This is a genomic window from Polaromonas sp. YR568, from assembly GCF_943369415.1.
Taxonomy (GTDB): Bacteria; Pseudomonadota; Gammaproteobacteria; order Burkholderiales; family Burkholderiaceae_C; genus Polaromonas.
Genome location: NZ_CALRNF020000042.1, coordinates 1 through 49,799 on the forward strand (window position 1 = coordinate 1; position 49,799 = coordinate 49,799).

46 protein-coding genes and 2 riboswitches are annotated in these 49,799 nt (G+C 65.2%); of the genes, 28 read left to right on the forward strand and 18 right to left on the reverse strand.

All coding sequences use genetic code 11. The features are described from left to right. Nucleotides 1-578 (reverse strand): TetR/AcrR family transcriptional regulator (locus ACLV74_RS21800; RefSeq protein WP_411881514.1); only part of this gene is annotated, 578 nt, incomplete at its 3' end. A 111-nt stretch (nucleotides 579-689) separates the two neighbouring features. Here ACLV74_RS21800 and ACLV74_RS21805 point away from each other — a divergent pair. The 12 genes from ACLV74_RS21805 (at nucleotide 690) to ACLV74_RS21860 (ending at nucleotide 14,417) form a co-directional block, all read left to right on the forward strand. Beyond that, nucleotides 690-1,721 (forward strand): saccharopine dehydrogenase family protein, encoded by a 1,032-nt coding sequence (locus ACLV74_RS21805; protein ID WP_411881515.1) that lies wholly within the window; start codon nucleotides 690-692, stop codon nucleotides 1,719-1,721. 392 nt (nucleotides 1,722-2,113) lie between these two features. Then, the gene (gene galE, locus ACLV74_RS21810; protein ID WP_411881516.1) at nucleotides 2,114-3,229 is read left to right on the forward strand and encodes a UDP-glucose 4-epimerase GalE; all 1,116 of its coding nucleotides are present in this window, start codon (nucleotides 2,114-2,116) and stop codon (nucleotides 3,227-3,229) included. Between the two features lie 144 nt (nucleotides 3,230-3,373). Next, nucleotides 3,374-3,706, forward strand: a complete 333-nt coding sequence (locus ACLV74_RS21815) for a hypothetical protein (RefSeq protein WP_411881517.1) — start codon at nucleotides 3,374-3,376, stop codon at nucleotides 3,704-3,706. Between the two features lie 2 nt (nucleotides 3,707-3,708). Then, nucleotides 3,709-5,232: a lipopolysaccharide biosynthesis protein gene (locus tag ACLV74_RS21820; protein WP_411881518.1), complete on the forward strand. Its 1,524-nt coding sequence runs from the start codon at nucleotides 3,709-3,711 to the stop codon at nucleotides 5,230-5,232. An 8-nt stretch (nucleotides 5,233-5,240) separates the two neighbouring features. Next, nucleotides 5,241-6,740, forward strand: coding sequence for an O-antigen ligase family protein (locus tag ACLV74_RS21825; RefSeq protein WP_411881519.1), 1,500 nt, complete (start codon nucleotides 5,241-5,243; stop codon nucleotides 6,738-6,740). A 4-nt stretch (nucleotides 6,741-6,744) separates the two neighbouring features. Beyond that, a complete protein-coding gene (locus ACLV74_RS21830; RefSeq protein ID WP_411881520.1) occupies nucleotides 6,745-7,716 on the forward strand; it encodes a glycosyltransferase family 2 protein in 972 nt (323 codons plus the stop codon). A gap of 2 nt (nucleotides 7,717-7,718) precedes the next feature. After that, entirely contained in the window at nucleotides 7,719-8,816 is a 1,098-nt protein-coding gene (locus tag ACLV74_RS21835; RefSeq protein ID WP_411881521.1) for a glycosyltransferase family 2 protein, read from the forward strand. Beyond that, the gene (locus ACLV74_RS21840) at nucleotides 8,813-9,922 is read left to right on the forward strand and encodes an acyltransferase family protein (protein WP_411881522.1); all 1,110 of its coding nucleotides are present in this window, start codon (nucleotides 8,813-8,815) and stop codon (nucleotides 9,920-9,922) included. Before ACLV74_RS21835 ends, ACLV74_RS21840 begins: the two co-directional genes overlap by 4 nt. Continuing rightward, nucleotides 9,912-11,096 (forward strand): glycosyltransferase family 4 protein, encoded by a 1,185-nt coding sequence (locus tag ACLV74_RS21845; RefSeq protein ID WP_411881523.1) that lies wholly within the window; start codon nucleotides 9,912-9,914, stop codon nucleotides 11,094-11,096. The genes ACLV74_RS21840 and ACLV74_RS21845 overlap by 11 nt, the downstream gene beginning before the upstream one ends. Further along, a complete protein-coding gene (locus ACLV74_RS21850) occupies nucleotides 11,093-12,784 on the forward strand; it encodes an FAD-dependent oxidoreductase (protein ID WP_411881524.1) in 1,692 nt (563 codons plus the stop codon). The genes ACLV74_RS21845 and ACLV74_RS21850 overlap by 4 nt, the downstream gene beginning before the upstream one ends. Further along, nucleotides 12,781-13,788: an NAD-dependent epimerase/dehydratase family protein gene (locus tag ACLV74_RS21855; protein ID WP_411881525.1), complete on the forward strand. Its 1,008-nt coding sequence runs from the start codon at nucleotides 12,781-12,783 to the stop codon at nucleotides 13,786-13,788. The genes ACLV74_RS21850 and ACLV74_RS21855 overlap by 4 nt, the downstream gene beginning before the upstream one ends. Then, on the forward strand, nucleotides 13,776-14,417 hold the full coding sequence (locus ACLV74_RS21860) for a serine O-acetyltransferase (protein ID WP_411881526.1): 642 nt from the start codon (nucleotides 13,776-13,778) through the stop codon (nucleotides 14,415-14,417). The genes ACLV74_RS21855 and ACLV74_RS21860 overlap by 13 nt, the downstream gene beginning before the upstream one ends. Before the next feature lie 99 nt (nucleotides 14,418-14,516). On the opposite strand, the gene ACLV74_RS21865 is transcribed toward ACLV74_RS21860, so the two are convergent. The 9 genes from ACLV74_RS21865 to ACLV74_RS21905 form a co-directional block, all read right to left on the reverse strand. Continuing rightward, nucleotides 14,517-16,574 carry a TonB-dependent receptor family protein gene (locus ACLV74_RS21865; protein WP_411881527.1) on the reverse strand — a complete coding sequence of 686 codons (2,058 nt, stop codon included), beginning with the start codon at nucleotides 16,572-16,574 and terminating at the stop codon, nucleotides 14,517-14,519. 36 nt (nucleotides 16,575-16,610) lie between these two features. Then, entirely contained in the window at nucleotides 16,611-18,020 is a 1,410-nt protein-coding gene (locus ACLV74_RS21870; protein WP_411881528.1) for a PepSY-associated TM helix domain-containing protein, read from the reverse strand. Further along, nucleotides 18,017-18,298 (reverse strand): hypothetical protein, encoded by a 282-nt coding sequence (locus ACLV74_RS21875; RefSeq protein WP_411881529.1) that lies wholly within the window; start codon nucleotides 18,296-18,298, stop codon nucleotides 18,017-18,019. The genes ACLV74_RS21870 and ACLV74_RS21875 overlap by 4 nt, the downstream gene beginning before the upstream one ends. Before the next feature lie 285 nt (nucleotides 18,299-18,583). Next, nucleotides 18,584-19,012 (reverse strand): DUF2946 family protein, encoded by a 429-nt coding sequence (locus tag ACLV74_RS21880; RefSeq protein ID WP_411881558.1) that lies wholly within the window; start codon nucleotides 19,010-19,012, stop codon nucleotides 18,584-18,586. Between the two features lie 137 nt (nucleotides 19,013-19,149). Next, complete coding sequence (locus ACLV74_RS21885) at nucleotides 19,150-20,181, reverse strand: succinylglutamate desuccinylase/aspartoacylase family protein (RefSeq protein ID WP_411881530.1); 1,032 nt, start codon at nucleotides 20,179-20,181, stop codon at nucleotides 19,150-19,152. 60 nt (nucleotides 20,182-20,241) lie between these two features. Beyond that, the gene (locus tag ACLV74_RS21890) at nucleotides 20,242-21,087 is read right to left on the reverse strand and encodes a transporter substrate-binding domain-containing protein (protein ID WP_411881531.1); all 846 of its coding nucleotides are present in this window, start codon (nucleotides 21,085-21,087) and stop codon (nucleotides 20,242-20,244) included. 51 nt (nucleotides 21,088-21,138) lie between these two features. Further along, nucleotides 21,139-21,996, reverse strand: a complete 858-nt coding sequence (locus tag ACLV74_RS21895; protein ID WP_411881532.1) for an amino acid ABC transporter substrate-binding protein — start codon at nucleotides 21,994-21,996, stop codon at nucleotides 21,139-21,141. Nucleotides 21,997-22,120: 124 nt separating this feature from the next. Then, on the reverse strand, nucleotides 22,121-22,960 hold the full coding sequence (locus ACLV74_RS21900; protein WP_411881533.1) for a transporter substrate-binding domain-containing protein: 840 nt from the start codon (nucleotides 22,958-22,960) through the stop codon (nucleotides 22,121-22,123). A 172-nt stretch (nucleotides 22,961-23,132) separates the two neighbouring features. After that, nucleotides 23,133-24,053, reverse strand: a complete 921-nt coding sequence (locus tag ACLV74_RS21905) for a LysR substrate-binding domain-containing protein (protein ID WP_411881534.1) — start codon at nucleotides 24,051-24,053, stop codon at nucleotides 23,133-23,135. 120 nt (nucleotides 24,054-24,173) lie between these two features. On the opposite strand from ACLV74_RS21905, the gene metC reads away from it, so the two are divergent. Genes metC through ACLV74_RS21920 form a run of 3 tightly spaced genes read left to right on the forward strand, consistent with a single transcriptional unit; the run spans nucleotide 24,174 to nucleotide 26,798 of the window. Continuing rightward, on the forward strand, nucleotides 24,174-25,337 hold the full coding sequence (gene metC, locus ACLV74_RS21910) for a cystathionine beta-lyase (RefSeq protein WP_411881535.1): 1,164 nt from the start codon (nucleotides 24,174-24,176) through the stop codon (nucleotides 25,335-25,337). A 43-nt stretch (nucleotides 25,338-25,380) separates the two neighbouring features. Next, nucleotides 25,381-26,031: an amino acid ABC transporter permease gene (locus ACLV74_RS21915; RefSeq protein ID WP_411881536.1), complete on the forward strand. Its 651-nt coding sequence runs from the start codon at nucleotides 25,381-25,383 to the stop codon at nucleotides 26,029-26,031. Beyond that, entirely contained in the window at nucleotides 26,028-26,798 is a 771-nt protein-coding gene (locus ACLV74_RS21920; protein WP_411881537.1) for an amino acid ABC transporter ATP-binding protein, read from the forward strand. Before ACLV74_RS21915 ends, ACLV74_RS21920 begins: the two co-directional genes overlap by 4 nt. Nucleotides 26,799-26,977: 179 nt before the next feature. On the opposite strand, the gene ACLV74_RS21925 is transcribed toward ACLV74_RS21920, so the two are convergent. Further along, nucleotides 26,978-27,745: a WecB/TagA/CpsF family glycosyltransferase gene (locus ACLV74_RS21925; RefSeq protein ID WP_411881538.1), complete on the reverse strand. Its 768-nt coding sequence runs from the start codon at nucleotides 27,743-27,745 to the stop codon at nucleotides 26,978-26,980. A gap of 44 nt (nucleotides 27,746-27,789) precedes the next feature. On the opposite strand from ACLV74_RS21925, the gene ACLV74_RS21930 reads away from it, so the two are divergent. Next, entirely contained in the window at nucleotides 27,790-28,203 is a 414-nt protein-coding gene (locus ACLV74_RS21930) for a VanZ family protein (protein WP_411881539.1), read from the forward strand. Here the strand turns inward: ACLV74_RS21930 and epsG are convergent. The 6 genes from epsG to epsA are packed head-to-tail and all read right to left on the reverse strand — an operon-like array spanning nucleotide 28,190 to nucleotide 34,920. Next, nucleotides 28,190-29,092, reverse strand: coding sequence for a chain length determinant protein tyrosine kinase EpsG (epsG, locus tag ACLV74_RS21935; protein ID WP_411881559.1), 903 nt, complete (start codon nucleotides 29,090-29,092; stop codon nucleotides 28,190-28,192). The genes ACLV74_RS21930 and epsG overlap by 14 nt on opposite strands. 6 nt (nucleotides 29,093-29,098) lie before the next feature. Continuing rightward, nucleotides 29,099-30,490, reverse strand: coding sequence for a chain length determinant protein EpsF (epsF, locus tag ACLV74_RS21940; RefSeq protein WP_411881540.1), 1,392 nt, complete (start codon nucleotides 30,488-30,490; stop codon nucleotides 29,099-29,101). A gap of 15 nt (nucleotides 30,491-30,505) precedes the next feature. Next, nucleotides 30,506-31,420: a polysaccharide export protein EpsE gene (epsE, locus tag ACLV74_RS21945; RefSeq protein ID WP_411881541.1), complete on the reverse strand. Its 915-nt coding sequence runs from the start codon at nucleotides 31,418-31,420 to the stop codon at nucleotides 30,506-30,508. Nucleotides 31,421-31,478: 58 nt separating this feature from the next. Beyond that, nucleotides 31,479-32,681, reverse strand: a complete 1,203-nt coding sequence (gene epsL, locus ACLV74_RS21950) for an XrtB/PEP-CTERM-associated polysaccharide biosynthesis outer membrane protein EpsL (RefSeq protein ID WP_411881542.1) — start codon at nucleotides 32,679-32,681, stop codon at nucleotides 31,479-31,481. Nucleotides 32,682-32,702: 21 nt separating this feature from the next. Then, the gene (locus ACLV74_RS21955; protein WP_411881543.1) at nucleotides 32,703-34,139 is read right to left on the reverse strand and encodes an undecaprenyl-phosphate glucose phosphotransferase; all 1,437 of its coding nucleotides are present in this window, start codon (nucleotides 34,137-34,139) and stop codon (nucleotides 32,703-32,705) included. After that, nucleotides 34,132-34,920, reverse strand: a complete 789-nt coding sequence (epsA, locus tag ACLV74_RS21960) for an XrtB/PEP-CTERM-associated transcriptional regulator EpsA (protein WP_411881544.1) — start codon at nucleotides 34,918-34,920, stop codon at nucleotides 34,132-34,134. Before epsA ends, ACLV74_RS21955 begins: the two co-directional genes overlap by 8 nt. Before the next feature lie 419 nt (nucleotides 34,921-35,339). On the opposite strand from epsA, the gene ACLV74_RS21965 reads away from it, so the two are divergent. The 12 genes from ACLV74_RS21965 to ACLV74_RS22020 all read left to right on the forward strand — a co-directional run bounded on the left by ACLV74_RS21965 (nucleotide 35,340) and on the right by ACLV74_RS22020 (nucleotide 49,413). Continuing rightward, on the forward strand, nucleotides 35,340-36,332 hold the full coding sequence (locus ACLV74_RS21965; RefSeq protein ID WP_411881545.1) for an acyltransferase family protein: 993 nt from the start codon (nucleotides 35,340-35,342) through the stop codon (nucleotides 36,330-36,332). Between the two features lie 94 nt (nucleotides 36,333-36,426). Then, nucleotides 36,427-37,734: a TAXI family TRAP transporter solute-binding subunit gene (locus ACLV74_RS21970; RefSeq protein ID WP_411881546.1), complete on the forward strand. Its 1,308-nt coding sequence runs from the start codon at nucleotides 36,427-36,429 to the stop codon at nucleotides 37,732-37,734. A gap of 5 nt (nucleotides 37,735-37,739) precedes the next feature. Then, nucleotides 37,740-39,038, forward strand: coding sequence for a TAXI family TRAP transporter solute-binding subunit (locus tag ACLV74_RS21975; RefSeq protein ID WP_411881547.1), 1,299 nt, complete (start codon nucleotides 37,740-37,742; stop codon nucleotides 39,036-39,038). 136 nt (nucleotides 39,039-39,174) lie between these two features. Then, entirely contained in the window at nucleotides 39,175-40,200 is a 1,026-nt protein-coding gene (gene denD, locus ACLV74_RS21980; RefSeq protein WP_411881548.1) for a D-erythronate dehydrogenase, read from the forward strand. Between the two features lie 67 nt (nucleotides 40,201-40,267). Beyond that, complete coding sequence (locus ACLV74_RS21985; protein WP_411881549.1) at nucleotides 40,268-41,239, forward strand: TRAP transporter substrate-binding protein; 972 nt, start codon at nucleotides 40,268-40,270, stop codon at nucleotides 41,237-41,239. Between the two features lie 113 nt (nucleotides 41,240-41,352). Beyond that, entirely contained in the window at nucleotides 41,353-41,847 is a 495-nt protein-coding gene (locus ACLV74_RS21990) for a TRAP transporter small permease (RefSeq protein ID WP_411881550.1), read from the forward strand. After that, entirely contained in the window at nucleotides 41,844-43,121 is a 1,278-nt protein-coding gene (locus ACLV74_RS21995) for a TRAP transporter large permease (protein WP_411881551.1), read from the forward strand. Before ACLV74_RS21990 ends, ACLV74_RS21995 begins: the two co-directional genes overlap by 4 nt. Nucleotides 43,122-43,197: 76 nt before the next feature. Beyond that, complete coding sequence (locus ACLV74_RS22000; RefSeq protein ID WP_411881552.1) at nucleotides 43,198-43,776, forward strand: hypothetical protein; 579 nt, start codon at nucleotides 43,198-43,200, stop codon at nucleotides 43,774-43,776. Between the two features lie 40 nt (nucleotides 43,777-43,816). After that, nucleotides 43,817-43,914, forward strand: a riboswitch (glycine riboswitch). Nucleotides 43,915-43,943: 29 nt separating this feature from the next. Then, a riboswitch (glycine riboswitch) is annotated at nucleotides 43,944-44,045 on the forward strand. A 63-nt stretch (nucleotides 44,046-44,108) separates the two neighbouring features. After that, nucleotides 44,109-45,278: a glycine cleavage system aminomethyltransferase GcvT gene (gene gcvT, locus ACLV74_RS22005; RefSeq protein ID WP_411881553.1), complete on the forward strand. Its 1,170-nt coding sequence runs from the start codon at nucleotides 44,109-44,111 to the stop codon at nucleotides 45,276-45,278. A gap of 58 nt (nucleotides 45,279-45,336) precedes the next feature. Beyond that, nucleotides 45,337-45,702 (forward strand): glycine cleavage system protein GcvH, encoded by a 366-nt coding sequence (gcvH, locus tag ACLV74_RS22010; protein ID WP_411881554.1) that lies wholly within the window; start codon nucleotides 45,337-45,339, stop codon nucleotides 45,700-45,702. Nucleotides 45,703-45,767: 65 nt separating this feature from the next. Further along, nucleotides 45,768-48,662, forward strand: coding sequence for an aminomethyl-transferring glycine dehydrogenase (gcvP, locus tag ACLV74_RS22015; protein WP_411881555.1), 2,895 nt, complete (start codon nucleotides 45,768-45,770; stop codon nucleotides 48,660-48,662). Between the two features lies 1 nt (nucleotide 48,663). After that, complete coding sequence (locus ACLV74_RS22020; protein ID WP_411881556.1) at nucleotides 48,664-49,413, forward strand: sulfite exporter TauE/SafE family protein; 750 nt, start codon at nucleotides 48,664-48,666, stop codon at nucleotides 49,411-49,413. Between the two features lie 55 nt (nucleotides 49,414-49,468). Here ACLV74_RS22020 and ACLV74_RS22025 read toward each other — a convergent pair. Next, nucleotides 49,469-49,799: c-type cytochrome (locus tag ACLV74_RS22025; RefSeq protein WP_411881557.1), on the reverse strand; the 331-nt coding region annotated here is incomplete at its 5' end.

A 49,799-nucleotide genomic window follows, 5' to 3' on the forward strand; every position in this document is an offset into this window, starting at 1 on the left:
GCCAGCCCTGCCGACACAAGCGAATTTACCGGCCCCTTTTTGCCCAGAAGCGGGCCGTTCATATAAGCACCGTCGATCAGGAGCACGAGCTGGTCCGCCAGTTCGTCGGGCTTGCGCACACCCATCTTCTTGGCCAGCACGCCGAGGCGCCGCAGCAATTCCGTCTTGTTGCGCATGGCCACCGCGCGGGCGGGATGCTCAGCCGCCGGGAACTCGGTCGCCACATTGAGGAAGGGACAGCCGCGATAGTTGGGCGCGGCGATGTGGCCGGCGATCCAGCGCAGGTGGGCTTTCAGCTCCGCCTCGGCATCGTCCTCTTCTTTGGCTGCAACGCTGTCCCAGTCGCGCCAGTATTCCGCATCCTCGTGTTCCAGGAATGCGACCACGAGGTCATCCTTGGTTGCGAAGTGCCGGTAGAGGCTGGTCTTGGCAACGCCGGAGCGCTCAACCACCAGGTCGACGCCGACGGCGCGGACGCCTTCCCGGTAAAACAGTGTGGCTGCGGTTTCAAGAATGCGTTCACGCACGCTGGGTGCGCGTTCATCAACGACTGAAATGGTGGTGGTACTTTTTTTCATGGCGTTTTTTCCAACTTGTTGACACGCTACAGATCTGTACTGTACATTCATTCGAAAGAGTACAGATCTGTAGCATTTTGCGGCGGACGGCTCCAACCAGGGGATTGCGTGATGACCTCCAATAAAGCAGTGGCCGTGTATGGCGCCTACGGGCACACCGGGCGATTCGTGGTGTCCGAGCTGCGCCGGCGCGGCTGGACACCCGTCCTCTCGGGGCGTGATCCCGCAAAGCTGGAAGCCTTCGCGGCGGAACACCCCGGGCTTGAATCGCGCCCGGCATCGGTCGGCGACCCGGCCTCGCTGGACGCCGCTCTCAAGGGCGCCGCGGCGATCATCAACTGCGCCGGCCCTTTTGCCAGCACCGCCGCGCCGCTGATCGAAGCGGCCTTGCGCGCGCGGATTCCCTACCTCGACGTCGCGGCGGAAGTAGAAGCCAACATCGACACCTTCACGCTGTTCGCGGACCGCGCACGCGAAGCGGGCATGGTGGTGGTGCACGCCATGGCCTTCTTTGGCGGACTGGGTGACCTGCTGGCAACCGCGGCCATGGGCGACTGGACGTCGGCCGACGACATCTCCATCGCCTACGGGCTCAACAGCTGGAAGCCGACCGCCGGAACCCTCGTCGCGGGCCAGGTGTCCAGGCAGCGACGCGACGGCCGCCGCGTCGTCTTCGCGGGCGGAAAGATCGCGTATGTCACGGGAACCGCGCCGGCCGCCGAGTGGACCTTCCCCGCGCCGCTGGGGAAGCAGCCCGTCATCGCGGAATTCACCATGGCCGACACCGTGACGATTTCTCGCCACATCCACACGCCCGAGATCCATTCGTATATGACGGTGGCGGCCGTGAAGGACCTGACCGATCCGGACCACAGTGCACCGGTCGCCAGCGACGACCGCGGCCGCTCGTCGCAAACCTTTGTCGTTGAAGTGCTTGCGCGCCGGGCAGGCGAAGAGCGCCGTGCGATCGCAAAGGGACGGGACATTTATGCCTTCACCGCGCCTTTGGTCGTGGAGGCATTGGCCCGGGTCGTAGCCGGCGAGGTCAGGACAGCGGGCGTCTTGACCGCCGGCGAGGCATTTGACGCGCGGGACTTTCTGGCATCACTGTCTCCTGAACATCTCAGCGTCGAAATACGCTGAGTTTCACGCGCGCGCTTCAAGGCCCCTGGCAAGCGGCTCGCCTCTGCCAGTCGCGTGCGCGCGACAAACACACACACGCACGGCAACGAAACCTTTGTGACTTTCTGTCCGGCGCGACACATCCATCACTGCCGCGCAAGCACGCCTGATACCCCGCAGGCAGGCGATTTGCGCGTCTCATTCACAAGTGCTTACCGAACGATTCGACACGCTTTAAGGGCGCTGTCACGCCTTCCGACGCGTGCATGCGGCTTACGCTGACAAGCACCTCCCCGGTGGCAAAGACACTGGGCTTGTCACACGCAACTACCGCGCGGTCGCGGCGTCCCTATGGATGCTGCGGCCCCTGTCCCAACCAAACCCACTCAAGCGCTGCACCGCAGCCTCCTCTCATGACAGAAAAAACCCCCAGCGTGCTGCTCACCGGCGGCGCCGGCTACATCGGCAGCCATACTTTTGTGGCCCTCGTGGAGGCCGGCTACCAGCCGGTCATCCTCGATGATTTTTCGAACAGCCACCCTGCCGTGCTCGAGCGGCTCGAACAACTCACGGGCCGGCGCGTGCCCTGTGAAAAAGGCAATGTGCTGGACACGGCCTTTGTGGCCGAAGTGCTGCGGCGCCACCGCTGCGTGGCGGCCGTGCACTTCGCCGGCTTCAAGGCCGTGGGTGAAAGCGTGCAACAGCCGCTCATGTACTACCGCAACAACGTCAGCGGCCTTGTGAGCCTGCTGGAGGCGATGGCCGCCACCAGCGTGTGCCGTTCGGTGGTGTTTTCTTCGAGCGCCACGGTGTACGGCGACCCGGCCAGCGTGCCCATTGATGAAGCTTTCCCCTGCGCGCCCGAAAGCCCCTATGCCGAGAGCAAGCTCATGTGCGAAAACATCCTGGCTTCGCTGCGCGCGTCGGACCCGTCATGGCGCACCGGCGTGCTGCGTTATTTCACCCCGGTGGGCGCGCATCCCAGCGGCCTGATCGGCGAAGACCCCAACGGCATCCCCAACAACCTGATGCCTTTTGTGACCCAGGTGGCCGTGGGCAAGCGCGCGCGGCTGCAGGTCTTCGGCAAGGACTACGCGACGCCCGACGGCACCGGCGTGCGCGATTACCTGCACGTGGCCGACCTGGCCGCCGGCCACGTGGCCGCAGTGAAGGCCCTGCTGCAGAACGGTGAGAGCTTTACCGTGAACCTCGGCACCGGCGAGGGCACCAGCGTGCTGGGCGTGGTGCGGGCTTTCGAGCGCGCGAGCGGCCGGCCCGTGCCGTTTGAATTCGCGCCCCGGCGCGCGGGCGACGTGGCGCAGTATTTCGCCGACGTGTCGCTGGCCGGCAGCGTGCTGGGCTGGCGCGCCACGCGCGGCATCGACGACATGTGCCGCGACGCCTGGCACTGGCAGCAACGCAACCCCGACGGCTACCGGACCGCGCCCGCCGGCAGCCCCGCCATGCACGCGCCGGCACCTGCGCGCAATAGTCCGAACGGACCCATCCGGCCGGCGGTCAGTGCCTGATTTTCCTGACGAAAAACCTTTGCCGCATGGGGACAAAACACATCTGCTTTCACCAGCACAAACCAGGCCATGAGCCGTTCGGACTATTGCCGATTGCTGCACTGCACAACACACTTGTCTCTTGCTTTGACAGAGGAGAAATTCATGCCTAAAGCCCTCATAACCACCGCCGTGCTGGCAGCCTGGATGGCTTCAGCGTCGGCCTATTCCGATTCATCCGACCAGCCGCCGCCCATCCCCGCCTCCAGGGCAGGCATGGCCGATAAAACCACGCCCATGAAGCTGCAGGCCGGGGCAGACACGGTCAAGGTCCGCGCGGTCTACAGTCCCAACATCCGTCCCAACCCGCAGCCGGCTTTCACGGCCGATGACGGGGCTGCGGACGCGTCCGGCTGGCGCTCCTACGGCATGCTGCTGGCCACGCTGGTGCTGATGGCCGTGATCGCCGTGCGGCGCTACAAGGCAGGAAGGCCCTGAGCATGAGCGGCCTCGGCCGGCCCGGCGTTGCGGCGGTGAAGTGGAGCGCGGCCTCCACGCTCGCCCGCTTCGCGCTGCAGCTGCTGGCCCAGGTGGTCCTGGCGCGCACGCTGGGGCCGGACATCTTCGGTGTGTTCGCCATCGGCATGGTGGTGCTGACCTTTGCCACCTTCGTCTCGGGCTTCGGCTTCAGCTGGAGCCTGCTGCAGCGTGAAAACCTCAGCGACGAGGACGTGCGTTTCGCCTGGACCTGGCAGCTCATCGTGGGCCTGGCGACCCTGCTGGCCGTGTACCTGCTGGCACCCCTGCTCGCGGTGTATTTCCGCGAGCCGCGCGCGCAGGCCGTCATTGAATGGCTGTCGCTGGCCTGCCTGCTGAGCGCCGCCGCCGCGCCCGCCACCTATTTGCTGCAGCGCGACCTCAACTTCCGCGCGGTCGGCCTGGTGCAGGTCGGCAGCTATGCGGCGGGTTATGTGGCCGTCGGCTTGCCCATGGCGCTGATGGGTCAGGGCGAAGCCTCGCTGGTGGCTGCGTGGCTGGTGCAGTCCGCCGTGCAGTTCGCGGCCAGCTACGCGCTCAAGCCCCACGCCGTCCGACCGCTGCTCTGGTATGCCGGCGCGCGCACGGCCGTCGGCACCGGGCGCACGGTGTTCTTCACCAACATCGTCAACTGGCTGCTCAACAACCTGGACCGCGTGCTGATAGGGCGCCTGCTCAACGCGCAGGCCCTGGGCCTGTACAACGTGGCCTACAACCTGGCCACCATGCCCAACACGCTGCTGCTGGGCGCGCTGCAGCCGGCCTTCCTGGCCGCTGGCGCACGCCTGCAAAACGACCTGCCCCGGCTGGGCCGCGCCTACCTGCAGATGCTGGCCACCATCATCGTGCTGGCGCTGCCGGCCTTCGTCACACTGGCCTTTGTGTCGCGCGACATCGTGAGTGTGCTCTACGGCCCGGCCTGGGCCGACGCGGCCTGGGTGCTGGGCACGCTGTTCCTGTGCATGCCGGCTTACGTCATCTGGGGCCTGTCGACGCCGGTGCTGTGGAACACCGGGCGCAAGCACTATGAGTTCGCGCTGCAGCTGCCGCTGGTTGTTGTCGGCGCGCTGGCCTTCTACCTGCTGGCCGGCCAGGGCATCCATGTGGCCGCCGCCGTGGCGGGCGGGCTGCTGGTGCTGCGCGCGGCCGTTACGGCCATCGCGGCCTTCCGCGCGCTGGGCCTTCGCTGGGCGGCTTTGCTGCCCGACGCGCTGCGCGGCGTGGTGCTGAGCGGGCTCTGTATAGCAGGCGTGCTGGCCGGGCAGCATGCGCTTGCACGGTTTGACATTCCCCTGCTCTCGCTGGCGGCCGGCTCGCTGGCGGCCCTGGTGTTGCCTGCCGCGCTGTTGCTCCTGCGGCCGCAGTTGCTGGGGCGGGAGACCTCCGACATGGTGATCCGATTCATGCCCGGCCTCGCGAAATTCCTGCGCCGCCCCCTCAACCCTTCCTCCGCCCTGCCCGCCGCGCTGGGCGAGCAGCGTCCTTAAAGGCGGCCATGGAACAAACCGTCGTCATCGCAGTCCTCGTCGCCGGCGCCATCCTGGCGGCGCTCACGGCGGCGCTGGGCATGGCGGGCGCGGTCCACGTGACCTCGCGCCGCGCGCAGGGCTATATGCACCTGATCTTCTACGCCATCCTGGTGATGGTGGCCATGGCCAACTTCCTTTCGGGCCGCGACCTGTCGAGCAGCAACATGAAGTTCGACGAAGTGGTGGTGCTGGTGCGCCACCCGCTGGTCTCGCTGGCGCAACCGCTGGCCTCGCTGCTGCTGCTCACGCTGGCCGGCGAGCGCCTGATCACGCACTGGATACGCCGCGACAAGGCCGCGCAGGCGCCGTCCGCGCTGCTGGTGGCCTTCATTCTTTTCTGGGCGGGCACCGTGGCCGCGCCGGCCCTGCTGGGCGCGAACCCCCACGTTTCGCATGACTACGTCTACCCGCTGGTGATAGGCTTCGCGGCCGTGCTGGCCACCGCCACCGAGCGCGACCTGGCCTTCACCGCGACGCGAAACGCCCTGCTGCTGTTCATGGCCGCCGGCCTGCTGCTGATTCCCTTCAAGCCCAGCCTGGTGATGGACGCCTCTTACACCCAGGGCCTGCTGCCCGGCGTGCCGCGCTTTGCGGGCCTGGCCCCGCATGCGGTGTCCATGGGCATGCTGGCGCAACTGGGTTTGCTGTGCCTGCTCGCGCGGCCCTTGCAGCGCGTGTGGCTCAACCGCGCGGCCTGGGCCATGGGCCTGGGAGTGCTGTTCCTCGCGCAGTCCAAAACGGCCTGGATTTCATTCGCGCTGTGCTCGGCCTGCATTCTTGTCGTGCGCCGGGGCCCCGGCTTCATGCGCCGCGTCGGCGACCCGGTGCGGCCCGAATTCGGCATCGTCACCGTGCTGGCCTTCATGGCCGCCGTTGTCGGTATCGCCGCGCTGCTGATGTTCGGCGAGGTCGACGCGCGCCTGAGCAGCTTTTTCGACAGCGCCCAGGGCGCGCAGCTCGCGTCCATGACGGGGCGCGACCAGATCTGGGCCATCGCCTATGACGAGTGGCAGCGCAACCCGGTGTTCGGTTACGGGCCCACCCTGTGGGACGCGAGCTTTCGCGAAGCCATAGGCATGCCCAACGCGACGCATGCGCACAACCAGTTCATGGACACGCTGTCGCGCTCGGGAAGCGTGGGCGCCGCGGCGCTGGTGCTGTATGCGCTGGTGCTGCTGGTGCTGTCCATCCGCTATGCGCGCGCCAGCGGCGGCCTCACGCTGGCGCTGTTTGTGGCGCTGGCGCTGCGCGCGATCAGCGAAGTGCCGCTGCTGCTGTTCGGCTACGGCCCCGAACTGATCGCCCACGTGCTGCTGCTGATGACGCTGGCCGCCGCCGCGCGCGAGGCGCGTGAGCGCAAACGCCGGCCGGTGAACACGCCGCCCGTGCCCCGCGCCGCGCCGGCTTTCGCCCGCGACCCCGCCAACCCGCAAAACCCCCTGGCCGCCGCGCGGCTGCGCCCCTGACACCATGAAATTTTCCATCGTCATTCCGCTGTACAACAAGGCGCCCTACATCAGCGGCACCCTGGACTCGGTGCTGGCGCAAAGCTTGGTCGACTTCGAGGTCATCGTGGTCGATGACGGCTCCACCGACGGCGGCGCCGAACTCGTGGGCTTCATCGCCGACCCGCGCGTGCGCCTGGTGCGCCAGGCCAATGCCGGCGTTTCGGCCGCGCGCAACCACGGCATCGCGCTGGCCCGGGGTGAATGGGTGGCCTTTCTCGATGCCGACGACTGGCATCACCCCCACTACCTCGCGACCTTGCTGTGGGCGCAGGCACGCTGCCCCGAGGCCGACACCGTGGCCACCGACTACCTGCCGGTGCCCGACACCCTGGCCATGTGGCCGCCGCGCTGGCCCGAGATGGCGCCAACGCCCCAGCTTGAAGTCGTCACCGACCTGCCGCGGCGCTGGATGGCCTCGCCCACCTTGTGCACCAGCGCCGTATCGGTCCGCCGCGCGCGGCTGCTGCAAATGCAGCCCTGCTTTCCGCCCGGCGAATCGCATGGCGAGGACCTGGACCTGTGGTTTCGCCTGGCCGAGCAGGCCCCGGTGGCGCTGGCCCATGCGCCGCTGATGGCCTACCGGCTTGCCGTCGACGGCAGCCTCAGCAGCGGGCACGCCGCGCTGGCCATGCCGCCTTTCCTGGAGCGCATGCGGCAGCGCGCGCTGTCGGGCGCCATGCCGCCCGCGCGGCGCGGTTCCGCGCTGTGGCTGGCGGCCCAGTACCAGCTCACGCTGGCGCGGCAGGCCATTGCCGCCGGCAAGCGCCGCGAAGGCTGGGCCTGGCTGCTCAAGGCCCGCCGCGCGGCGCGCGGAAAACGCTGGTGGCTGACGGCCGCCATGGCGCTTTTCATGCCGGGCCCGCTGGTCAGGAACTGGCAGCAGTGGCGCCTGCGCCGCACGCTGCCGGCGGCCAGCCCGGCGGAGGCAGGATAAAAATGCACACCACACTGTTTGACGAAGTACTGGGGCCGCGGCAAGCGGCACCTGCCCTGCTCCCCTGCCGCGTCTCGGTGGTCATCAAGGCGCTCAATGAAGAGAAGCGCATAGAGGCGACCGTGGAAAGCGCCTTGCGCGCGGTCGCCGGCGTGGGCGGCGAAGTGATCCTTGCGGACTCGTACTCCAGCGACCGCACGGTGGAGCTCGCCGGCGCCTACCCGATACGCATCGTGCAGCTGGCCAACCCCGAGGAGCGCTGCTGCGGCGCCGGCCCGCAACTGGGCTACCAGCATTCGCGCGGCGACTTTGTCTACATCCTCGACGGCGACATGCAGATGCGCGACGGTTTCCTGGTGCAGGCCCTGGCCTTCCTGGACGCCCATGCGGACGTGGCCGGCGTGGGCGGCCGCGTGGTCGAGCAGAACACCGAAAGCCTGGAATACATGGCCCGCGGCGAGCGCGCCTCGGCCCACCTGCAGCCCGGCAACGTGGACCGGCTGGACGGCGGCGGCCTGTACCGGCGCAGCGCCATCGAGGCGGCCGGCTATTTTTCCGACCGCAACCTGCACAGCTACGAAGAGTTCGACCTGGCGATACGCCTGCGCGCGCTGGGCTGGCGCCTGTGGCGGCTGCCGCTGGATGCGGCCAACCATTTCGGCCACGATGCGCCGCCCTACCGCCTGCTGGTGCGGCGCTGGCGCACGCGCTATATCTGCGGCCTGGGCGAGCTGGTGCGCGCCGCGGCCGGCCAGCCGCGCCTGCCTCTGGCAATCCAGGGCCTGCGCGAGTTGCGCATTTACCTGGCGGTGCTGGGCTGGTGGGCGGTGCTGGCCAGCACCCTGCTGTGGCCGCTGGCGCCTTCCTGGCGCCTGGCTTGTTTCTGCGCCATCGCCGCCGCCCCCGTGCTGCTGATGACCTGGCGCAAGCGCTCGCTCGCCAAGGCGCTGTATTCCGTGGTGTCCTGGTGCTTCAACGCCGCCGGCCTGCTGCGCGGCCTGCTGCACCGCCAGCGCCCCGCGCGCGAGGCCATCGCCAGCCGCGTGCTCAAGGAGCCTGCCGGCCCCTTCCTCCAGCCGGCGCGGGAGGCAGTGCATTGAAGGGCGCGACGCGGCAATTCACCGGCGTGCAGATCCTGCGCTTTGCCGCGGCCATGCTGGTCGTGGTGATGCACATCACGCAGGCGATCTCGATTCACATCACGGGCACCGGGCCCAGCCACTACTGGGGCGCGGGTTCCGCCGGGGTGGACATCTTTTTTGTGATCAGCGGCTTTGTCATGGCCATGTCGACAGCCTCGCTGCCGGCCGACGGTCCTGCGCGTTCCTCACAACTGGGCGCCGCCTGGGTCTTCATGCGCCGCCGCCTGCTGCGCATCGCGCCGCTCTACTGGTTCTACACCCTGCTCAAGGTGGCCCTGCTGCTGGCCATGCCGGCGCTGGCCGCGCGCTCGTCGGTGGAGCCCGGCCACCTTGCGGCTTCGCTGTTCTTCATTCCCGCGATGAGCCCCTGGGGCCTGGTGCAGCCCACGCTGCCGGTCGGCTGGACGCTGAATTTCGAGATGCTGTTTTATGCGGTGTTCGCCGCCGCCATCGCGCTGGGCGCGCCGCGCACACGTTTTTGCCTGGCGGCCTTCGCCGGGGTGTTCCTGGCCGGCTACTTTTTGCCGGATTCGACGGCACTGAACTTTTATGCGCAGACCATCGTGTTCGAATTCATCCTCGGTGTCTGCATCGCGCACGCGTATCTGCATTTCCGCCGCGCGGCGCCGCTGGCCGGCCTCATCGTGATGGCCGCCGGCGCGCTGTTCATGTTCGCGCCCGACTGGGGCCACACGGCCGACCGCTTCGCCACCTGGGGCTGCGGCGCGGCGCTGGTCGTGCTGGGCGCGGTCTGGCTGGAACCCTGGACCCTGCGCGCGCCGCTGGCTTCGCGCCTGTCCTTCCTGGGCGATGCCTCCTATTCGATTTACCTGTCTCACACCTTTGTGGTGCCGGCCGGCGTGCAGGCGCTCAAGCGCCTGGGCGTGCAGGACAGCCTGGCCATCATCCTGGCCGTGGGCCTGGCCGTGGTCGTCGCGGGTTGCCTGTCTTACGTCTGGCTGGAACGGCCCATGACCGCCTACTTCAAGCGCGTGCTCTTCGGCGCGCCCCGGCTCGCCGGCCCTTTGAACCCCATTCAGGAAAGTACCCACCATGCGAAGTGAATCGCTGCCACGCACCGCCATCCGCGAAAGCGAAAGCCGCTACATCTACATGGCCTGCCCGTGGACGCCCATGGGCGGCGGCATGTTCAAGGTGGCGGACTACCTGATCCAGGCCCAGGCGTCTTCCTCCGCCATCGCCTCGGCCGACGCGGCCGAACTCCGGCCGCTGGACACGCGCGGCGGCGCCAATGCGCTGTATTCGCTGTGGGTGCTGGCGACCGCCTTGGCACGCATCGCACGCGGCAGGTTCAGCGGCCGGCTGGCCGGCGTGCATGTGAACATGGCCGAGCGCCTCAGCCTGTTTCGCAAGGGCGCCGTCATCGCCACCTGCCGCGCGCTGGGCGTGCCCGTGGTGCTGCACCTGCATGCGGCGCAGCTGCACCACTTCTACGGCTTGCTGCCGCGCCCGCTGCAGGCCATGACGCGCTGGGTGTTCTCCTTGCCCGCGAGTGTCGTGGTGCTGGGTTCGGCCGCGCGCAAATTCGTGATTGAAGAACTGGGCGTGGAGCCCGGGCGCGTGGACATCGTCATCAACGGCGTGCCCGAGCCCACCCATGCGCGGCGCGTTGCCGAAGACAGCGGCATGCAGCGCGTGCTCTTCGTGGGCAACCTGTCGGAACGCAAAGGCGTGACCGACCTGCTGCAGGCGCTGGCCCTGCCCGGCCTTGACACGGAGAAGCTGGAGGTGACCCTGGCCGGCGGCGGTGACGTCGAGGCTTATGAAGCCAAGGCACGGGAACTGGGCATCGCCAGCTTTGTGCGTTTTGCCGGCTGGTCGGACCAGCAGCAGGTGGCGCGGCTGATGGCGCGCGCCGACCTGCTGGTCTTGCCGTCTTATGACGAAGGCCTGCCGCTGGTGATCCTGGAAGCGCTGGCCAACGGCGTTGCCGTGGTGTGCAGCCCCGTCGGTGAAATCCCCTCGGTGCTCACCGACGGTGCCAATGCCTGCTTTGTGCAGCCCGGCGATGTCGCCGGCATCGCGGCCGGCTTGCGGCGTGTGTTGCAGGACGCGCAACTGCGCGCCGCGCTGGAGCGCAACGGGCGCTCGCTCTACGAGCAGAAGTTTTCGATCGCGCGCTTCTTCTCCAGTGTGGCCCATATCCACCAGCGCGATTTCGGCGTGGCCGGCAAGCCCTTGCGCGCGCCGGCCGCGCCACAGGACGGCACGGCATGATCCGCGACGCCAGCACCATCCCGAACGGCAGCCGGCTGGAAGCCGACGTCTGCGTTATCGGCGGCGGCCCGGCGGGCATCGCACTGGCACTGTCGCTCAGCGACCAGGGGCATGCCGTGCTGCTGCTCGAATCCGGAAAACTGCAGGCCGACGCGCCCACACAAGACCTCTACGAAGGCGAGGTGGCCGACGAGCAGCTGCACAGCCCGCCCGTCAAATACCGGCAGCGCCGCCTGGGGGGCTCGTCCGCCATCTGGGGCGGGCGCTGCATGCCTTTCGACCCGATTGATTTTGAAACCCGCGCCCACGTTCCGCACAGCGGCTGGCCGATCTCATATGAAGACCTGCTGCCGTATTACCCGCGTGCCAATGCGCTGGCCGAGGCCGGGCGTTTTCTTTATGACGCCGACGAAGCGCTGGCGCCGGGCACCGGCCCGCTGATCGCCGGCTTCGACAGCACGCGTGTGCTCAGCAACGGCCTGGAGCGCTTTTCCTGCCCCACGCATTTCGGCAGCCGCTATGCGAAGCGGCTGGCGCTGGCGCCCACGCTCGAAGTATTGCTGGGCGCCAACTGCACCGCGCTGCGGCTGCAGCCCGACGGCCGGGCCGTGCGCGAGATCGACGTGCGCACATTGGCGGGTACGCAGTTCACCGTTGCCGCGCGCCACACGGTGCTGGCCACGGGCGGGCTGGAGACCGCGCGCCTGCTGCTGGCCTCGCGCGACGTCGCGCCGCAAGGCGTGGGCAATGCCCATGACGTGGTCGGCCGCTATTACATGTGCCACATCGCCGGCAATGTCGGCATGCTGACGGTGCACGGCCCCACACGCAACGTGCGCCACGGTTATGAAATCTCGCCCGAAGGCATTTACTGCCGGCGCCGCCTTTCGGTCGCGGCCGCCGAGCAAAAACGCCTGGGCCTGGCCAACGCGGTGGCGCGCCTGCACTTTCCGCGCATCACCGACCCGGCGCACCGCAGCGGCGTGCTGTCGGGCCTCTTCCTCGCCCGCAAGATGATCAGCTACGAATACAGCAAGCGGCTCAAGGACGGCGCGCCGCCCTCGGCCGGCGTGTATGCACGCCACCTGCTCAACGTCGTCGCCGACCCGCTGGACACCACCGCCTTCCTGGCGCACTGGCTCACCAGGCGCACCCTGGCGGACCGGAAATTCCCCTCGGTGATCCTGCGCAACCGCAGCAACCGCTTCAGCCTCGAAGTGCACGGCGAGCAGATTCCCCAGCCGCACAGCCGGGTCACGCTGGCCGATGGCGTCGATGCGCTGGGCATGCAGCGCCTGAAGGTGGACTGGCGCTACAGCCGCGCCGACATCGATTCCGTGGGCGCCAGCCTGGACGTGATGGCCGAAGAATTCGCGCGCAGCGGCAAGGCCCGCTTCGACTACAACCGCCACACGCTGGAAGAAGACCTGATGCGCTTCGGCGCCTACGGCGGCCACCACATCGGCACGGCGCGCATGGGCATTGACCCGCGCAGCAGCGTGGTCGACGCCGATTGCCGCGTGCATTCGGTGCGCAACCTGTTCGTGGCCGGCAGCGCGGTGTTCCCGACCTCCAGCCAGGCCAACCCCACGCTGACGCTGGTCGCCATGTCGCTACGGCTCGGCGACCATCTGTCGCGGCAGCTGCGCGCGGAACGCTCGCCGCTGCAGATGAAGGAGGCCGCATGAAGATTCTGGTATTGGGCGCTTCCGGCCACATAGGCGCGCGCCTGCTGGAAATGCTGCGGGCCGCGCCCTGGGCCGAGGCCACGGGCGCGTCGCGGCGCATGAGAAACGACACCCACTGGCTGGAGATCGACAGCCGCGACCCGCGCGAGCTGGCGCAGGCCCTGAAAGGCTTTGACGCCGTGGTGAACTGCGTGGCGGGCGGCGCGGCCTCGATTGCCGGCGGCGCGCGCGCGCTGGTGCAGGCCGCGCTGCAAACCGACTGCCGGCGCATCGTGCACCTGAGCACCATGTCGGTCTACGGCGGAGCCGAAGGCAGCGTCCGCGAAGACGCGCCGCTGGGCCCCAACCTGGGCTGGTACGGCAAGGCCAAATGCGAAGCCGAGGCCGCCATGCGCGACTTCGTGCAGCACGGGGGCGAAGCGGTATTGCTGCGGCCCGGCTGCGTCTTCGGCCCCGGCAGCCAGCTGTGGGTGGGACGCATAGGCCGCTGGCTGCGCGCCGGGCGGCTGGGCGACCTGGGCATCGCCGGCGACGGCTGGGCCAACCTGGTCCACGTCGACGACGTCTGCCAGGCCCTGCTGCTGGCGCTACAGCTGCCCCTGGCGGCTGGCGACATGCCGGTCTTCAACCTGGCGGCGCCCGACAGCCCGCGCTGGAACGACTACTTCGTGGACTTGGCCCTGGAAATCAAGGCCACGCCCGTGCGCCGCATCAGCCGCCGCCAGCTCCAGCTCGATGCCTGGCTCTGCGGGCCGCCGCTCAAAGCGGCCGAGCGCGCATTGAAGTTGCTGGGCCATCACAGCATCAAGCTGCCTGACGCACTGCCGCCCGGCCTGCTGGGCCTGTGGTCGCAGCACATACACCTCGACGTACAGGCCGCCACCGGCCAGCTCGGTGTGCGGTGGACACCCTACACCGACGCAATGCGCGACTCCGCCTTGTGGTTCAACGCGCCCGCCGCCGCCGGCCAACCTGCCCTGGAAAAAATGATATGCACGCCCTGAAAGCCGACACCCATAGAAAGTACGGGCAGTCCGATGCCCAGCTCACGCTCAAAGCCGCCCTGCTGGACCCGGCATTCCGCGTGCTCGCCGTGATGCGCCTGTGCCAGGCCGCGGACAGGCTTCCGGACAGCTGGCGCTGGCTGGCCGTACTGCCCGCGCGGCTGCTCTACCGCATGGTCAGCCAGATGGCCGGCATCGAAATTCCCTGGCGCACCGCGATAGGCCCGGGGCTGGCGCTCACGCACGGCCGCGGCATCGTCGTCAATGCCGGCGCCCGCATAGGCAGCAACGTCACGCTGTTCCACGGCGTCACCCTGGGCCAGCGCGACCACATCGACGCGCAAGGTCGCAGGCACAGCCTGTACCCGGTGATCGAAGACGAAGTCTGGGTGGGCCCGCACGCCATCATCGTGGGCGGCGTCACCGTCGGCAGGGGCAGCCGCATCGCCGGCGGCGCCTATGTGTTTGAGGATGTGCCGCCGTATTGCGTGGTGCTGGGCAATCCCGGGCAGATCGTCAGGCGGGACTGCACGCCGGATGTGGACAACCGCTACGACGCGGAAGAAATGCCCGTGCCTCAAGCCAGTCACCCGGCAACAGCTGCGGATGCCGGCATCAATGCCGGTTAATGCCCCTTTTTTTCGCCAACAACAGCCAGAACACTCAGGCGTTTACATCGAAGCGTCGCGCCCGAAACTCGCGGCAGCAAACCGAAAATCATCCAACCTTCACCACTTGTACCGCATGCCGCCGTAGATGCTGCGTCCGCTCCCCGGATTGAACAAGGCCGATGCGGCATTGGCGGTTTCGACCACCACGGTGCTGGAGATATAGCGCTTGTTGAGCAGGTTGCGTGCTTCGAGGTAGCCGGACCACCCCGCGCGCGGGTTGTCGTAGCCGATCCTGAAATTCAACAGCCTGTAGGGATCTATCGTTACCTGATTGGCGTTATCGGCGAAGTAGGCTTTTGGCATCCATTCGACGTTCGGACCCGCGTAGAAACCGCCCGGATGTTTATAGAGCACTTCGGCGCGAATATTGTGCGGCGCGACACCGGGAAGGCGATTGTTGCCGTAGCGAGCGTCGCCATCAAAGAAAAAATCGTTGTAGGTGTAGGTAGCGTTAAACCAGAACCGGTCTCCTTTATCGAGGACCGACTTGAGAAACGCAAGGCCAAAACCCGCTTCGATTCCCTGGTGCACGGTTCGGTCGGCATTCCTCACCGTGCATGAACCCGGTGTGGCAGGGCTCGTCAGGCATTGCAGTTCCTTCCCGATATCCGCGCGGTAGAGGGAGACGTCCCAGGTAAGGTCCTCACGCTTGCCGCGCGTGCCGATTTCATAGGTAGTCGCGGTTTGGGCGTCAACGGCCGAACTCGCCGTCGACCCGAACGAATTCGCGTCAAAGGTGGGCGCCTCGGCACTGCGCGAAATGTTGCCAAATACCTGCCACGCGGGATCGACATCCCACAACACGCCAACCTTCGGGCTGAAGTTGTCGTAGGTACGGCCGCCGGACTGGTCTCCATTGGACAGGAAGCGGTCCTGGCGTTCGCGAACCGCATGCTGGAACTGCCCGCCGGCAACGAGCGCGACGTCCGGACGGATGAAGAAGGAGTTCTCCAGATATGCCGAGATGTTCTCCGACTTGTCGATGTTGGACGCGACCAGCGCGCCCTTGACGGCGCCTGGCAGATTGACAAACTGCTCGTTGTCGATCGAGCCGTTGTGCACATTGACCCCCGCGATCAGGCGATTGCGAAAGCCGCCTATGGAGCGGTCATCAGTGGCTCGCGCGAAACCGCCGTAATCATTGACGCGGTAGTCCAGCCACTGGTAGATGGGGTGCATTACATGGCGCTGCGCGCCGAAGATGCCGAAGTCCACCGTGGTAGGACCGAAGCGCAGCGTGGTTTTGTTGGCAACACGCATCGAATCGATGTTGCGCTGCTGATCGACCAGGACGAAATAGGCGTCCGCATCCTTCGGTGAGTTCAACGCCGCAGTCTTGGTTACCTCGCCGGGCAGGCGAGAGCGCCATGTGTTCGCATTCACGTAAAAGCGCGTTTCGGCATCCGGCGAGAATTGATAACCGATGTTGCCGCTCAGACGCTCCTGATGGCCATTGCTGTGGTCGCGGAATCCGTCGAACCGCTCCGCGGAAGCGGTGATGAAGTAGTCCACGGGGCCATCGGCCGCGCCGGTGCTTGCCTGCGCCCTGCGATAACCGAAGCTGCCCACATCAACACGCCCGTCGAACCGTGACGCATCCCGGCCGGTCGGCGTGACGAAGTTGATTGCTCCGCCCAGCGCGTTGGCACCGTAGCGCAGCGCGTTGGCGCCCTTGAAAACCTCGACATAGCGGTAGGCGGTCGGATCGATCTCGAAGAGGTCAAACAAACCGTCGGAGGTGTTGATCGGGATGCCGTCCATGTACATATTGATGCCGCGATTGCCGTAGGCACGAGACAACCCGGAGCCCCGGATCGACAGGCGCGCGTCCGGACCCCACCTGGACTGCGTGACCACGCCGGGCACCGAAGCGAGGACGTCCTTGATCGTCTGTGCGGGGCCGTTCTTGAAGTCGGTGTCAGGAACGACTTCGACGCCGCCCGGCGTGCGCCGGATGTCGGCAGTTGCCTTCTCCGTGTAGGGCACGGTCAGTGCACCCGTGTCACGACTTTCGGTAACGGTCACAAGTGGCAAGGTGGACTGGGCATTCGCTATCTCCGGTGCGGATAGCGCGATGAAGATCAGGGCCGCGGAGGCGGTAGACAGGTTTTTCATGGAATTTTTCTTGAGTAAATTATTGTTCGCGCTATTTCAAAGGCCGAAGCGTTCATGCCAGCGCCGCGGCACAGCCGCATCGACAAGCAGCGCCACAAGCATCGACGCGCCAAGCAACGGGTAGAGCAGGCCAAGCAATACGGCGGCCGCGACCGCGCCGATCGCAGCCCGGTCACCAGCCCGGCGCGGCGGCGCAGCCAGGCGCCCTCGCGGTCGGCGCTTCCACCACATCACGGCAGAGGACACGGCCAGGGCGATGATGGCGAGGCAGCCGGCCAGCATCACGAGCTGGTTGACCCAACCAAACTGCACGCCGGTGTGGATGTTGATGCCCCATTCGACCAGGCGCCCCGCTATGCCGTAGTTCGCGTATCCCACATCGGCGAGCACCGCGCCCGAATACCGGTCGAGGTGAACGACACGCTGGGCCCTGACGTCGTCTGGAAAAAGCATCGCGGTGTAGGCCCCGCGCGGACCAACGGGCAGGCTTACCGGTGTTCCCGCAGGCAGGCCCAGCCGGGCGAAGGTGAGCAAGGCTTCATTCAGTCCGATAGAGGGCGAAGTGCCCCCGGCTGCTGGCGCCGAGGGCGCTCCGGCGTCATGGCCCGCATGGCCCGCATGTTCCGCGTGTTCCGCGTGGAGCGTCGACTGCGGAAGCTGCGCTTGGCTGAGTGTCCATGGCACGCTGCCAAGGTTCGCCATCGGAGGCAAGGACTGCGGCTTCCCCCACAGGTATTCAGGCAAACCGATGCCCCATCCGTTGGTAATGCGGCCAAACTGTTGGCCCCAGAAAGCCGACCAAGGCATGCCTGTGACGGCAAGAAAAAGAATGACGACGGCCGCGATGGCGCCGGTGACGGCGTGCAGGTCACGCCACCAGGTGCGCTGCGCGGGGCGCCCGCGCAAGCTGTAAACCCCACCTGAACGCCCGCGCGGCCACCACAGGAAGACGCCGGACACAACCAGCACGATCGCCCAGCCGGCCACCACCTCGATCCAGTAGTTTGCGACCGTACCGGCGATGGCAAGCGAATGGATACGCTTGACGACTTCCGTCAACCTGAAGTCGTCGCGCAGGCGGCCCAGTACGCTGCCGCTCGCAGGATCCAGGTACACCGCCACAGTACCCCCGGCCGTCCGGATGCCCACTTCTGCGGTGCGGCCGGGCCGTGCGGATGCAACAAAGCGGACGGCCTCGCCGGGTTCAGCCGCTGTTGCCCTGGCGACCAGCGACTCGGCGTCCAGCGCCGGTTCCGGCGTTTGCCCGGTGAAGCGCAATTGTGCGTACACGAGCGATTCAATCGGCTCTTTGAACAGATAGAGCGCACCGGTCAGCGCCATCATCGCGAGAAATGGCAGGCAGATGAGACCGGCGTAGAAATGCCAGCGCCAGACACGGCGGTACAACGCCGACTCGGAGTTGGCGGGGGTCGTTTGGGAGTTCAAAACAAGTCCTTCAGATCGTGGGGGCGGACAGTCGCGATCAAGACAATCGGGCGTGAGATAGCAGCCGAGGCATACAGCAGCCCGGTCTGCATCACGGCAGACTTCCGGCACTGCTTACAAACCCTGGGAGCATCCCCTCCCAAACCCATGGCGTTGGCAGGTGGAATGACTTCCACCAGAGTCAAGATTGCGGCGAGGCATGCAGCCAAGACAGCCATGGCACCCGACATGGGTGACAAGGCGAGCTTTACTTCTTCCCAGTAAATGGCATCGGTCATAGGTCCGGGCCTGCGTGTCTGCCGTCGACGACGACTCCAGAATTCTGGACTGGCCTGATGGCGGAATCGGGCGGCGTTGCTGCCGGCGCTTCAACTGCAGCCTGCGCAAAAGTGATGGAGGGAGCCTTCACTGCCCCTGCCGAGATGGCATTTAAAGACAAGGAAAAGCGAGCACGGAAAAGTGTCATGGAGTCCCCACTTGAGAATTGAGAGCCGCGCATGCGGCCGGGCGCATGCGGACAGCCTGTCGCGCACGCGGGAATGCCTCAGGCGAGGCAGGTCAATTCAAAGTGCGGGGGGACCGCGGCTGAATGGCAGCCCGGGTATTGCAGCACCGCCGGCGACAGGAAGATCGATCGCAATCAGCTGGCTGCCGGGAGAGCACGGAATTGCGGCCACCGGCAAGGGCGGCAACACCAATCCTGTAGACGCGCAAAGATCGCAACGCAACCCGGACTGCGGTGCATCACTGTCTCCTGAATCGGCACTGGCGGTTGAGGCCGTGTTGACGCTGCAAATGCCGCCAAGCTTGCCGGTTCGCACGTCTTGCGCAAGCATGGCAACCGGCGCCACCAACGCAGACAAGACAGCCAGAAAAGCCAGCCACGCAGCCAGGCGCACCCAAATGGAGGCGGTGGAGCTTGATGATGCAGGTTTGGACACGCGGGAATTATATGCATGCCCTCCTTTATCCGGCTCCCCGGATGCGGTCATACCTTGTTTCACGCAAACAATTTTTCTGGTTTTTGACAGGGAAGATGCCGCAGGATATGAGCCAAACGCGCTATGCGATAAAGCCCCGCACCGGGATCCAGTAGGGCTTGTTCCCGCGCCGCCCAAGCCGAATAAGGTCAAACCAGCGGTCGACGCTCGCTCGCCAGCTGGAAGATGCAGTCGCCGCGGCTGACCATCGCGATGGCGCGCCGGCAAATCACCTCTCCATCGCCTTCAAAACAAACCGTCACCGGCTCCTGTTTGGGGTTGGACGGGAAATGGATCAACGCAGCGCTCTGGCCCTTGCGTACTTTCGCGCCAAGCTCCACGAGCGGCTCGTAAACGCCGTGGTCCATGGCATAGACATAGTGCGTTGCCCGGTCAATGGTCATGAGGCGGGCCTGCGACGGCGCGCTCGCCGGCACCAAGCCACCGCCCAGGACTTTGAGGAAGCCAAGCAGGTGCAGCAGGCCCTGTCGGCCTTGTTTTACCAGCGAAGCATCCACGTTGCCGCCACCGCCGAGTTCGGTCAGGAAGCAGATGGCGTTCTGGCGCCTGGCGGCGGCCGTGACGTTCACGGAGTTCGGCGCATACAGGAATGCCTTGGGCAGGCCGAAGGCCTTGAGCAGGTCCGTCACATGCTTTTCTTCTTCGGGCGTACGCGGCTCGAGTCCCATCATGTTTGCGCCGTCATAGACCAGCGAGGTACCGCCCGAATGCAGGTCGATCATGTACTGAGCGCGTGAAAGTAGGTGGTGCTCGATGTAGTGCGCGATGATCTGGGTGGGTGTTCCCAGGGGGTCTCCGGGATACAGACGGTTCAGGTTGCCATCGTCCAGCGGCGAAGTGCGCAAACCGGCTTCCGCGGCCGGGGCGTTGGCCATGGGCAGCAGGATCAACTGGCCGCTGACCATCTCGGCGTCAATCTCCCGGATGAGCCGGGAAACAATGATCTGGCCTTCATATTCGTCGCCGTGCGTGCCGGCGCTGATGATGACCACGGGCCCGTCACCGCGCTTGATGGACGCCACCGGTATGGGTATCCAGCCATAAGCCGAACGGTGCACCGAATGCGGAAGTCGCAAATAGCCGATGTGTTTGCCGTCGGCGTCCAGGTCAATATCGCACTTGATCGGGTTGCTTGCGGCGGGTTTCTGTGTTGCTTCCAAAATATCCCCAGTTGATCGGCGGATTTCGGCCCGCCGGAATAATGACTTGATCCCAAAGGCCTATTTCCAGGCCTGCCCCTTCTTCATGTTTCCGACCATGTCATAGCCCGGCGCGACATGCTGGTCGGCGAGTTTTTGCAGGGTACCGTCTGCGATCATCTCCGCGATGGCCTTGTTCATGGCCGCCAGCAAGGCGGGAGAATTTTTGGGAACGATGGCCGCACCCAGCGAATAAACGACAGGCTCCCCGACGGTCTTGACGGGCAGTTTGTTGATGGTTTTCATCTTGAAGCCGTTGAAGTAGGAGTCGATGACCGAATCCACACGGCCGTTGACGAGGTCGTTGAAAACAAAGCCGCCGCCGTCGTAGGCCTTGATCTCCGACGACGGCAGGTTTCTGCGGGCCCAGAGTTCATTCGTGGTGCCCGCGCTCACGCCCACGCTTTTTCCCTTCAGGCTCGCGGCATCCACGATATCTGCATTTTTTTCATGAACCCAGATGCGGAAGTCCTGGACTGTGTAGGGATCCGTGAAGTCCACGATCCTGGCCCGCTCGGGCGTGCGCGCCAGGCTGTTGATGACGACGTCATATTTTTTGGTGTTGATGCCGTCGATGAAGTGCTTGAACTTGTCCGCCACAAACTCCACCTTGATATTTCCGATACGCCGAAAAATTTCCCTGGCAACGGCGACGTCATAGCCGGCGGGCAAATTGTCGGCACCGATATAACTCCATGGCGGGCTTTCCTGCGTGTTCGCAACGAGCACCACGCCTTTTTTCTGCAAGCGGGAGAGAGAGTCATCGGTTTGCGCCGAGACGGCAAAGGAGGCACAGGCAAGAACCGCCGCGCCCAGCAGACAGGCCAGGCCGCGAGCCGGGGTAGAACATTGGAGCTGGGTGGTCATGGTGGCTTCCGGGTTGGGTTGGAAATGCAGAACAGTGCGGTGCAGCGGGAATCAACGGCCTTTGATATACCCATCGGCGGGGTACTTGAAATGTTCGCGCAGGAACTGATTCAGCGGCAGTGCGAGGTTCTTGCCCTGGGGCGGAATCGGGGACTGAAACCATTTGTCGTAGAGGCGCGCGGCCTCTCCTTCGCGCATCACGCGCACCAGTTCCTGGTCGACAAGTGCTTTAAAAGCCGGGTCGTTCTTCGGCAACAGGATGCCGACCTCCGAGATCGCGTGGATATCGGTCAGCAACCGGAAATCCTCGGGATGCGCCGAGTTCGCGCGCAGCGTGGCCAGCATCACGTCATCCATCATGAATCCGTCGGCCGACCCGTCGCCGACGGCGGCAAAGGCCTCCGGGCTGGTCTTGGTGATCTTGTACTTGAAATTCAGCGACGACTGCATGTCCAGCGTGCGCGCCACTTTTTCGGCCTCGGTTCCCGAGGGCAAGGCCATGGTTTTTCGTGCCAGGTCCTTGAAATGCTGAACCGGGCTGTTCGACTTGACGATGGTGCGCAGCGGCCCGATGAAATAGGCAAGCGAGAACTCCACCACCTGCAGCCGCTCTTCGGTGCGCGCCGTGCTGCCGCAGCCCATGTCTATCCTGCCGGTTTTGACGCCCTCCAGCCGCTCCTGCAAAGGCGGCGTCACATACTCAACCTTCAGATCGCTGACGCCCAGCTTCTTTCGCAGCGATTCGACCACCCTGGAACACATGTCCATGCCGTAGCCGACGGGCTGTCCATTTTCGTCATCGAGCGAAAAAGGACTGGAGGTCCTGCTATACGCAATCACCACCTTTTTGTTCGCCTTGATGCGGTCGATGGCGCCGGCGGAAGCGAGGCTTGCAAGCGCTGGCAACATGATGCAGAGCGTTGCCAGCCGCCAGAAACGCAGTGATTGGGTGGGCGCATAAGGCAAAGCATTCTCCCCGGTGCAGAAAATTGACCCGTATCAAATGATGAACAGAGACGGAATTACCGCGGCATCACTGCTGCTTAAGCGCCTTCGCGACTTCCGCGGACATGTCATAGCTCACCCCCACCCAGCGCTTGGAGAGGCGGTCAATCGTGCCGTCAGCGTGCATGTCGGCAATCGCCTTGTTGATGGCCTCGCGCAAGGCCGGCTGGTTTTTGACCATGCCGGCGGCGGAAAGCTGGTAGGTCAGAATGGGGCCCACTTCCTTGATCGGCAGCTTGTTGACGGTGGCGTACTTCATGCCGCCAAAGTGTGAGCTGATGATGGCGTCGATGCGGCCGATCGCCAGATCGTTGAAAACCAGGCCGCCATTGTCATAGGTCACAATTTCTGAATCCTTCAGGTTGGCTCGGGCCCAGGATTCGTTGCTGGTGCCTGTGGTGACCCCCACCCGCTTGCCGCGAAGGTCGGGCTTGTCCTTGATGTCGTTATTCACGGCACGCACGAAGATCCGGAAATCCTCCACGCCATAGGGTGCGCTGAAGTCGATCTGTTTCATGCGCTCCACCGTGGGAGTCAGGTCATTCATGACCAGGTCGTATTTATCGGCTTTCAGGCCTTCAACAAAATTCTTGAACAGGTCGGCGATAAATTCCACCCTGGCAATGCCGATCCGCCTGGCGACTTCCTTGGCCATTTCAACGTCGTAACCCGAGGCTTGGTTTTTGTCGTCGAGCAAGCTCCAGGGCGGGCTTGCCAGCGTGTTGGCAACGCGGATCACGCCGCTCGCGCGGGCGGTGGCCAGGATGTCGCGGGACTGGGCCCAGGATGAAGGCGCCATCACCGCGCTTGTGGCGACCAGGGTAAACAGGAGCTTGAACGCGCTCCGGCGGACAAAAGACGTTTTCATGTGAAGGCCCTTTTTGGCGTTACAGACTGACAAAATTGAATTGACCGAGAGCAAGATGCCTTGCACTTCAATAATTCTTGTCCCGTCACTGTATTGACACAATTGGGTAAAGGTACTCGGTCAATAAGCAAGACTTATAGGCCTTGCCCGGTACGGCATCCCTTCGCAAGCTCTATCGAGCCTTTCCCAGCGCCTTCTGCAGAAGTTTTTTATCCGCCTCCAGCTGGATACGCATGACCTTCAACAGGTCCTTCGCGTTCTCCGAAAGCGGAATGCCGGCGCGGAACACCAGAAGCCCGGTAAAACTCGTTTCGATGGTCATGGGCTTGATCAACAGGCCGCGCGACAGGTAGTCCAGCGCCTGGACCGGGTGCGCCATGCCCATACCCACGCCCTGGAGCGCAAACTCGCAAATTGAATTGGAATAAGGCGTTTCGAGAACCGGGCGCAAGGTCATGTTGCCCGCACCCAAAGACTGCTCCAGCCGCCGCCGGCTCGCATCCTCCGGATTCAAGGCAAGAAAAGGGTGGCTCACGAGATCTTCCGCATCAATGGTCTTCTTGCGCGCCAAGGGGTGTTGCGCGTTCATGACGATGACACCGGGCAGGCGGACAAATTCGGAATGCTCCAGGCCCGACACCGACAGCTCGTCGGCCATCAAGCCAAAGTCGAGCTGCCCCGCTGAAACCTGCTGGTGCACTTCGCGCGAACTCATGATCTGGAAGGACATCTGGATGCGCCGCGTGTCCAGCCCGAAGGCGGCTATCGCACGCGGCATGAAGCCGGTGCCCAATGCCGGCATGGACGCGATGGCAAGCCGTCCTAGCCCAAAGGACTTCAGGCTGCGGACCCGGTGCTCAATGACTTCAAAGCCGGTAAAGCAGCGATCGACCTCCACCATCAGGGCCAAGGCCTCCTGGGTTGGGACAAGGCGCCCACGCACCCGGTCGAACAAACGCAGTTCGGACGAGGCCTCCAGCTTGCGGATGGATTGGCTCACGGCAGGCTGCGAGACTTCCAAAAGGGTGGCCGCCTTGCTGGTCGTTCCCGCCTGCATCACGGCCCTGAAGACCTGTATATCCCGCATTTCCATCTATAACCTCCATTTATAGAGTTAATCATCTGACGTGTTGAAGTAATACCTGCTCTGCATAACACTGGAAGCCGTATGACCGCAATTCCAAAGAGACACTAACCTGGACAACTAGCATAAATGAACTCTATCAATAGAACTAATACTGCGTTTGCAAGCCTCTCGCCGGCGGTCCTGCGCGCATCCACCGTGGTCTTTGATTCGCTGGACGACTTCGTCAAGCGCAAGAGCCGCCAGCCCGACGGGTTCAGCTACGGCATCACGGGCACGCCCACCGCACGCCACCTGGAAGGAAAGATTGCCGCGCTGGAGGGCGGAAAACACTGCGTGATCACCCCTTCGGGGCAATCCGCACTGATGACGACGGTCATGGGCTTTGTGCGCGGCGGCGACCACCTGCTCATGTCCGCCGCCTGCTACGGGGCACTCAAGACTTTCGCGGATAAATGGCTGGCGAAAATGAATGTGGCGGTCGAGCTCTATGCGCCTGCCGCGAGCGCGACCGAGATCGAAGCGATGATCAGACCCAGCACCCGCATGATCTGCATGGAATCCCCGGGCACCGTGACGATGGAAATGCAGGACACGCCGGCGATCGCCCGGATCGCCAGAAAGCACGGCGTGCTGACCATGATGGACAACACCTGGGCCAGCCCGCTCGGGTTTCGGCCGCTGGAGCACGGCGTTGATTTCAGCATCGAGGCGGCGACCAAATTCCTGGGCGGTCATTCGGACCTTCTGATGGGCAGCATCAGCATGAATGACCACGGGCACTACGAAGTCCTGCGCGAAACGCAAAGCATCCTCGGCCAGCAGGTCAGCCCTGACGACTGCTTTCTCGTGCTGCGCGGCATGGAAACCCTCAAGGTCAGGCTTGCCGTACAGAGCGCCTCCACGCTGAAGATCGCGCGCTGGCTCGAGGCCCAGCCCGAAGTCGAAAAACTGCTCTACCCGCCACTGGAGTCAGACCCGGGGCACGCGATCTGGAAACGCGACTTCAAGACCAATGGCTGCCTGTTCTCTCTCATCCTGAAGCCGGGACCGGAACAGGCCTTTCATGGCTTTTTTGACTCGCTCCAGCAATTCGTGATCGGCGCCAGCTGGGGCGGCGTGCATAGCCTGGCCGCCTATTACCCGGCAGCGCTGCAAGCCAACCGCGCGTTTGCGCTGACCGATCAGCCGGTGATCCGGCTCTCCATCGGCCTTGAAGAGACCGACGAGTTGATTGCCGACCTGCAGGCAGGCCTGGCCGCATACGGCGACATCCGGTCCGCCAAGCCATGAGCCCGCGTCCCCAGCATCCATCCGCCACTGAGAGGACGCCAGCATGATTGATTTATTTTTCAGGGCCTTGCCTTTGCTCGAGAAGGCGGTCCTGGTGACCCTCGGCCTCGGGTTCTCGGCATTCTTTTTCGGCTGTGTACTCGGCCTGCTCGTGGCGCTGGCGCGTATTTCACCGTTCAAGCCGCTGCGCTGGTTCGCGTTTTCCTATGTCTCGATCTTCCGTGGCACGCCGCTGCTGATCCAGATTCTGCTGATTTACTTCGGGCTGCCCAGCTACGGCATCGTTATCAGCCCGATTCCGGCAGCCCTGCTCGCGCTCAGCCTGTTTGCGGCCGCCTACCTCAGCGAAAACTTCCGCTCCGGCATCATGGCGGTCGACAAAGGCCAATGGGAGGCGGCATGGTCCATGGGAATGGGCTACTGGAAGACCTTGTTCCGCGTGGTGCTGCCGCAGGCCTTCCGGATCGCACTGCCGCCGGTGGGCAGCCGCCTCATCGGGCTCATGAAAGACACGTCACTTGCCTCCACCGTGACAGTCGTAGAGCTCACGCGGGTGGCCGACCAGATAGGGGCCACCACCTTCCGCTACATGGAAATGTTCCTGATGGTCGGCGCGATCTACTGGTTTATCAACCAGATACTGACCATTCTGCAAACCTGGCTGGAAAGCCGGCTCTCGAGGCGCTACCAATGATCAACCACGACAACTGCACCGTCCGTGTGCGCGGGCTGGCCAAAAGCTTTGGCGCCAACCAGGTGCTCAAGCATATCGACCTGACGGTGTCCCAGGGCGAGGTCATCGTCATCATGGGACCATCGGGCTCCGGAAAAACCACGTTCATCCGCTCACTTAATTTCCTCGAAGTTCCCGACAGGGGCACTGTTGAGGTCTGCGGCATCGGCATCACCGACCCGACCCGAAAACCATCGCACGCCGACCGCCGGAAGATCCTGGAGATCCGGAAAAAGACGGCCATGGTTTTTCAATCCTTCAATCTGTTCCCGCACATGACGGCACTGGACAACGTGATTGAGGGTTTGGTGTCGGTCAAGGGGGTCAAAAAAGCGGTAGCCCAGGTGCGCGGCCGTGACCTGCTTGCCCAGGTCGGGCTGCTTGGAAAAGCGGATGAATATCCAGGCCGGCTTTCGGGAGGCCAGAAGCAGCGCGTCGCGATCGCACGCTCGCTGGCGATGGACCCCGAAGTGATCCTGTTCGACGAACCGACCTCGGCGCTTGACCCCGAGTTGCGCGGTGAAGTGCTCAAGGTCATGCGCGACCTCGCCGACAAGGGGATGACCATGCTGGTCGTGACCCATGAGACCCGCTTTGCCCAGGAAGTTGCAGACCGCATTGTCTTCATGGAAGGCGGCCATGTCATGGAAGACACTACGCCGGCAGAGTTCTTTGGTCCAAACGGCAGCGAGCGCAGTATTCAGTTCCTGGGGCGCATCAACGAATAAACCATCGGCACCAGTTCAGATTCACTTCGCTCAGGTGACCGGGTAACCGGGCGCCCGGTATCCGAGGCCGATCAACGGCAGCAAGCGCTATGCCTGGCCCGAGAAGCGCCTCTGGCGGAACTTCCTGACATCGCCGTGCCGCTTGGCCGCCAAACCGGATTCTGGTGCGGGGTGATTGTTCAACGCCGCTGAACCGACGCCAGCCGCAACGCCCGCGTGAGGAACAGCGGGTTGCCGATCACATAGCGCTGGAACAGCCGGCGCGGCTCCAGCGCCAGGCGATACACCCATTCCACCCCGGTCTTGCGCATCCACAGCGGCGCGCGCGGCGTCTTGCCGCCCAGGAAATCGATGATGGCGCCGCCGCAGACGATCAGGCACGGATGGCTGAGCACCTCGCGCAACTGGGCCGCGACCTCTTCCTGCCGCGGCATGCCCATGCCGAGCACGATCAGCGCCGGCCGGTGTTCGGCCGCGAGCCGGGCGTAGGCTTGCGCGTCGAGAAAGCCGTTGGCGCGCATGACCGCGCTGTGCGGCGCGAACTCCTGCCGCACGCGTTGCCAGGCCTTTTCCAGCCAGGGATCGCGCGTGCCGAACAGCGCGATGCCGCGGCCGTCGAAGGCGCGTATCAGCCTGGGAATCAGGTCGGTGCCGTTGAGGTTCAGGCCCGGCTCCATGCGCAGCATCTTGAACAGCGTCGCCATGCCGGAGCCGTCCCTGAGCACCCGGTCGGCCGATTGCATGGCCTCAAAAAAGGGCGCAGACACCGCCACGGAGTTCATCGCATGCGCATTGGCAAACGCCAGCACCGAGGGCGCGCGCGGGCGGCTCAGTTCATCGAGCAACGCCTGCCCCTGGGCGGGACTTTGCACGCGCTCGATTTTTTCAAGCAGCAACGACCAGCGGCGGCGCCAGTCGGGTGCATGTCCGTCGTGGGGATTCAGCATGGTCCCACCCGGCCTCTGTACTGACGCGTGAGAAAATCGGGCCTATGTCGAACACCGCCAACGCAGGTCTCAATTTCCAGCGCACCGTCCGCATCCTCGCGGGGCTGACGGTCGCCCTGAGCGCGGCCGTGCTCTACATCGCAGGCGCCCAGCCCGTGGCGGTGGGCCTGTTCCCCGCCCCCTGGGACAAACTGGCCCACCTGCTGACCTTTGCCGTGGTCGGCGCGGCCGCGGGCCTGGCCGGCGGCATGCGCGGCTGGCGCATGGCACTGTGTTGTGTGGCCGGCGCCCTGCTGGTAGGCGGCATGGACGAGCTGCACCAGATGTTCCTGCCGGGCCGCTCGGCAAGCTGGTCCGACCTGGCGGCCGACGCGGCGGGCGGACTGCTGGGGGCAACCGGGCTGGCCGTGCTGCAGCGCTTCAAGCAGCACTTCACGCGTCGCATCACGCATCGTTAAGCACCGATCCCACCAGGGCCACGCCGAATTCGCGCAGGCTGTGCGTGAAGCGCGTCATCTGCGGCACCGAGCTGGTGTTCTGCCGCGCCACCACCAAAGCCGCACCGGCGCGCACCGCCACCGTGTGGGCGTCCGCGCATTCGCTGGCGGGCGGGGTGTCGATGATGATGATGTCGAAATCCTGGCCCAGCGATTGCAGCAGCCGTGAAAACTCCTGGCGGCCCAGCAGCTCCTGCGGATTGGGCGGGATCACGCCCGCCGGCAGCACCGACAAATCCTGCAGCGCGGGCACACTGACAACGGCCTCGGGCCCGGCGCGGCCCGCCAGCATGTCCGACAGGCCCGCGCCCTTGCCGAGGTTGAACAGCTGGTGCTGGCGCGGCGCGCGCATGTCCGCATCGATCAACAAGGTGCGCTGGCCCAACTGTGAAAACACGATGGCCAGGTTGGCCGCGATATAGCTGCGCCCCTCCTTGGAGCCGGCGCTGACGATGGCCAGGCCGCGGCGCTCGGCGCCGGTGTCGAACCAGCGCAGCATCAGCTGGCTGCGCAAGGCGCGCAACTGCTCCACGGGCTGGCTGTCGGGCTGGTAGGCCGCCACCAGTTCGCGGCTCAAGTTGCTTTCGCGGGCCAGGTAGGGGTAGTCGAACTGCACCGACAGCGCATAGCGCACGTCGTCGTCGGTCAGCAGCCCCAGGGCCTTGCCGGAGTCGCCGAAGCGCGCCCCGCGGTCGCGCTGGAAATTCAGGATGCGCTCGGCATCCAGCGGCGACAGCCGCCCGGCGTCGACCAGGATCATGCCCATGGCCCGGCCCGAGCCGGTGGCCGGCTTGCTGGGCACGGTCAGGGGAACGGGGCGCACGGCCGTGGCGTTGTTGTTTCTGTTCATCATTCTTTATCCTCCAAGACCCAAGGCGAGACGGCGCGGACCGCTGAGCCGGGCGCTGCCCCTGCTCGAAGAAATGCTGGCCAGCACCGGCAGGCCCAGCATCTGCACCAGGTCTTCGGCCGAGCGCACGCGGCGGTTGGTCAGTTCCAGCAACAAGGCGCAGGCGATGCCCAGCAGGGTCCCGCCAAACGCGGCGATCAGCAGGTTGAGCAGCAGCCGCGGGCTGGACGGCCCGACGGGCGCCGTCGCCACGTTCAGGCGCACCACATTGGTCTGGTTGCTCAGGCTTTGCAGGCGCGTCTGCGAAGCGCTCTGGCTCACGGCCTCATAGGCGCGCTGGGCCGACTCGACGTCGCGGCGGTAGACGTTGAGCTCGTCGCGCTGCTTGTTCAGGGCCAGCACGCGTGCTTTCTGCGCGCCGACGGCCCCTTGCAGTTCGCGCTCGCGGTCCTTGCCGACGCGGTAGGTGGTTTCGATGGAGGCATTGATGCGCGAGGTTTCGCTGGCCAGCCGGCTCTTGAGGGCCGCCAGTTCGGACTCGGCGCGCTGGCGCTCGGGGTGGTTCTCGCCCAGGCGCACACTGACTTCCTGCACCTTGGCCTCCTGGCGCGCGACGTCGGCCTTCAGGCCGTTGATCAGCGGGCTTTGCATGACCTCGGCCACGGTGTCGCCGCGCGAGCCGCGCTTGCTCTGGCTGTCGGTGGTTTCGCCCTGCACCGTGGTGAGCTGCGACGAGATCTCGCCGAGCTTGGCGGTTTCATAGTCCACGCGTTCGTCGGTGCTGACGATGCCGGCTTTCTGCTGGTAGTCCGACAGGCGCGCCTGGGCTTCTTCAAGCTTGGCGCGCGAGGCCTTGGTCTGCTCGTCGAACCATTCCGCATAGATGCGGGCCGGTTCGGTCTTGAGCGCCAGGTTGATGTCGAGGTAGGCCTGCGCAAACGCGTTGGCGATGTTGGCGGCGGCCTCGGGTTCGCTGCCCTTGTAGGTGATGTTGATCACATTGCTTTCGCGCGCGGGGCGGACATCGAGGCGTTTTTGCAGCGAGTCGGCCAGCCAGCCCTCCAGCGTGCCGCGGCCTTCGGTCGCTTCCTGCCAGCGCTCTTTGGTTTGCGGGTTTTCATCGAGCTTGAGCACTTTCACGACGCGCTGCGCGACCCGGTCGCCGCCAATGATGTCGACCTGCGTGGCCATGTAGCTGGGCGCCACCAGGCCGGGCAAGGCCGCGCCGCCGGCCACCGGGTCGGGCGAGCGCACGTCGACGAGCACGGCGGTCTGGGCCGTGTATTTTTTCGGCAGCACCAGGCTGACGGCCAGCGCCGCGGAGACCGCCAGCAGGATGACCAGCAGGGCCACCTTGTAGCGGGCGCGCAGGATCAGTAAAAATTGATGGAGTGTCATGGTGGCTCTCCGGTGTTAGAAAAGGCTTTCGCGGACGTAGATCACGTCCTCGGCGCGAACCGGGTCAGTCAGGCTGGGCGTGGTTTCCACGACCTTGCCCGAGGCGTCGCGGCGGTGCAGCTTCAGGCGGTTCTGGCTGCCGCGCACGGTGGGGCCGCCGCCCTGAGCCAGCGCCTGCATCACCGTCATGCCGCGCTCGATGCGGTAGGGGCCTGGGCGCTGCGCCTCGCCGTAGATGTAGAACATGGGCGCCTTGTTGACGTAGAGGGTGTCCCCGCCGGCCAGCACGATGTCTTCGTCGGACTTTTCATTGAGGAACAACGCGGGAATGTCGATGACCTTGCGAAAGGGTTTGCCCTCGCGCTGGCCGGTGACGATGAGCACGTCGTCGCCCGTCGCGGTGGTGCCGCCGGCGGCGGCCAGCATGTCGCTGACGCGGGTGTTGAAGGTCTCCAGCGGGAAGCGGCCGGGCCGGCTCACCTGCCCCAGCACCGCCACCTGGTTGCCGCGCACCTGGCGCAGCACGATGTTGACCTGCGGCACCTTGACGAAGCCGCCGGTGCGCAAGGCGTCGCCGATCTTTTTCTCGGCTTCGGAAATCGTCAGGCCGCCCAGCTGCACGCTGCCGACCAGCGGGTAGCTGATCACGCCGCTTTCAGAGACGCGCGCATCGATGGACAGGTCGGGGCTCTGGTAGACCTGCACGCCGATGGCGTCGCCGGCGCCCAGGCGGTAGTCCTGGTTGTTGGGCACGGGCGCGGGAGCCGCGGCCGGTGCGGGTGCCGCCGGTGCCGTGGTGGCCGCCGCCTGGAGCGTTGGCTGCGAAGACGGCGATGGTGCCGTTGCCGTCTGCGCGAACACCGCGGCGGGCAGGCACAGCAGGGCCGTCAGGATATATCGATTCATGGATGTGGGAAGCAGCGTTTTCATGGTGTCGCCTTTCAGGGAAGCGGGAAATTCAGAAATGGAGGGTGGTGGAAGGCTTTCATCAAAAACTCGCGTCGGCGGCAATGCCGAAGGAGTTGCTCTTGTAGTCGGCGCCCGGCTCGTTGGATTTGCGCCTGTCGCTTTGCACCGAGGCGGTCAGCTTGAGCGCGCGCAGCGCCTGCCATTCGACGGCCAGGGACAGCAGGTCGGTGGTGTCGCGGCGGTTGCTGGCGGCAAAGCCGGGCAGCGGGCCCTTGAAGTCGCGCGCACCGTGGTCGTAGCGCAGGCGCACGGCGGTTTTTTCGCTGGCCTTCCAGGTCGGCGCGATGAAGAAGCGGTAGCCCTCGTAATAGCTCGCGTTCAAGGTCTGGTAGCTGCCCAGTTCACGCACCACGCCGCCGGCCAGGCCGGTCTTGGCGGTGATGGCCCAGTTGGCGTCGAGCTGGCCCGTCACACCCGAAAAGTCGCGCGCGCCCAGGCCGTCGTGGGCGCGGTCGAAGTAGGCGGCCTTGGCCCGCAGCGTGGTCTTGGCGGTGGGCGCCCAGTCGAAGCGGACCTCATGCTCGCGGTCGGTGAAGTTGCCGGCGGACACCGGCGAAGGCAAGCGGCCCGGGTACTCGCCCTTGCCGTCCCTGAAGCGGTAGGCCATGGAGGTGCCCGACGGGTAGACATAACGCACGCCGGCCTCGCCGCCGTGGACTTTGGTGTCGCCCTCGAAGGTGAAAGGCTGGCTGTTGGAGCTGGTGCGCTCAAACACCCCGCCCACCAGGCGCCAGGCGCCGTCGAGTTCATATTCGGCATCGAACACGGTGGAGCGGTTGGTACGGCGGTTGATCTGCCCGCGCGCCTGCACGTCGGCATAGGGGTCCACATATTCGCTGCGGTCCGTCGTGAGGTTGCCGTGCAGCGCCGGCGTGAAGCTCCAGCGCCAGGCGGCGGCGTAGTTCACCGCGGTGAAATCCAGGTAGGAAAACCGGCTGTAGTGGTGGTCTTCCACGCCGGCCTCGAGCTCAAAGCGCTGCAAGCCATAGGGCTTGTCGATCTTGAAGCCCGCCGTCGTCACCGCGACGGTGTCGTCGCGGTCGGGCGTTCCTATCACCGCCTGCGCGTTGGCGCTGTCGGACAGCCGGAAGACGTTGCTGTCGTGCGTCACGGTCTGGCCGGCATTGAACTGCAGGGTGTCCAGGTTGTCGGCGTGCGCGGCCAGCGGAAACAGGCCCAGTACAAGGAGCGGGATGGGAAGAAGCGTGCGATGTGAACTCAAAAGCGGTCCTCCGTTTTCTGTTTAATAAGCCGCGCTGTCCTTGAAGACCAGGCGTATGGTTTTGAAGATGATGAAAAAATCGAGCTGCAGCGACCAGTTGCGCAGGTAGTCCAGGTCGCAGTCGATGCGCGACTGCATCTTGTCCAGCGTGTCGGTCTCGCCGCGCTGGCCGTTGACCTGGGCCCAGCCCGTGATGCCGGGCCTGACCTTGTGGCGCACCATGTAGCCCTTGATCAGCGAGCGGTACATCTCGTTGTGCGCGACGGCATGCGGGCGCGGCCCGACGATGCTCATGCGGCCCTGCAGCACGTTCACGAACTGCGGCAGCTCGTCGAGCGAAGTCTTGCGCAGGATGGCGCCCAGCTTGGTAACGCGCATGTCGTTCTTGCTCGCCTGGCGTATGGTGCCGCCGTCTTCCGTGACGGCCATGGAGCGGAATTTGTAGACCAGGATTTCCTCGCCGTCCAGGCCGTAGCGGCGCTGCTTGAAGATGACCGGGCCGGGCGAGTCCAGCTTCACCATCAGCGCGATGACCAGAAGGATGGGCGATATCAGCAGCAGGATCAGCAGCGACAGCACGACGTCGCTGGCGCGCTTGAGCACGCCGTTGACGCCGCGAAACGGCGTGTCGCACACCGAGATCACCGTGACGCCGCACACCGTGTCGCTGCGCCCCTGGATCAGGTCGGTGATGAACATGTCGGGCACAAAGTAGATCGAGGCCGTCGTGTCCTTGAGGCCGTCGAGCACCTGCAGGATGCGCGGGCGCGAGGCCATGGGCAGCGACAGGTAGATGAACTGGATGCGGTGCCGCTTGACGTAGGCCGGCAGGTCGTCGATCTTGCCGATCAGGCGGTTTTCGTCCTGGCCGTCCGACGCCGTGCGCCGGTCTTCGCCGCGATCGTCAAAAAACCCCTGCAGCTCGATGCCCGAGTAAGCCGAGCCGGCGATGTGCCGGGCCAGTGAAACGCCCTGCTCATTCATGCCGACGATCACCGCGCCACTGGGCTGGCCCTGCAGCTTGAGCAGTTGCGGCGCGGCAGCCCTGAGCGCAATGTGCGCGCCGGCCTGGGCCGCGGGCGCGACCCACAGCCAGTGGCCCAGCACCGTCATGGAAAACTTGTGGAAGTACTCCGTCACATAACCGGTCAGCAGCAGCAGGCCGGCAATCCATACCCAGTGAAAAGCGATCTTGGCCATCACCTTCCACACCGGCAGGCGCAGTTGCGAGCTGCCCGGAAAGGTCAGCGAGAACACGATGAGGGACAGGATCAGGTAGGCCGGCCGCACCGAGCCTTCGAAATAAAAGGCCAGCGCCCACAGCGAGAACACCAGCACCAGCGGGTCCAGCCCGGCTTCGACGGCGGTGAACAGGTGGCTGCGGCCCAGCCCCATGGAGCGCGGCTCGCGCTGGTTCAGCCAGGCGGACGCGGAGTTGAGTTGGTTTGCTTCAGCCATAGACGCCGACCCTCGTGACTTTGGACACCGCCTGCGCGCGGTTGAAGACGTTGAGCTTCTGGAAGATGCGCTGCATGTGGTTCTTCACGGTGAAGCCGCTGATGTTCAGGATGGCGCCGATTTCGGAATTGGTTTTGCCCATCGCCACCCAGGCCATGATCTGGGTTTCGCGTTCGCTCAGGCCCGAGGCGTCCTCGGCGGCGCCGCGTGCAGATACCGCGGCCTGGCGGCGCTGCTGCGGCAACGGCGGCATCTGGCGCAGGGCGGCGTCCATGCTGGGCATCAGCAGGCGGATGGCCGTGCATGCCGGCTCGGCCGGAATGCCGTCGGCGCTCATCAAGACATAGAGGCACTCCTGCTGCGCCCTCTCGTCGTGCAGACCATGGATCAGCACCGAGCGCATGCCGCGCAGGCTGCTGCAGAAAGAGCCCGGCAAACTCGCCTGGCCCAAGAGGTATTCGAACTCGCCGAAGTCCAGGCTGCACGGTTGCCGGCCGGCGGCCAGCCAGCGCTCATGGAATTTACCGAGCAGGAACGGCAGGCCGTCCGTGCCCGCGGCATAGGAACGCGCGCCCGGCAAGCGAGACACGACGTCGTGCTGGATGGCGCCTTCCTGGAAGTTGCCCCAGCCCGCCAGCAGGATGTCGTGGGGAAGGCATTGCTGGATGTCGCCCTGTAGCCATTCGAGCAGGTCCGCGTGCCGGGCAATGGACGTGCTTTGCTCTACCAGCGCCGCATAGCGCACTGAATCTTCGCCTGAAAGCGGAGTGTGAAACTTCATGTCTGGATGTCACTTCCCTGAGTTTGTTTCCGCGAATTCACCGGTGTGAAGGGCGCTGCGGAAACAGCTGATTGGAGAATCGAACAAGTCGCGCGGAGTCGCTATGAGCAAGGCGAGAAAGTTGATGTAGGAGATCGATGACCCAGTTTAGGGTTTCCCCGATTGATTCATTTGACAAACAGGAGATGCATTCGTTGCAACAACGTAACAGCTGTGCGCTTGATGGCGGATGTCGCGCAAAACGATACCGCTTGCAACAGTTTGGCTTTTTCGTCGCCCCGCGCTGGAGCGCCTATTGATTACGCTTCAGCCATCCATCAACGAACCCATGGTTGGTTCGCACGCGGCCCACGCAGCCGGGTTTCAGCATTCACGCAAAACATGACAAGAGGAACCCGCATCCGATGACCGGCCAGAAAATGAAACGCAATCTTGAAGTGGATACGGTGAGGGGCATTGCGTGCGTCCTGCTGGTACTTTTTCACGTGGTGGGAGACACGCCCGCCGTCGGCCTGAGGATTCCCGAGGGGCACTGGCTGCAGGTCTTCAATGAAGCGCTGGCCTATATACGCATGCCGCTGTTTTCCTTCATCTCGGGTTACGTCTACGCCTTTCGCCCCTACCAGGGCAACGCGGGGAGTTTCATCAAGGGCAAGGTGCGCCGGCTGCTGCTTCCCCTGATCACCGTGGGCACGCTGTTTGCCGTCGTGCAGGCCGTCACGCCGGGCGCCAACATGTCCGTCGAGCATTGGTGGCTGCTGCACATCGTTCCGGTGGGGCACTTCTGGTTTCTCGAAGCGCTGTTCATCGTCTTCCTGGTGGTCGTGCTGCTCGAGCACTTCAAAGCGCTGTCCACGCCGGCCGGCTTCGCGGTGGCGTGGGTACTCAGCGCCGTGCTGTTCGACTACTTCAGCCCGCCGAATTATTTTGCCGCGCAGGGCGCCGTGTACCTGCTGCCTTTCTTCCTGGCGGGGCTGGCCTGCAAGCGCTTTGAGATCAATGGCATGGCGGCGCGTGGCGCGGCGGCCGCCGTTTTTATCTGCGCGGCCACGGCGGCCATGCTGTTTCCGCAGTTCTCCGAACAGGGCAGTTCCCTGGCCGCGCTCGGGCTGGGTGTCGGCAGCGCCTTTCTGCTTCTGCGCAGCGGGTGGAGCTCGCGCCCTCTCGCCTACGTCGGCTCATACTCCTTTGCGATCTACCTGCTGCATGTGTTCTTCACCGCGGCCAGCCGCATCCTGCTCAGGAAGCTGGGTGTGACGGACACCTACGTGCTGCTCGTATCGGGGCTCGCCGCAGGCCTTATCGGTCCCATCGTTTCGGCCCTGCTGATCAGCCGGCATGCGGGCCTGAATCTGTGGCTGCTGGGCGTGACGTCCTCGCCCAAGCCCAAGGCGGCGGCAGCCCCGGCCTGACGTCCCCTGCTCCTCCCCGTGTTACCCCGTCTGCCGCGGGTAACCTCCATGCGCTATAAAGGTATAACCTTTTACAGGACTCTTCCCTGTGCGCATGGCGAAGTTTTACCAACGCAAATGGCTGTGGATCCGGCTTCCCCTGATCCTTGCGGCCGCCGCCACGGCCGCGGGCCTGTGGCTGTTCGCCTGGCCCATGCCGCCTTCGCAGTTAAGCATCACCACGGCGGGCTCCGACGGCGCCTACTACCTTCACGCCAAACGCTACGCCGAAAAGTTCGCGGCCCACGGCATCACGCTGCAGATACAGACCTCGGCCGGCTCGCAGGAAAACCTGGAACGCCTGCGCCAGGCCGTGAATCCTTCGGACCTGGCCTTCATGCAAGGCGGTTTCGGCTACCTCGGCAGCTCGTTCGAAAGGCGCGATCGCAGCCGTGTTGAAACCCTGGCCAACGTGGATGTGGAGCCGCTGTGGATTTTCACGCGCGGCCGCGAGATCGATTCGCTCAACCAGCTGCAGGGCCTGCGCGTGGCCATAGGCCCGGAAGGCAGCGGCACGCGCAAGGTCGCGCTCAAGCTGCTGGAACAGGCCCGGATTGAAGCGAAGGACCTGACGCTTTCGCCGCTCACCAGCAGCCCGGCCGTGCAGGCGCTGAAGCAGAACGCGGTCGACGTGGTGTTCCTCGTCGCGGCGCCCGAATCCTTTGCCGTGCAGAACATGCTGATCCTGCCGGGCATACACCTGGCGAACATCCGCAAATCGGCAGCCATCACCGAGCGCAACCCTTACCTCGAATCACGCCTGCTCGCGCAGGGCACGCTGGATGCGCGGCTGCCCCCGCGCGACATCACGCTGCTGACCACCTCGGCCAGCCTGGTGGCGCGCGAAGGCCTGCACCCGGCCCTCAAGCGGCTGGCCATCGCGGTGGCCATGGACGTGCACGCCGGCAGCGGGCTGTTTCACCGCGCGGGCGATTTCCCCTCGCTGCGGCGCATCGACTTTCCGACCGCTCGCCAGGCCCGCGAGACCCTGACGCACGGCCTGCCCTGGCTGGAAGAATTGCTGCCCTTCTGGTGGGCGCAGGTGGCCGAGCGCATCCTGCTGATCGTGTTGCCCGTGGTGCTGCTGGCGCTGTGGCTGATGCGGCTGATCCCCGCCTACCTGCGCTGGGTGCTGGAAAGCCGGGTCAACCGCTGGTATGGCGAGCTCAAGTTCATCGAAAACGACCTGGGCCAGGAATCGCTCTCGGGCCTGGACCTGACGCGCTTCCTGATCCGCCTGAACGGCATCGACAAGGCCATGATGGCCTTTGCCACACCGCGCGACCTGATGGCGCGCTGCTACACGCTGCACCAGCACATCGAGTTCGTGCGCCAGCGCCTGTACCGGATGCGGGGGCGGTAAGGGCGATGAAACTGCTGCTGCTTTACCGCCGTCGCTGGTGGCTGTTCTACCTGCCGGTGCTGCTGTGCACCGCCCTGGCGCTGTGGTGGTCGGCCACGCAGTGGAAACTGCTGCCGCCCACGGAAGTGGTGATAGGCGCGGGCTCGCCGCAAGGCGGCTATTCGATGCTGGCGCAGCGCTATGCCGAGCAGCTTGAGCGCATAGGCGTGCGCGCCGAGATCGTTTATTCCGACACGCAGAAAGGCTCGCTGGAACGACTGACGCGCGCGGGCGATGCCACCAGCATAGGCTTTGCCCACGGGATTTATGCGAATGCCGACACCGGGCTGCAGGCGCTGGCCGTTATCGGCCAGGAGCCGGTGTGGATTTTCTCCACCATAGGCGGGCCCTCGTCGCTCGCGCAGGCCAGGGGCTTGCGCGTGGCCGCTGGGCCGGCCTCGTCGTCGTCCTTCATCGCGGCGCGGCTGATGCTGGAGCACGCGGGCGTGCGGCCGGCCGAGGTGCAGTTCGACAGCGCCACCGGCGTGGCCGCCGCCAATGCGCTGGCCGACGGCAAGGCCGACCTGGTGTTCCAGGCCGCCGGCGAGGACTCGCAGGCTGTGCAGCTGCTGACCCGCAACAGCGGCATCCAGCTGCTGGGGGCCGAACACGCCGGCGCGATAGCCGCCCAGAATCCGCGCCTGCAGCCTCTGCTGCTGCCGCAGGGCGCGATCGAGCTGCGCGGCGACATCCCGCCCAAAGACCTCACGCTGATGAGCCTGCAAACCCACCTGCTGGTGCGGCCCGGCGTGCACCCGGCGCTGCAGCGCGCCCTGCTCGACGCCGCCATCGAGATCCATGAAATACCCAACTTCCTGCAGCGCCACGGCCAGTTCCCGAGTTTTCGCGGCAGCGACTTCCCGCTGTCGCCCACGGCACGCGCCTACAGCCTGGGCGCGCGCCCGTGGATGGAAACCCTGCTGCCCTACCGCACGGCGCAGTATGCGGAGCTGGTGTTCTACGCCATCCTGCCCATCCTGGCCATTGCCGTGCTGATGCTGGCGTGGATACCCAAATTGTTCGACTGGCGCATCAGCTCGGCCCTGAACCACTTTTACGGCGACCTCAAATTCCTCGAAAACGACATGGACGCCGTCGCCGCCGACAACCCCATGGCCTTGCGGCAATTGCTCGAACGGCTGGACAACATCGAACGCCAGGTGGTGGCGACGGATTTGCCCGATGAGTTTTCCGAACGCTGGTACACCTTGCGCGAACATCTGGCTTCGGCGCGCGACCGGCTGCTGAAGCTGAGGTCTCGTTAGGGCGTGGCGCCGGCATGTCCACAGATGCCTTGTTTTCAAGAAAAAATGAACTGCACCGCATCTTGCATAAACTGTGCGGCAGGCCGGGCACCAGGCTGCGGAAACCAGGAACAATCATTACGGAGACACCAAACACATGAACATCGTCATCACCGGCGGCGCCGGTTTCCTGGGCGCCAGGCTCGCCCGCCAGCTGCTTGAACTGGGACAGCTGTCCCTGGCAGGCGGCGCACCGCAAACCATCAAGACCATCACCCTGGTCGACCGGGTCGCACCGCCCGCCGCGCTCGCGGCGGATTCCCGGATTCGCGCCGTGGTCGGCGACCTGAACCAACTCCTCGAAACAAGCGATGCGGCATCCCAGGTGGTACGCAGCGACGACGTTCTGGCCTTCCACCTCGCCGCGGCCGTCAGCGGCGAATGCGAGGCCGACTTCGACCTCGGCATGCGCAGCAACGTCGACGCCACGCGGGCGCTGCTGCAAGCCTGCCGCAAGCTGGGCACTTCGCCCACCGTGGTGTTCGCGAGTTCGCTCGCCGTGTTCGGCAACTCGCCCGCGCAGCCGCTGCCGCCCGTGATCGACGACAGGACCTTGCCCACGCCGCAGAACAGCTACGGCATCCAGAAATTCATCGGCGAGCAACTGGTGGCCGACTACGCGCGCAAGGGCTTCATACGCGGGCGCAACGTGCGGCTGATGACGGTCAGCGTGCGACCCGGCAAACCCAACGGCGCGGCGTCCAGCTTTTTGAGCGGCATGATCCGCGAGCCGCTGGCGGGCCTGCGCGCAGCCTGCCCGGTGCCGCCCGAAACGGCGGTGGCCCTGGCCTCCCCCGCGCGCACCATCGAGGGCTTGATACGCGCGGCCGAAGCCGGCGACAGCGAATGGGGCGCGCGCACGGCCATCAACCTGCCGGCGCTCAAGACCACGGTGGGTGAGATGGCGGCCGCGCTGGCGCGCGTGGGCGGCAAGGAGACAGCGGCCCTGATCGACTGGACGCCGGACCCGGCCATCGCCAATATCGTGACCAGCTGGCCGGCCGCTATCGATGCGGCCCGGGCTCGCGCCTTGGGCCTGTTGCCCGACGGTGACTTTGACAGCATTATTGCGGCGTATTTAAGCGAAAACCCGCGCACCGCACCGGCGGCACAGGCGCAATAATAGGTGTGCATACGGCCCCGCTGCCGTCATCGCGGATTTTCCGGACAACAATTATTTTGGAGACAACATGAAAATTTCAAAACTGCTGGTGGGTATCGCGCTGGGCCTCGGGTTTATGGCGTCAGTGAGCGCCCAAAGCACCATGCGCATCAGCATTTCCACGGCCCAGAACTCGCACCAGGGCATTGCCATCGACACCTTTGCCAGGGAAGTCGAAAAACGCACGGCCGGCCGCTACAAGATCCAGACCTTCTACAACGGCGCATTGGGCGGTGAACGTGAATCCATTGAGGCGGTGCAACTGGGCACGCAGGAACTGGCCTTCTCGTCCACCGGGCCTGTGCCCAACTTTGTGCCCGAGACCAAAATCCTCGACGTTCCTTTCCTGTTCCGCGACAAGGCGCATGCGCGCGCCGTGCTGGACGGCCCCATCGGCCAGGACCTGCTGACCAAATTCGACGCCAAGGGCTTCAAGGCGCTGGCCTGGGCCGAGAACGGCTTTCGCCACATGACCAACAGCAAGCGCGACGTGAGGCTGCCGGAAGACCTGAAGGGCCTGAAGATGCGCACCATGGAAAACCCGGTGCACATCGCGGCCTACAAGGGCCTGGGCATCATCACCACGCCCATGGCTTTTCCTGAAGTGTTCACCGCGCTGCAGCAAGGCACGGTCGACGGCCAGGAAAACCCCTTGTCCGTGATCATGTCGGCCAAGTTCGACCAGGTGCAAAAGCACCTGTCGCTGACCGGCCACGTCTACTCACCCTGCATTTTCCTGATGAACAAGGCGTCCTTCGACAAGCTCAGCGCCGCCGACAAGACAGCCTTTGTCGAAGCCGCCAAGGAAGGCACCAAGGCCAACCGCGCCCGTGTCGACCAGGATGACGCCAACGGCGTGGCCGAGCTGCGCGCCAAAGGCATGACCGTGATCGACAACGTCGACAAGGCCAAATTCGTCGCCATGCTGGCGCCCGTCAACGCCGACTTCGAAAAGCAGTTCGGCAAGGCGAATATCGACGCGATTCGCAACGTCAAGTAAGGCACACGGCGGGCCGGTTTTCCACCCGGCTCGCTGCGGCGATTTTCCCGAAGACGCCCGCAGGTACAGCACTCGCGGGCGTTTTCCATATCCCCTCTTATCCATGGCCGCCCATGAAACAAGCCTTCCTCAAATTTGAACGCTGGACCACCGGCTTCTCCATGCTGGTGGCCTGCCTGATGCTGGTCGTCGCCTCGACGCTGGGCATGTTCCAGATCGTCACGCGCTTTGTCCTGGAGCAGCCCGCCGAGTGGAGCGAAATCCTGATCCGCCTGAGCTTGATCTGGATGGTGTTCATGGGCATCCCCATGGCCTTCCGGCAAGGCGCCATGGTCAGCGTAGATGTGCTTTACCGCTGGAGCCCGCCCCGCATCCGGCGCGTGCTGGACTGGCTGGTCTGCCTGGCCGCGCTGACACTGATCGCGGTGATTGTCTGGTGGGGCTGGGACTATTCGCTGCGCGGCCGCGTGCAGTCCATGGCCGGCCTGGAATCGATCTCGATGTTCTGGGGCTACGTGGCCATGCCCGTGGGCGGCATGTTCTGCGTGATCGGCATCATCGGCAACCTGCTGGACCCACAGCGCAACGAACTGGAAACCGCACAATGACCGCAGTGATGATTTCAACGATGGTGCTGTGCTTTGCACTCACCGTTTCCGTGGCCGTGTCCATCGGCCTGGCGTCGATTTTCGGCATCCACGCGGCCAACGCCAACATGCTGATCTCCGTCAAGGAGATGTTTTCCTCGATCAACAAATTTCCGCTGGCCGCCATCCCCTTCTTCATCCTGGCCGGCAACCTGATGGAGACCGGCGGAATCTCGCGCCGGCTGGTGGAGTTCGCAAAGAGCATAGTCGGCGGCGTGCAGGGCGGCCTGCCCATGACCTGCGTGCTGACCTGCATGATTTTCGCGGCCGTGTCGGGCTCGTCGGTGGCCACCACCTTCGCCATAGGCGCCATCCTGATCCCGGCGCTGATCAAGCATGGCTACCCCACGGCCTACGCCGCGGCCCTGCAGGCCACCAGCGCGGAGCTGGGCGTGATCATCCCGCCGTCGATTCCCATGATTCTTTACGGCGTGAGCGCCGAAGTTTCGATCGGAGAACTCTTCATCGCCGGTTTCGGCCCGGGGCTGCTGATCGGCTTCGCGCTGATGCTCTTCGTGCACCTCTACTGCCGCTGGAAGGGCTGGGGCAAGCACGACGGCGACGGCCGCCTGAGCTTCGGCAAGGCCACCTGGCAGGCCGGCTGGGCGCTGCTGATGCCGGTGATCATCCTGGGCGGCATTTACGGCGGCATCTTCACGCCGACCGAAGCCTCGGCGGTGGCGGTGTTTTACGCGCTGGTGGTCGGCATCGTGATCTACCGCGAGATCAAGCTGACGGACCTCTATGTCATCCTGCGCAAGTCGGTGATTTCCAGCGCCGTGATCATGTTCATCATCGCCAATGCCGGGCTGTTCGCCTTCCTGATCACCCGCGCCGGCGTGCCGGACGCCATAGGCCACTGGCTGCAGGACGTGCTGAAATCGCCCGCCCTCTTCCTGCTGGGCGTCAACGCGGCGCTGTTCATCATCGGCATGTTCATCGAGACCAGCGCCGCCATCATCGTGCTGGCGCCCATCCTGGCGCCGGTGGCGGTGCATTTCGGCATAGACCCGGTTCACTTCGGGCTGGTGATGGTGGTCAACCTTGCGCTGGGCATGATCACGCCGCCTTTCGGCGTGAACCTGTTCGCCGCATGCACGGTCGCCAGGATATCGCTGGACCGCATCGTGACCCACCTGATCCCCTTTGTGCTGGTCATCCTGGCCTGCCTGATGGTGGTCACTTACGTGCCGCAACTCTCGCTGGGACTGCGCGACCTGGTCTACGCCAAATAGCCTTCCCGCCAAGGGGGTTCACGAAGCTGTCACGCGAGCCCGCCATGCTCGGGCTTTCATTTCAGGATGAAATCCCATGCAGCTCCACAAAACCGACCGTGCCCGCGCCGAGCTCAAGCCAGGCGTGAGAACGCTAGGCCAACGCGAGCGCACCCTGCTGCTGATGGCCGACGGCAGCAAATCCGCCCAGGACTTCCGCCCGCTGTTTGACGGCGACGGCGAAGCCATTGCCTTGCGCCTCTTGCGCGAAGGCTTCCTGGAAGCGCACCCGGGCAAAACGTCCGCGCCCGCCGCGGCGGCGCCCGCAACAGCCCCCGCGCCCAAACCCACGCCTGCCCAGCTGCAAAATTTCCCCAGCCCCGAAACCACGCAGGCCATCCAGGTCTCGGCCGACCAGTTTGAAGGCAAGCGCTCGCTCGCCACGACGCGCATGTTCCTGTTCGACATCTGCGAACGCATGTTCGCCCGGCGCGACCCTGCAATGGCCGAGCGCTTTCGCGAAGCGCTGCGCAATGCCAAGGACCGCGAGACCATGCTCACGGCCTCACGCGAAATGCTGGAAGAAATCGAGAAAATCGCCGGCCACGAACGGGCCGACTCCATCAGCGAACGCATCGCCATGCTGCTGCCGCAGCACGTAGACATAGTGACCTGAGGCATAGCGGCCCAGGAGCGGGCTAAGTTACACTCGCCGGGTCAGGAGAGAGTTTTCCTTGCGAAAACCGCCGAAGGCGCACGTACACCCGGGGGCAACCCTTTTTGGTGCACTGAACGCTCAGGCAAAAGGACTGGCAACCGCCCTGCGGCGCACCACGCGGCAAGGCGTTCCCTACTGGAGAGAGGCCGTTTTCAAAACGGTCCACCGAAGGAGCAAACCCGCATCGCCGGGCGAATCTCTCAGGTAAAGTGGACAGCAGGGGCAGCCCATGGTTTGGAACCTGTTCAGGCTCCAGCAACCATGAACCTGTTTGCCCCCCGGAGAATGCCTTGTCCGATTCGTCCACCTCTTCTGCCGCTCCCGCCGCCCCCGAAACCCTGCTGAAAACGCCGCTGCACGACCTGCATGTGGAACTGGGCGCACGCATGGTGCCCTTCGCGGGCTACTCCATGCCGGTGCAATACCCCGCGGGCCTGATGGCCGAGCACCTGCACACGCGCCAGGCCGCCGGCCTTTTCGACGTGTCCCACATGGGCCAGCTGCGCCTGGTGGGCGCCGACGCGGCGGCAGCGCTCGAATCGCTGATCCCGGTCGACGTGATCGACCTGCCGGCCGGCAAGCAGCGCTACGGCCTGCTGCTCAATGACGAGGGCGGCATCATCGACGACCTGATGTTCTTCAACCGCGATTACGCCAAGGGCGGCGACCTCTTCGTCATTGTGAACGGCGCCTGCAAAGTCGGCGACATCGCGCACATCCAGGCCCGAATCGGCGCGCGCTGCGAAGTCATCCCCATGCCCGAGATGGCCCTCATGGCGCTGCAAGGCCCGCAGGCCGTCACCGCGCTGCAGCGCCTGGCGCCCGGCGTCGAAAAGCTGGTGTTCATGACAGGCGGGCGTTTTACCGTGGCCGGCTGCGACTGTTTCCTTACGCGCAGCGGCTACACCGGCGAAGACGGCTTTGAAATTTCCGTGCACGCCTCCCAGGCCGAAACGCTGGCGCGCGCGCTGCTCGCCCAGCCCGAGGTCAAGCCCATAGGCCTGGGCGCGCGCAACTCGCTGCGCCTGGAAGCGGGCCTGTGCCTCTACGGCAACGACATCGACACCACCACCACCCCGGTGGAAGCCAACCTCAACTGGGCCATGCAAAAGGTGCGCCGCACCGGCGGCGCGCGCGCAGGCGGCTTCCCCGGCGCCGACAAAATCCTGGCGCAACTGGCCGACCCCGCCACGCTGGCCCGCAAGCGCGTGGGCCTGGTGGCGCTGGAGCGCGTTCCCGTGCGCGACCACACCGAACTCCAAAGCACCGACGGCACAAAGATTGGCGAAGTCACCAGCGGCCTGCTGGGCCCCACGATCAACCAGCCGGTGGCCATGGGCTATGTGAAACCCGAATTCGCCGCCCTGGGCACGCGCGTCAACGCCATCGTGCGCGGCAAGCCCGTGCCCATGGAAGTCGCGGCCATGCCATTTGTCCCCAACCGCTACTTCCGCGGCTGACCGTGGTCAAGCGCGCTAAAAGCTTTCTTTCCCGCCCCCTCAACCCCTGGAGATTTTCATGACCGTCAAATACACCGAAGACCACGAATGGCTCAAGATTGAAGGCGACATCGCCACCGTCGGCATCACCGTGCATGCGCAGGACGCGCTGGGCGACGTGGTGTTTGTGGACCTGCCCGCCGTGGGCACTACCTTCGCGCAGAAGGAAACCGCCGGCGTCGTCGAGTCGGTCAAGGCCGCCGCCGACGTCTACATGCCCGTGAGCGGCGAAGTCACCGCGATCAACGAAGCGCTGAAAGACGACCCGTCGCTGGCCAACAGCGACCCCATGGGCGCCGGCTGGTTCTTCAAGATCAAGCTGTCGGACCCCTCGCAGCTGGACGCGCTGATGGACGAGACGCGTTACACCGCCTTCGCTGCCTGATTTCCCGGCCGATTCTTTTTTCTGTTTTCTGACTCCTGGCTGCAAAGCCTGACACGGGACCCGACATGTTGATGCAAACCGCCAAGCCCCTGGGCGACCTTGAAAACCCCTGCGAATTCATTGCCCGCCACATCGGCATTGACGAAACCGACGAAGTCCACATGCTCGGCATCGTGGGCGCGGCCTCGCGCCGCGCGCTGGTCGAAGGCATCGTGCCGCGCTCCATCGCGCGCAGCACGCCCATGGCCATCCCGGCCCCGGTCACGGAAGCCGCCGCGCTCAAGCAGCTCAAGGCCATCGCGGCCAAGAACCAGGTCTTCAAGAACTTCATCGGCCAGGGCTACTACGGCACTTACACGCCGGGCGTGATCCTGCGCAACATCCTCGAGAACCCCGCCTGGTACACCGCCTACACGCCTTACCAGGCCGAGATTTCGCAGGGCCGCATGGAGGCGCTGATCAACTTCCAGACCATGGTCTGCGACCTGACCGGCATGCCGATTGCCAACGCCTCCATGCTCGACGAGGCCACGGCCGCCGCCGAAGCCATGACGCTGGCCAAGCGCAGCGTCAAAAGCAAAAGCAATGTCTTCATCGTGGCCGGCGACTGCCACCCGCAAACCATTGAAGTGATACAGACCCGCGCCAAACCGCTGGGCATTGAGGTCAAGGTCAGCACGGCTTCGGCCACGGTGCCCCAGCTCATGGCCGAGGGCGATTATTTCGGCGTGCTGGCCCAGTACCCCGCCACCACCGGCAGCATCCACGACCTGCGCCCGCTCGCGGGCCAGGCCCACGTCGACGGCGCGGCGCTGTGCGTCGCGGCCGACCTGCTGGCGCTCACCTTGCTGGCCCCGCCCGGCGAATGGGACGCCGACATCGTGCTGGGCACCACGCAGCGCTTCGGCATGCCCATGGGCAACGGCGGGCCGCACGCGGCTTACCTCGCCTGCCGCGACGAGTTCAAGCGCTCGCTGCCGGGCCGCCTGGTCGGCGTCAGCATCGACAGCCACGGCAACCCGACCTACCGGCTGGCACTGCAGACGCGCGAGCAGCACATCCGCCGCGAAAAAGCCACGTCCAACATCTGCACCGCGCAGGTGCTGCCGGCCGTGATCGCCAGCATGTACGCGGTCTACCACGGCCCGCAAGGCCTCACGCGCATCGCCGAACGGGTGGCGGCCTACACCGCCGTCTTTGTGCGCGGCCTGCAGGAACTCGGTTATGAAATCACCAACACCGGCGCCTTTGATTCCGTGACCGTGAAGACCGGTGAGGCAACGAATGCGATTGCCGAGCGCGCGCGCAAGGCCGGCGCCAACCTGCGCTTTCGCCTGAACAACCACCTGGGCGTGTCGCTGGACGAAACCACCAGCCGCAAGGACATCGAGCTGCTCTGGTCCTTCTTCGCCAAGCCCGGCCAGACGCTTCCCGTGGTCAGCGCCTTCGAAAAAGGCGTCGAATCGCTGATCCCCGCCGACCTGCGCCGCGCCACGCCTTTCCTCGCGCACCCGGTCTTCAACACGCACCATTCCGAAACCGGCATGCTGCGCTACATCCGCATGCTCAGCGACAAGGACCTGGCACTGGACCGCAGCATGATCCCGCTGGGCAGCTGCACCATGAAACTCAACGCGACCAGCGAGATGATTCCCATCACCTGGCCCGAGTTCGCCAACATCCACCCCTTCGCCCCCAGCGAACAGCTGCAGGGCTATGCCGAACTCGACAAGCAACTGCGCGACTGGCTGTGCCAGGCCACGGGTTACGCCGGCATCAGCCTGCAGCCCAATGCCGGTTCGCAGGGCGAGTACGCGGGCCTGCTGGTCATCAAGGCCTTCCATGAAGCCAAGGGCCAGGGCCACCGCAATATCTGCCTGATCCCTTCCTCGGCGCACGGCACCAACCCGGCCAGCGCGCAGATGGTGGGCATGACCGTGGTCGTGACCGCCTGCGACGCGCAGGGCAACGTCGACATGGCCGACCTGAAGGCCAAGTGCGAACAGCACAGCGCCAACCTGGCCTGCGTGATGATCACCTACCCCAGCACGCACGGCGTGTTTGAAACGCAGGTGAAGGAACTCTGCGCCATGGTGCACAGCCACGGCGGCCGCGTCTACGTGGACGGCGCCAACATGAACGCACTGGTCGGCGTGGCCGCACCGGGCGAGTTCGGCGGCGACGTGAGCCACCTGAACCTGCACAAGACCTTCTGCATCCCCCACGGCGGCGGCGGCCCGGGCGTGGGCCCGGTGTGCGTGGTGGCCGACCTGGTGCCCTACCTGCCCGGCCATGCGACGGCCGGCATTCCCGTCAACGGCGTGGGCGCCGTCTCGGCCGCGCCCCTGGGCAATGCCGCGGTGCTGCCCATCAGCTGGATGTACTGCCGCATGATGGGCCCCGAAGGCCTGACGCAGGCCACCGAAGTCGCCATCCTGAGCGCCAACTACATCAGCTCGCGCCTGAAGGACCACTACCCGACGCTCTACGCGAGCGAAAACGGCCATGTGGCCCACGAGTGCATTCTCGATTTGCGCCCGCTGAAAGAAACCAGCGGCGTCAGCGCCGAAGACGTGGCCAAGCGCCTGATGGATTACGGCTTCCATGCGCCCACGCTGAGTTTTCCCGTGCCCGGCACGCTGATGGTGGAGCCCACCGAAAGCGAAACCCTGGCCGAACTGGACCGCTTCATCGACGCGATGATTGCCATCCGCGACGAGATCCGAAAGGTCGAGGCCGGGCAATGGCCGCAGGACAACAACCCGCTCAAGCACGCCCCGCACACGGCGGCCAGCCTGCTGGGCGCCGACTGGGACAGGCCTTACTCGCGCGAGACCGGCGCCTTCCCGCTGGCCTCGCTCAAGCAGGTCAAGTACTGGCCGCCCGTGGGCCGGGTCGACAACGTCTACGGCGACCGCAACCTGTTCTGCAGCTGCGTGCCGGTGAGCGACTACGCCTGATTTGGACGCCCAGATCGTCCTGATCGTCGCGGGCGCGGCGGCGGCGGGTTTTGTGCAGGGCCTGTCGGGCTTTGGCTTCAGCCTTGTCGCCATGTCTTTCTGGGCCTGGTCCATAGACCCGAAGCTGGCGGCCGTCATGGCGGTGTTCGGCGGGTTGGTGGGCCAGGTCATGGCGGCCTTCACGGTCAGCCGCAACACGGACTGGAAGCGCCTGCTGCCCTTCCTGGCGGGCGGCCTGCTCGGGCTGCCGCTGGGCTTGCTGTTGCTGCCGCGGCTTGACGTCCAGCTGTTCAAGCTGTTTCTCGGCGTGCTGCTGGCGCTGTGGTGCCCGGCCATGCTTTTTTCGGGCAAGCTTCCCCACATCCACCATGGAGGCCGCATCGCCGATGGCACGGTGGGCGTTGCCGGCGGTTTCATGGGTGCCCTGGGGGGGTTCAGCGGCGTCATTCCGACGCTGTGGTGCACCCTGCGGGGCTACGAAAAAGGCGCCCAGCGCGCCGTCATCCAGAACTTCAACCTGGCCGTGCTGACCGTCACCATGGCCAGCTACGCTGCCGCCGGCCTGGTCACCCGCGAGACGCTGCCCATGCTGGCCATCGTGGCGCCTGCTGCACTCATTCCCGCCTGGTTCGGGGGACGGGTTTACACGGGCATCAGCGACCTGGCCTTTCGCAGGCTGGTGCTGAGCCTGCTGACCTGCTCCGGCATTGCCATGCTGGTTTCGTCGGTGCCGGCGCTGCTGGGGCGCTGAAGGCTTCTCTTCATGGCTTGGCGCCCTCTCCCGGAGGGAGAGGGAGTAAGAAACTCTACTGCTGCAGCACAAAGGCGGCCAGCGCCTTGAGCTCCTGCGGATTCAAATTGCCAAACGGCGGCATCACCACCGGGCCCCATTTACCCGAACCGCCCGCGCGTATGCTGGCCTCCAGCTTGGCCAGGGCCTGCGGGTCGCTTTTGTATTTGGCCGCCACGTCGTGGTAGGCCGGCCCGACGATCTTCTGCGACACCGCATGGCAACCCAGGCAGGCATTGGCCTTGAGCACGGCCTGCACGTCGACGGCCGCAGGCGGCGCACCTGGCGCAACGGCGGCAGCCGGCTTGGCCGCCACGACAGGGCCCAGCGTGGGCTTGGCGCCGCCA

Coding starts and splice junctions, on each gene's coding strand:
- ACLV74_RS21925 (WP_411881538.1), bottom strand. CDS start 27,745: ATGCTGAATCCCCACGACGGACATGCACCCGACTGGCGCCGCCGCTGG.
- galE (WP_411881516.1), top strand. CDS start 2,114: ATGACAGAAAAAACCCCCAGCGTGCTGCTCACCGGCGGCGCCGGCTAC.
- ACLV74_RS21900 (WP_411881533.1), bottom strand. CDS start 22,960: ATGAAAACGTCTTTTGTCCGCCGGAGCGCGTTCAAGCTCCTGTTTACC.
- ACLV74_RS21970 (WP_411881546.1), top strand. CDS start 36,427: ATGGCGAAGTTTTACCAACGCAAATGGCTGTGGATCCGGCTTCCCCTG.
- ACLV74_RS21930 (WP_411881539.1), top strand. CDS start 27,790: ATGTCGAACACCGCCAACGCAGGTCTCAATTTCCAGCGCACCGTCCGC.
- gcvP (WP_411881555.1), top strand. CDS start 45,768: ATGTTGATGCAAACCGCCAAGCCCCTGGGCGACCTTGAAAACCCCTGC.
- ACLV74_RS21955 (WP_411881543.1), bottom strand. CDS start 34,139: ATGGCTGAAGCAAACCAACTCAACTCCGCGTCCGCCTGGCTGAACCAG.
- ACLV74_RS21850 (WP_411881524.1), top strand. CDS start 11,093: ATGATCCGCGACGCCAGCACCATCCCGAACGGCAGCCGGCTGGAAGCC.
- ACLV74_RS21815 (WP_411881517.1), top strand. CDS start 3,374: ATGCCTAAAGCCCTCATAACCACCGCCGTGCTGGCAGCCTGGATGGCT.
- epsA (WP_411881544.1), bottom strand. CDS start 34,920: ATGAAGTTTCACACTCCGCTTTCAGGCGAAGATTCAGTGCGCTATGCG.
- ACLV74_RS21905 (WP_411881534.1), bottom strand. CDS start 24,053: ATGGAAATGCGGGATATACAGGTCTTCAGGGCCGTGATGCAGGCGGGA.
- ACLV74_RS21845 (WP_411881523.1), top strand. CDS start 9,912: ATGCGAAGTGAATCGCTGCCACGCACCGCCATCCGCGAAAGCGAAAGC.
- ACLV74_RS21965 (WP_411881545.1), top strand. CDS start 35,340: ATGAAACGCAATCTTGAAGTGGATACGGTGAGGGGCATTGCGTGCGTC.
- ACLV74_RS21985 (WP_411881549.1), top strand. CDS start 40,268: ATGAAAATTTCAAAACTGCTGGTGGGTATCGCGCTGGGCCTCGGGTTT.
- ACLV74_RS21995 (WP_411881551.1), top strand. CDS start 41,844: ATGACCGCAGTGATGATTTCAACGATGGTGCTGTGCTTTGCACTCACC.
- epsE (WP_411881541.1), bottom strand. CDS start 31,420: ATGAAAACGCTGCTTCCCACATCCATGAATCGATATATCCTGACGGCC.
- ACLV74_RS21890 (WP_411881531.1), bottom strand. CDS start 21,087: ATGACCACCCAGCTCCAATGTTCTACCCCGGCTCGCGGCCTGGCCTGT.
- ACLV74_RS22000 (WP_411881552.1), top strand. CDS start 43,198: ATGCAGCTCCACAAAACCGACCGTGCCCGCGCCGAGCTCAAGCCAGGC.
- ACLV74_RS21915 (WP_411881536.1), top strand. CDS start 25,381: ATGATTGATTTATTTTTCAGGGCCTTGCCTTTGCTCGAGAAGGCGGTC.
- denD (WP_411881548.1), top strand. CDS start 39,175: ATGAACATCGTCATCACCGGCGGCGCCGGTTTCCTGGGCGCCAGGCTC.
- ACLV74_RS21920 (WP_411881537.1), top strand. CDS start 26,028: ATGATCAACCACGACAACTGCACCGTCCGTGTGCGCGGGCTGGCCAAA.
- ACLV74_RS21805 (WP_411881515.1), top strand. CDS start 690: ATGACCTCCAATAAAGCAGTGGCCGTGTATGGCGCCTACGGGCACACC.
- ACLV74_RS21855 (WP_411881525.1), top strand. CDS start 12,781: ATGAAGATTCTGGTATTGGGCGCTTCCGGCCACATAGGCGCGCGCCTG.
- ACLV74_RS21990 (WP_411881550.1), top strand. CDS start 41,353: ATGAAACAAGCCTTCCTCAAATTTGAACGCTGGACCACCGGCTTCTCC.
- ACLV74_RS21820 (WP_411881518.1), top strand. CDS start 3,709: ATGAGCGGCCTCGGCCGGCCCGGCGTTGCGGCGGTGAAGTGGAGCGCG.
- ACLV74_RS21830 (WP_411881520.1), top strand. CDS start 6,745: ATGAAATTTTCCATCGTCATTCCGCTGTACAACAAGGCGCCCTACATC.
- ACLV74_RS21835 (WP_411881521.1), top strand. CDS start 7,719: ATGCACACCACACTGTTTGACGAAGTACTGGGGCCGCGGCAAGCGGCA.
- ACLV74_RS21880 (WP_411881558.1), bottom strand. CDS start 19,012: ATGACCGCATCCGGGGAGCCGGATAAAGGAGGGCATGCATATAATTCC.
- gcvH (WP_411881554.1), top strand. CDS start 45,337: ATGACCGTCAAATACACCGAAGACCACGAATGGCTCAAGATTGAAGGC.
- metC (WP_411881535.1), top strand. CDS start 24,174: ATGAACTCTATCAATAGAACTAATACTGCGTTTGCAAGCCTCTCGCCG.
- epsG (WP_411881559.1), bottom strand. CDS start 29,092: ATGAACAGAAACAACAACGCCACGGCCGTGCGCCCCGTTCCCCTGACC.
- ACLV74_RS21975 (WP_411881547.1), top strand. CDS start 37,740: ATGAAACTGCTGCTGCTTTACCGCCGTCGCTGGTGGCTGTTCTACCTG.
- ACLV74_RS21875 (WP_411881529.1), bottom strand. CDS start 18,298: ATGACCGATGCCATTTACTGGGAAGAAGTAAAGCTCGCCTTGTCACCC.
- ACLV74_RS21825 (WP_411881519.1), top strand. CDS start 5,241: ATGGAACAAACCGTCGTCATCGCAGTCCTCGTCGCCGGCGCCATCCTG.
- ACLV74_RS21865 (WP_411881527.1), bottom strand. CDS start 16,574: ATGAAAAACCTGTCTACCGCCTCCGCGGCCCTGATCTTCATCGCGCTA.
- ACLV74_RS21895 (WP_411881532.1), bottom strand. CDS start 21,996: ATGTTGCCAGCGCTTGCAAGCCTCGCTTCCGCCGGCGCCATCGACCGC.
- ACLV74_RS21860 (WP_411881526.1), top strand. CDS start 13,776: ATGCACGCCCTGAAAGCCGACACCCATAGAAAGTACGGGCAGTCCGAT.
- epsF (WP_411881540.1), bottom strand. CDS start 30,490: ATGACACTCCATCAATTTTTACTGATCCTGCGCGCCCGCTACAAGGTG.